Source organism: Williamsia sp. z71, from assembly GCF_059553375.1.
Genome location: NZ_JCANWX010000005.1, coordinates 1 through 57,345, shown reverse-complemented (window position 1 = coordinate 57,345; position 57,345 = coordinate 1). Strand labels below are relative to the sequence as shown.

54 protein-coding genes and 1 riboswitch (1 of these 55 only partly in view) are annotated in these 57,345 nt (G+C 66.1%); of the genes, 39 read left to right on the top strand and 15 right to left on the bottom strand.

All coding sequences use genetic code 11. The features are described 5' to 3' along the window. The 22 genes from gmk to ppc form a co-directional block, all read left to right on the top strand. Nucleotides 1-333, top strand: partial view of a guanylate kinase gene (gene gmk / locus AC51GR_RS13285; RefSeq protein WP_496325457.1) — the 3' portion only. 225 nt of this gene lie to the left of the window's left edge; the window shows 333 of its 558 coding nt (coding positions 226-558); its start codon lies off the left edge, out of view; the stop codon is at nucleotides 331-333. Between the two features lie 7 nt (nucleotides 334-340). After that, on the top strand, nucleotides 341-643 hold the full coding sequence (gene rpoZ, locus AC51GR_RS13280) for a DNA-directed RNA polymerase subunit omega (RefSeq protein ID WP_020108885.1): 303 nt from the start codon (nucleotides 341-343) through the stop codon (nucleotides 641-643). A 104-nt stretch (nucleotides 644-747) separates the two neighbouring features. After that, the gene (gene coaBC / locus AC51GR_RS13275) at nucleotides 748-2,040 is read left to right on the top strand and encodes a bifunctional phosphopantothenoylcysteine decarboxylase/phosphopantothenate--cysteine ligase CoaBC (RefSeq protein WP_496325116.1); all 1,293 of its coding nucleotides are present in this window, start codon (nucleotides 748-750) and stop codon (nucleotides 2,038-2,040) included. A gap of 72 nt (nucleotides 2,041-2,112) precedes the next feature. Beyond that, nucleotides 2,113-3,321 (top strand): methionine adenosyltransferase, encoded by a 1,209-nt coding sequence (gene metK, locus AC51GR_RS13270; protein WP_496325115.1) that lies wholly within the window; start codon nucleotides 2,113-2,115, stop codon nucleotides 3,319-3,321. Between the two features lie 26 nt (nucleotides 3,322-3,347). Next, a complete protein-coding gene (locus tag AC51GR_RS13265; RefSeq protein WP_496325456.1) occupies nucleotides 3,348-5,375 on the top strand; it encodes a primosomal protein N' in 2,028 nt (675 codons plus the stop codon). A gap of 76 nt (nucleotides 5,376-5,451) precedes the next feature. Next, nucleotides 5,452-6,384 (top strand): methionyl-tRNA formyltransferase, encoded by a 933-nt coding sequence (gene fmt, locus AC51GR_RS13260; protein WP_496325114.1) that lies wholly within the window; start codon nucleotides 5,452-5,454, stop codon nucleotides 6,382-6,384. After that, the gene (locus AC51GR_RS13255) at nucleotides 6,381-7,778 is read left to right on the top strand and encodes an RsmB/NOP family class I SAM-dependent RNA methyltransferase (protein WP_496325113.1); all 1,398 of its coding nucleotides are present in this window, start codon (nucleotides 6,381-6,383) and stop codon (nucleotides 7,776-7,778) included. The genes fmt and AC51GR_RS13255 overlap by 4 nt, the downstream gene beginning before the upstream one ends. 110 nt (nucleotides 7,779-7,888) lie before the next feature. Further along, the gene (gene rpe / locus AC51GR_RS13250; RefSeq protein WP_496325455.1) at nucleotides 7,889-8,548 is read left to right on the top strand and encodes a ribulose-phosphate 3-epimerase; all 660 of its coding nucleotides are present in this window, start codon (nucleotides 7,889-7,891) and stop codon (nucleotides 8,546-8,548) included. Next, nucleotides 8,545-9,552 (top strand): bifunctional diaminohydroxyphosphoribosylaminopyrimidine deaminase/5-amino-6-(5-phosphoribosylamino)uracil reductase RibD, encoded by a 1,008-nt coding sequence (gene ribD, locus AC51GR_RS13245; RefSeq protein WP_496325112.1) that lies wholly within the window; start codon nucleotides 8,545-8,547, stop codon nucleotides 9,550-9,552. Before rpe ends, ribD begins: the two co-directional genes overlap by 4 nt. Before the next feature lie 75 nt (nucleotides 9,553-9,627). Further along, nucleotides 9,628-9,787, top strand: a riboswitch (FMN riboswitch). Between the two features lie 69 nt (nucleotides 9,788-9,856). Then, nucleotides 9,857-10,459, top strand: coding sequence for a riboflavin synthase (locus tag AC51GR_RS13240; protein ID WP_496325111.1), 603 nt, complete (start codon nucleotides 9,857-9,859; stop codon nucleotides 10,457-10,459). Beyond that, nucleotides 10,456-11,763, top strand: coding sequence for a bifunctional 3,4-dihydroxy-2-butanone-4-phosphate synthase/GTP cyclohydrolase II (locus tag AC51GR_RS13235; protein WP_496325110.1), 1,308 nt, complete (start codon nucleotides 10,456-10,458; stop codon nucleotides 11,761-11,763). The genes AC51GR_RS13240 and AC51GR_RS13235 overlap by 4 nt, the downstream gene beginning before the upstream one ends. Further along, nucleotides 11,760-12,257, top strand: coding sequence for a 6,7-dimethyl-8-ribityllumazine synthase (gene ribH / locus AC51GR_RS13230; protein WP_496325109.1), 498 nt, complete (start codon nucleotides 11,760-11,762; stop codon nucleotides 12,255-12,257). The genes AC51GR_RS13235 and ribH overlap by 4 nt, the downstream gene beginning before the upstream one ends. Continuing rightward, the gene (locus AC51GR_RS13225) at nucleotides 12,254-12,742 is read left to right on the top strand and encodes a PH domain-containing protein (protein WP_496325108.1); all 489 of its coding nucleotides are present in this window, start codon (nucleotides 12,254-12,256) and stop codon (nucleotides 12,740-12,742) included. Before ribH ends, AC51GR_RS13225 begins: the two co-directional genes overlap by 4 nt. A gap of 73 nt (nucleotides 12,743-12,815) precedes the next feature. Then, the gene (gene uvrC, locus AC51GR_RS13220) at nucleotides 12,816-14,861 is read left to right on the top strand and encodes an excinuclease ABC subunit UvrC (protein ID WP_496325107.1); all 2,046 of its coding nucleotides are present in this window, start codon (nucleotides 12,816-12,818) and stop codon (nucleotides 14,859-14,861) included. Next, nucleotides 14,858-15,775, top strand: coding sequence for an RNase adapter RapZ (rapZ, locus tag AC51GR_RS13215; RefSeq protein ID WP_496325106.1), 918 nt, complete (start codon nucleotides 14,858-14,860; stop codon nucleotides 15,773-15,775). Before uvrC ends, rapZ begins: the two co-directional genes overlap by 4 nt. Further along, complete coding sequence (locus tag AC51GR_RS13210; protein WP_496325105.1) at nucleotides 15,772-16,812, top strand: gluconeogenesis factor YvcK family protein; 1,041 nt, start codon at nucleotides 15,772-15,774, stop codon at nucleotides 16,810-16,812. Before rapZ ends, AC51GR_RS13210 begins: the two co-directional genes overlap by 4 nt. Beyond that, nucleotides 16,809-17,786 carry a DNA-binding protein WhiA gene (whiA, locus tag AC51GR_RS13205; protein ID WP_495516913.1) on the top strand — a complete coding sequence of 326 codons (978 nt, stop codon included), beginning with the start codon at nucleotides 16,809-16,811 and terminating at the stop codon, nucleotides 17,784-17,786. Before AC51GR_RS13210 ends, whiA begins: the two co-directional genes overlap by 4 nt. A 167-nt stretch (nucleotides 17,787-17,953) precedes the next feature. Further along, complete coding sequence (gap, locus tag AC51GR_RS13200; RefSeq protein ID WP_496325104.1) at nucleotides 17,954-18,973, top strand: type I glyceraldehyde-3-phosphate dehydrogenase; 1,020 nt, start codon at nucleotides 17,954-17,956, stop codon at nucleotides 18,971-18,973. 99 nt (nucleotides 18,974-19,072) lie between these two features. Further along, the gene (locus AC51GR_RS13195) at nucleotides 19,073-20,284 is read left to right on the top strand and encodes a phosphoglycerate kinase (protein WP_496325454.1); all 1,212 of its coding nucleotides are present in this window, start codon (nucleotides 19,073-19,075) and stop codon (nucleotides 20,282-20,284) included. 1 nt (nucleotide 20,285) lies between these two features. Further along, nucleotides 20,286-21,074, top strand: coding sequence for a triose-phosphate isomerase (gene tpiA / locus AC51GR_RS13190; protein ID WP_496325103.1), 789 nt, complete (start codon nucleotides 20,286-20,288; stop codon nucleotides 21,072-21,074). A 138-nt stretch (nucleotides 21,075-21,212) separates the two neighbouring features. After that, a complete protein-coding gene (gene secG / locus AC51GR_RS13185) occupies nucleotides 21,213-21,446 on the top strand; it encodes a preprotein translocase subunit SecG (RefSeq protein WP_482139353.1) in 234 nt (77 codons plus the stop codon). A 64-nt stretch (nucleotides 21,447-21,510) separates the two neighbouring features. Continuing rightward, a complete protein-coding gene (ppc, locus tag AC51GR_RS13180; protein ID WP_496325102.1) occupies nucleotides 21,511-24,315 on the top strand; it encodes a phosphoenolpyruvate carboxylase in 2,805 nt (934 codons plus the stop codon). 7 nt (nucleotides 24,316-24,322) lie between these two features. Here the strand turns inward: ppc and AC51GR_RS13175 are convergent, their stop codons facing one another. Further along, nucleotides 24,323-24,754: a DUF7144 family membrane protein gene (locus AC51GR_RS13175; RefSeq protein ID WP_496325101.1), complete on the bottom strand. Its 432-nt coding sequence runs from the start codon at nucleotides 24,752-24,754 to the stop codon at nucleotides 24,323-24,325. Between the two features lie 333 nt (nucleotides 24,755-25,087). On the opposite strand from AC51GR_RS13175, the gene AC51GR_RS13170 reads away from it, so the two are divergent. Beyond that, nucleotides 25,088-27,568, top strand: a complete 2,481-nt coding sequence (locus AC51GR_RS13170; RefSeq protein WP_496325100.1) for a LuxR C-terminal-related transcriptional regulator — start codon at nucleotides 25,088-25,090, stop codon at nucleotides 27,566-27,568. A gap of 8 nt (nucleotides 27,569-27,576) precedes the next feature. On the opposite strand, the gene pgl is transcribed toward AC51GR_RS13170, so the two are convergent. From pgl to tkt, 5 genes are read right to left on the bottom strand one after another with little or no spacing between them, the layout of a single operon-like run. Continuing rightward, entirely contained in the window at nucleotides 27,577-28,323 is a 747-nt protein-coding gene (gene pgl / locus AC51GR_RS13165) for a 6-phosphogluconolactonase (protein ID WP_496325099.1), read from the bottom strand. Nucleotides 28,324-28,357: 34 nt separating this feature from the next. Further along, nucleotides 28,358-29,281, bottom strand: coding sequence for a glucose-6-phosphate dehydrogenase assembly protein OpcA (locus AC51GR_RS13160; protein ID WP_496325098.1), 924 nt, complete (start codon nucleotides 29,279-29,281; stop codon nucleotides 28,358-28,360). Between the two features lie 27 nt (nucleotides 29,282-29,308). After that, nucleotides 29,309-30,850, bottom strand: a complete 1,542-nt coding sequence (gene zwf / locus AC51GR_RS13155) for a glucose-6-phosphate dehydrogenase (RefSeq protein WP_496325097.1) — start codon at nucleotides 30,848-30,850, stop codon at nucleotides 29,309-29,311. A gap of 6 nt (nucleotides 30,851-30,856) precedes the next feature. Continuing rightward, nucleotides 30,857-31,981 (bottom strand): transaldolase, encoded by a 1,125-nt coding sequence (tal, locus tag AC51GR_RS13150; RefSeq protein WP_496325096.1) that lies wholly within the window; start codon nucleotides 31,979-31,981, stop codon nucleotides 30,857-30,859. 30 nt (nucleotides 31,982-32,011) lie between these two features. After that, nucleotides 32,012-34,099, bottom strand: coding sequence for a transketolase (gene tkt, locus AC51GR_RS13145; RefSeq protein ID WP_496325095.1), 2,088 nt, complete (start codon nucleotides 34,097-34,099; stop codon nucleotides 32,012-32,014). Between the two features lie 273 nt (nucleotides 34,100-34,372). Between tkt and AC51GR_RS13140 the strand changes: the two genes are divergently transcribed. Further along, nucleotides 34,373-35,350: a heme o synthase gene (locus AC51GR_RS13140; protein ID WP_496325094.1), complete on the top strand. Its 978-nt coding sequence runs from the start codon at nucleotides 34,373-34,375 to the stop codon at nucleotides 35,348-35,350. 122 nt (nucleotides 35,351-35,472) lie between these two features. Further along, the gene (locus tag AC51GR_RS13135) at nucleotides 35,473-36,666 is read left to right on the top strand and encodes an Rv0361 family membrane protein (protein WP_496325093.1); all 1,194 of its coding nucleotides are present in this window, start codon (nucleotides 35,473-35,475) and stop codon (nucleotides 36,664-36,666) included. Here the strand turns inward: AC51GR_RS13135 and AC51GR_RS13130 are convergent. Then, the gene (locus AC51GR_RS13130) at nucleotides 36,615-37,631 is read right to left on the bottom strand and encodes a quinone oxidoreductase family protein (RefSeq protein ID WP_496325092.1); all 1,017 of its coding nucleotides are present in this window, start codon (nucleotides 37,629-37,631) and stop codon (nucleotides 36,615-36,617) included. The two genes, AC51GR_RS13135 and AC51GR_RS13130, sit on opposite strands and share 52 nt — an antisense overlap. Nucleotides 37,632-37,717: 86 nt before the next feature. Here AC51GR_RS13130 and AC51GR_RS13125 point away from each other — a divergent pair, with 86 nt between their 5' ends. Continuing rightward, nucleotides 37,718-38,011, top strand: coding sequence for a hypothetical protein (locus tag AC51GR_RS13125; protein WP_496325091.1), 294 nt, complete (start codon nucleotides 37,718-37,720; stop codon nucleotides 38,009-38,011). On the opposite strand, the gene AC51GR_RS13120 is transcribed toward AC51GR_RS13125, so the two are convergent. The 4 genes from AC51GR_RS13120 to mptB all read right to left on the bottom strand — a co-directional run bounded on the left by AC51GR_RS13120 (nucleotide 38,008) and on the right by mptB (nucleotide 42,598). Then, on the bottom strand, nucleotides 38,008-39,003 hold the full coding sequence (locus tag AC51GR_RS13120) for a COX15/CtaA family protein (protein ID WP_496325453.1): 996 nt from the start codon (nucleotides 39,001-39,003) through the stop codon (nucleotides 38,008-38,010). The two genes, AC51GR_RS13125 and AC51GR_RS13120, sit on opposite strands and share 4 nt — an antisense overlap. 32 nt (nucleotides 39,004-39,035) lie before the next feature. After that, the gene (locus tag AC51GR_RS13115) at nucleotides 39,036-39,830 is read right to left on the bottom strand and encodes an ABC transporter permease (RefSeq protein WP_496325090.1); all 795 of its coding nucleotides are present in this window, start codon (nucleotides 39,828-39,830) and stop codon (nucleotides 39,036-39,038) included. Continuing rightward, a complete protein-coding gene (locus AC51GR_RS13110) occupies nucleotides 39,827-40,792 on the bottom strand; it encodes an ABC transporter ATP-binding protein (RefSeq protein ID WP_496325089.1) in 966 nt (321 codons plus the stop codon). Before AC51GR_RS13110 ends, AC51GR_RS13115 begins: the two co-directional genes overlap by 4 nt. A gap of 69 nt (nucleotides 40,793-40,861) precedes the next feature. Then, a complete protein-coding gene (mptB, locus tag AC51GR_RS13105) occupies nucleotides 40,862-42,598 on the bottom strand; it encodes a polyprenol phosphomannose-dependent alpha 1,6 mannosyltransferase MptB (protein ID WP_496325452.1) in 1,737 nt (578 codons plus the stop codon). A 327-nt stretch (nucleotides 42,599-42,925) separates the two neighbouring features. On the opposite strand from mptB, the gene AC51GR_RS13100 reads away from it, so the two are divergent. Genes AC51GR_RS13100 through AC51GR_RS13070 form a run of 7 tightly spaced genes read left to right on the top strand, consistent with a single transcriptional unit; the run spans nucleotide 42,926 to nucleotide 49,366 of the window. Continuing rightward, the gene (locus AC51GR_RS13100) at nucleotides 42,926-43,681 is read left to right on the top strand and encodes a helix-turn-helix transcriptional regulator (RefSeq protein ID WP_496325088.1); all 756 of its coding nucleotides are present in this window, start codon (nucleotides 42,926-42,928) and stop codon (nucleotides 43,679-43,681) included. After that, nucleotides 43,678-45,126 carry a Fe-S cluster assembly protein SufB gene (gene sufB / locus AC51GR_RS13095; RefSeq protein ID WP_496325087.1) on the top strand — a complete coding sequence of 483 codons (1,449 nt, stop codon included), beginning with the start codon at nucleotides 43,678-43,680 and terminating at the stop codon, nucleotides 45,124-45,126. Before AC51GR_RS13100 ends, sufB begins: the two co-directional genes overlap by 4 nt. After that, nucleotides 45,123-46,313, top strand: a complete 1,191-nt coding sequence (gene sufD, locus AC51GR_RS13090; RefSeq protein WP_496325086.1) for a Fe-S cluster assembly protein SufD — start codon at nucleotides 45,123-45,125, stop codon at nucleotides 46,311-46,313. Before sufB ends, sufD begins: the two co-directional genes overlap by 4 nt. Nucleotides 46,314-46,365: 52 nt before the next feature. After that, on the top strand, nucleotides 46,366-47,136 hold the full coding sequence (gene sufC, locus AC51GR_RS13085; RefSeq protein WP_496325085.1) for a Fe-S cluster assembly ATPase SufC: 771 nt from the start codon (nucleotides 46,366-46,368) through the stop codon (nucleotides 47,134-47,136). Between the two features lie 45 nt (nucleotides 47,137-47,181). Continuing rightward, a complete protein-coding gene (locus tag AC51GR_RS13080; RefSeq protein ID WP_496325084.1) occupies nucleotides 47,182-48,504 on the top strand; it encodes a SufS family cysteine desulfurase in 1,323 nt (440 codons plus the stop codon). After that, nucleotides 48,504-48,974, top strand: a complete 471-nt coding sequence (sufU, locus tag AC51GR_RS13075) for a Fe-S cluster assembly sulfur transfer protein SufU (RefSeq protein WP_496325083.1) — start codon at nucleotides 48,504-48,506, stop codon at nucleotides 48,972-48,974. Before AC51GR_RS13080 ends, sufU begins: the two co-directional genes overlap by 1 nt. Continuing rightward, on the top strand, nucleotides 48,971-49,366 hold the full coding sequence (locus tag AC51GR_RS13070; RefSeq protein WP_496325082.1) for a metal-sulfur cluster assembly factor: 396 nt from the start codon (nucleotides 48,971-48,973) through the stop codon (nucleotides 49,364-49,366). Before sufU ends, AC51GR_RS13070 begins: the two co-directional genes overlap by 4 nt. Here AC51GR_RS13070 and AC51GR_RS13065 read toward each other — a convergent pair. Both AC51GR_RS13065 and AC51GR_RS13060 read right to left on the bottom strand, forming a co-directional pair. Further along, the gene (locus tag AC51GR_RS13065) at nucleotides 49,356-49,811 is read right to left on the bottom strand and encodes a hypothetical protein (RefSeq protein ID WP_496325081.1); all 456 of its coding nucleotides are present in this window, start codon (nucleotides 49,809-49,811) and stop codon (nucleotides 49,356-49,358) included. The two genes, AC51GR_RS13070 and AC51GR_RS13065, sit on opposite strands and share 11 nt — an antisense overlap. Next, entirely contained in the window at nucleotides 49,808-50,422 is a 615-nt protein-coding gene (locus AC51GR_RS13060; protein WP_496325080.1) for an RNA polymerase sigma factor, read from the bottom strand. Before AC51GR_RS13060 ends, AC51GR_RS13065 begins: the two co-directional genes overlap by 4 nt. A gap of 112 nt (nucleotides 50,423-50,534) precedes the next feature. Here AC51GR_RS13060 and AC51GR_RS13055 point away from each other — a divergent pair, with 112 nt between their 5' ends. The 5 genes from AC51GR_RS13055 to AC51GR_RS13035 are packed head-to-tail and all read left to right on the top strand — an operon-like array spanning nucleotide 50,535 to nucleotide 53,139. Continuing rightward, complete coding sequence (locus AC51GR_RS13055) at nucleotides 50,535-50,996, top strand: Asp23/Gls24 family envelope stress response protein (RefSeq protein ID WP_496325079.1); 462 nt, start codon at nucleotides 50,535-50,537, stop codon at nucleotides 50,994-50,996. Then, nucleotides 50,993-51,400: a hypothetical protein gene (locus AC51GR_RS13050; RefSeq protein WP_496325078.1), complete on the top strand. Its 408-nt coding sequence runs from the start codon at nucleotides 50,993-50,995 to the stop codon at nucleotides 51,398-51,400. Before AC51GR_RS13055 ends, AC51GR_RS13050 begins: the two co-directional genes overlap by 4 nt. Continuing rightward, the gene (locus tag AC51GR_RS13045) at nucleotides 51,397-51,576 is read left to right on the top strand and encodes a DUF2273 domain-containing protein (protein WP_496325077.1); all 180 of its coding nucleotides are present in this window, start codon (nucleotides 51,397-51,399) and stop codon (nucleotides 51,574-51,576) included. Before AC51GR_RS13050 ends, AC51GR_RS13045 begins: the two co-directional genes overlap by 4 nt. After that, nucleotides 51,569-52,582, top strand: coding sequence for an Asp23/Gls24 family envelope stress response protein (locus AC51GR_RS13040; protein WP_496325076.1), 1,014 nt, complete (start codon nucleotides 51,569-51,571; stop codon nucleotides 52,580-52,582). Before AC51GR_RS13045 ends, AC51GR_RS13040 begins: the two co-directional genes overlap by 8 nt. Next, on the top strand, nucleotides 52,579-53,139 hold the full coding sequence (locus AC51GR_RS13035; RefSeq protein WP_496325075.1) for a hypothetical protein: 561 nt from the start codon (nucleotides 52,579-52,581) through the stop codon (nucleotides 53,137-53,139). Before AC51GR_RS13040 ends, AC51GR_RS13035 begins: the two co-directional genes overlap by 4 nt. Here the strand turns inward: AC51GR_RS13035 and AC51GR_RS13030 are convergent. Next, nucleotides 53,133-54,275: a lycopene cyclase family protein gene (locus AC51GR_RS13030; protein ID WP_496325074.1), complete on the bottom strand. Its 1,143-nt coding sequence runs from the start codon at nucleotides 54,273-54,275 to the stop codon at nucleotides 53,133-53,135. The genes AC51GR_RS13035 and AC51GR_RS13030 overlap by 7 nt on opposite strands. A 37-nt stretch (nucleotides 54,276-54,312) precedes the next feature. On the opposite strand from AC51GR_RS13030, the gene AC51GR_RS13025 reads away from it, so the two are divergent. After that, nucleotides 54,313-55,944, top strand: a complete 1,632-nt coding sequence (locus AC51GR_RS13025) for an ABC-F family ATP-binding cassette domain-containing protein (protein WP_496325073.1) — start codon at nucleotides 54,313-54,315, stop codon at nucleotides 55,942-55,944. An 80-nt stretch (nucleotides 55,945-56,024) separates the two neighbouring features. Here AC51GR_RS13025 and AC51GR_RS13020 read toward each other — a convergent pair whose 3' ends face one another. Further along, nucleotides 56,025-57,080 (bottom strand): IS110 family RNA-guided transposase, encoded by a 1,056-nt coding sequence (locus AC51GR_RS13020; RefSeq protein WP_496323328.1) that lies wholly within the window; start codon nucleotides 57,078-57,080, stop codon nucleotides 56,025-56,027. Between the last annotated feature and the right edge of the window lie 265 nt (nucleotides 57,081-57,345).

The window sequence follows — 57,345 nt, the reverse complement described above, 5'->3', positions numbered from 1 at the left end:
TCGGGAACGCCCGCCAAACCCGTGTACGAGGCCATGGAGCAGGGGAGACCCACTCTGGTGGAGGTCGACCTGGCCGGAGCGCGCAGTATCCGTGCCGCCGTGCCAGAGGCTGTCACCGTGTTTCTGGCCCCACCCAGCTGGGATGTTCTGGTCGCGCGATTGCGTGGTCGGGGCACCGAATCCGAAGAGGTGATCGAGCGTCGTCTGCAGACGGCGCGGGCCGAATTGGACAGTGCCGGCGAGTTCGATCACGTCATCGTGAACGACGAAGTCGACGCGGCGGCCAGACAGTTGCTATCCTTGCTGGTTGAAACCCATTTGAATAATTCGTAGGAGAACTGTGAGCAGCTTGACCACCCAGGACGAGTTCATCGGCGAGGTCGACGCGACGGCGTACGACACCCCGCTTGGTATCACGAACCCGCCGATCGATGAGCTGCTCGAACGGGCTTCTTCGAAGTACGCACTGGTGATCTACGCGGCCAAGCGTGCGCGTCAGATCAACGATTACTACAACCAGCTCGGCGACGGAATCCTCGAATACGTCGGCCCCCTGGTCGAGCCGGGTCTTCAGGAGAAGCCGCTGTCGATCGCGATGCGCGAGATCCACGCAGACCTGCTCGAGCACACCGAAGGCGAGTGAGCACGAATCCCACGGTTCCGGGCTTCCGGAACCGTGGGACCACGTGTATTTCGGATGCGGTGGCGGGAGATCACTCGCGGCGCCTACAGCGAGGATGAGGTTTCGTGACCGAAGCGGTTAGTGCACGCAAGAACATTGTTGTGGGCGTCGGCGGTGGCATTGCGGCGTACAAGGTCGGCTCCGTCATCCGCCACTTCACCGAAGCCGGTCACGGTGTGCGGGTCATCCCCACCGAATCGGCACTCAAGTTCGTCGGTGCGGCCACCTTCGAGGCGCTCAGCGGTAATCCGGTGAGCACCGAGGTGTTCGACGACGTACCCCAGGTGGCCCACGTGCGCCTCGGGCAAGAAGCCGACCTGGTCATCATCGCGCCGGCCACTGCCGACCTGATGGCGCGGGCCGCGTCCGGCCGAGCCGACGACCTGTTGACCTCGACCCTGCTCACCGCGCGATGCCCGGTGATGTTCGTCCCGGCGATGCACACAGAGATGTGGGAGCACCCGGCAACCCAGACCAACGTCCGTACGCTCCGCGCGCACGGCGCCACCGTGATCACCCCCGCCTCCGGCCGGTTGACCGGTGTCGACTCCGGAGCCGGACGACTGCCCGACCCACAGGAGATCGCCCTTCTCGGCGAACTCCTGCTCGAACGTCCCGACGCCCTGCCGTACGACCTGGGCGGTGTCAGGTTCCTCATCAGTGCCGGCGGCACCCGCGAACCACTCGACCCGGTTCGCTACCTCGGCAACCGCAGTTCGGGGAAGCAGGGTTATGCCCTGGCCCGGGCTGCGGCGCAACGTGGCGCCGTGGTCACCCTGGTGGCAGGTGCCACCGACGATCTCGCGACCCCGGCCGGCGTCGAACTCGTCCGGATCAAGTCCGCGGAGCAATTGTCCGAGGAGATGGCGAAACGCGCGCCCGAAACCGATGTGGTGATCATGGCCGCCGCGGTCGCCGATTTCCGTCCGCTGGCGGTGGCGCAGTCGAAGATCAAGAAGACCGGCGACGGCCCGGCTCCGATCGAGCTGACCACCAATCCCGACATCTTGGCCGGTCTGGTCGCCGCGCGCCGCGCCGGTGAGATCCCGGCGGATGTGTCGATCGTCGGCTTTGCGGCCGAGACCGGCGACGAGCATCATGGAGTCCTGGACCACGGACGCGCCAAGCTGGCCCGGAAGGGTTGCGATCTGCTCGTCGTGAACGCGGTCGGTGACGGTAAGGCTTTCGGCATGGATCACAACACCGGCTGGGTGCTCGCCGCGGACGGCCAGGAGACCGCGCTGCCGTTGGGAACCAAAACACTCATGGCGAGCCGAATACTTGACGCCGTGATCGCGATGCGCCCTGATGGTGGGGCATCGATGGTCGATGCAACCGATAGAACCGAGCCTGTGTAATTTGAGGTCCGCGGGTTTTCGCGCAACCCACGACCGGTCCGCTCCAGGACCACCGCTGCCGAGAGGAAATCCATGACCGATTCCCGTTTGTTCACAAGCGAGTCCGTCACCGAAGGTCACCCGGACAAGATCTGTGACGCGATCAGCGACTCGATCCTGGATGCCCTGCTGACCGACGACCCGCGCGCCCGGGTGGCCGTGGAAACCCTGGTCACCACCGGACAGGTCCACGTCGCCGGCGAGGTCAACACCACCGCCTACGCCGACATCCCCAAGATCGTCCGCGAGAAGGTCCTGGAGATCGGCTACGACTCCTCCGCCAAGGGCTTCGACGGCAACTCCTGTGGCGTCAACGTCGCGATCGGTGCGCAGTCGCCCGAGATCGCCCAGGGTGTGGACAACGCGTACGAGTCCCGCGTCGAAGGCATCACCGAAGACGAGATCGCCCGCCAGGGTGCCGGCGATCAGGGTCTGATGTTCGGCTACGCCACCGACGAGACCCCCGAATACATGCCCGTCCCGATCGCGTTGGCGCATCGTCTCGCGCGGCGGCTGACCGAGGTCCGCAAGACCGGCGTGCTGCCGTACCTGCGTCCCGACGGCAAGACCCAGGTCACCATCGAATACGTCGGTGACAAACCGGTCCGTCTCGACACCGTGGTCATCTCCACCCAGCACGCCGCCGACATCGACCTCGAGAACCTGCTGACCCCGGACATCCGCAACCAGGTCCTCGGTTCGGTCTTCGAAGAGCTCAACCTGGCGTTCCTCGACACCAGTGATGTGCGCCTGCTGGTCAACCCGACCGGCAAGTTCGTCCTCGGTGGACCGATGGGCGACGCCGGACTGACCGGCCGCAAGATCATCGTCGACACCTATGGCGGCATGGCCCGTCACGGTGGTGGCGCCTTCTCCGGCAAGGATCCGTCGAAGGTCGACCGCAGTGCCGCGTACGCGATGCGCTGGGTGGCCAAGAACGCGATCGCCGCCGGCCTGGCCGGACGTATCGAGGTGCAGGTGGCCTACGCGATCGGCAAGGCTGCCCCGGTGGGCTTGTTCGTCGAGACCTTCGGCACCGAGAACGTCGATCCGGCCAAGATCCAGTCGGCGATCACCGAGGTCTTCGACCTGCGTCCGGGTGCCATCATCCGCGACCTCGACCTGCTGCGTCCGATCTACGCGCCGACCGCGGCCTACGGACACTTCGGCCGCACCGACATCGATCTGCCGTGGGAGCACACCGACCGCGCCGACAAGCTCCGCGCGGCGGCAGGTATCTAGAGGCCCATCCAGTCCGAGCCAGGCCCATCGCCCCCAAGAACGATCGCGAGCTTGCCCCGCGGCTCCCGATCGCGCGTGTTCTGCCGTTGCTGGGTCTGGCGCATCTGGACCGGCCGTTCGACTATCAGGTCACCGCCGCCCAGGATGAGCAGGCCCGGCCCGGTGTCCGGGTGCGGGTGCGTTTTTCCGGGCGTCTGGTCGACGGCTACCTGCTCGACCGCATCGAGTCCAGCGATCATCCGGGCCGGCTGGGCTGGCTGGAGCGGGTGACCTCACCCGAACCGGTCCTGACCCCCGAGCTGGCGACGCTGGCGCGGGCGGTCGCGGACCGCTACGCCGGGACGATGACCGATGTCCTGCGGCTGGCCATCCCACCGCGCCATGCCCGGACCGAGCAGGCCGACGCCGCGCCACCCGGAACCCCGGTGCCGCCGACGGTCGATCTGACGGGTTGGGAACCCTATCGGCACGCCGACTCGTTCCTCGGGGCGGTCGCCGACGGCAAGGCCGCGCGGGCGGCCTGGCAGGCACTGCCCGGTGAGGACTGGCCGGCCCGGCTCGCCGAGGTCGCCTGCCACACCATGATCAGCGGGCGCAGCACCATCATCGTGGTGCCCGACCAGCGCGACCTGAATCGACTCGAGGCGGCGTGCGGGGACCTGATCGGTGATCGGGTCGTCTCCCTGTCCGCCGGTCTGGGCCCGTCGGCACGGTACCGACGCTGGCTCCGCGCACTACGCGGCCAGGCGTCGGTGGTCATCGGTACCCGCAGCGCGGCGTTCACGCCCATCCCGAACCTGGGGTTGATCGTGGTCTGGGACGACGGCGACGAGAGCCTGTGCGAACCGCGCGCGCCCTATCCGCACACCCGGGAGGTCGCGGTCCTGCGCTCGCATTCGGAAACCTGTGCGCTGATCCTGGCGGGCGCGGCCCGGACCACCGAGACACAGGCACTGGTCGCGGCCGGCTGGGCCCACGACCTCACCGCACCCCGCGCCGTCATCCGGGAACGGACCCCACGGATCAAGGCGCTCTCCGACGAGGACAACCGGGTGGCGCGCGATCCGCTGGCGCGCTCGGCCCGTATCCCGGCGCTCGCCTTCGACGCCGCCCGTGCCGCGGTCGCGGCCGACACCCCGGTGCTGTTCAGCGTGCCCCGTCGCGGTTACCTGCCGTCGTTGGCCTGCGAACGCTGTCGTTCCCACGTGCGCTGCCGTCGCTGTCATGGACCGATGCAGGCGGACGGTCCGGCCGAGGCGAACAGTTCCCGGCTGGGCATGCTCAGCTGTCGGTGGTGTGGACATCCCGAGGCCGACTTCCGTTGCGCTGAATGCGGTTTCACCAAGGTTCGGGCGCTGACCACGGGGGCGAGCCGGACCGCCGAGGAGTTGGGACGGGCGTTCCCCGGGGTGCCGATCCTGACCTCCGGCGGTGACAAGCTCGTCGAACACGTCGAGCCCGGTGCCCGGGTGGTGGTCTCGACGCCGGGTGCCGAACCGGTGGCGGCGGGTGGCTATGGGGCGGTGATCCTGCTCGACACCTGGGCCCAGCTCGATCGCACCGAACTGCGGGCCGGTGAGGAAGCGGTGCGGCGATGGCTGTCGGCGGCCATGTTGGTGCGGCCGCACGGTCAGGGCGGCACGGTGGTGGTGGTCGCCGACGCCGGGCTGGCACCGGTGCAGGCGGTGATCCGCTGGGATCCGGTCGGCCACGCCCAGACCGAACTCGACCAGCGCACCGAACTCGCCTTCCCGCCCGCAGTGACGATGGCCTCGATCGACGGCGCCGGTCCGGCGGTGATCGCCTTCGCCGAAACGGTCGAGCTGCCCGAGGGTGGGGAAGTGCTCGGACCCGTCGAACTGCCTGCCGGTGTCCGGTTGCCATCGGGCCTGGACCGGGCCGAGGTACCCGATCCGCAGCGAATACTGTTGCGCTGCAAACGTTCGGACGGACGCGTGCTGGCGGCGGCGTTGCGGGCCGCTCTGATCGGGCGCATCGCCCATCACGAGACGTCCCCGATCCGTGTGCAGATGGATCCACCGACCATCGGCTGAGTCCCGGCCGCCCTCTAAGCTTGTTCGGATGGCCGGCGGCGATCTTCGGCGGCCATGTCGACAATGGAGGTAGTACATGCGGGTGGTGTTTGCGGGCACACCTGAGCCCGCCGTCGGATCGTTGCAGGCACTGCTCGATTCCGATCGCCATGAGGTGGTCGGTGTGATCAGTCGCCCCGATGCGGCGGCCGGGCGCGGACGCAAGGTCGCGCGTTCACCCGTTGCGCAACTGGCCGACGACAACAACGTCCCGGTCATCACGCCCCGCCGGCTCGCCGATCCCGAGGCGGTCGAGCAATTGCGCGCCTGGGCGCCGGAGTGCATCCCGGTGGTCGCCTACGGCGGACTGGTGCCGGCCGAACTGCTCGATCTGCCGACTCACGGGTGGGTCAACCTGCACTTCTCGCTCCTGCCGTCCTGGCGCGGTGCCGCACCGGTGCAGGCCGCGATCGCCGCCGGCGACGAGGTGACCGGTGCGACCACGTTCCGGATCGAGGCGGGCCTGGACACCGGCCCGGTGTTCGGCGTCGTCACCGAACGGATCCGGCCCACCGACACCGCGGGCGACCTGCTCGGCCGGTTGTCGGAGACCGGAGCCGGATTGCTGGTCTCGACCCTCGACGGACTCGAGGACGGCACGCTGATCGCGGTGCCGCAGCCCGCCGACGGGATCAGCACCGCACCCAAGATCACCATCGACGACGCCCGCATCCGCTGGGACCTGCCCGCCCATCTCGTCGATCGTCACATCCGGGCGATGACACCGGCGCCCGGTCCCTGGACGAACCTGGGCGACCTGCGGGTCAAGATCGCGAAGTGCTCGATCGTGAGCGATGTCGACGAACGACCGGCACCCGGTGAACTGCTCGTCACCAAAAAAGCACTCATGGTCGGAACCCAAACCGATCCCATCCGCCTCGATGTGGTTCAACCACAAGGCAAAAAGGCCATGGCCGGTGCCGACTGGGCACGCGGGGCCAGACTGATCAACGGACAGGCACTGTCATGAACCAACCCACCGGGAAGCCCACCGCCGACAACCAGGCCGGGACCCCACGTGAGTCCACACCGATCGATCCTGCCCGCATCGCTGCGGTAGACGTGCTGGCCGCGGTCCGCGAACGCGACGCCTACGCCAACCTGATCCTGCCGAAGATGTTGCGCGAGCGGAAGATCACCGGCCGCGACGCGGCACTGGCGACCGAGCTCACCTACGGCACGTGCCGGGCCGCGGGCATGCTCGATGCGATCATCACGTATGTCGCCAAGCGGCCGGTCAAGGACATCGACGGGCCCGTTCTCGACGTCCTGCGCCTGGGTACCTATCAGCTTCTGCGGACCCGGATCGGTGCGCACGCAGCGGTGTCGACGTCAGTGGATCTGGTGCGTTCGCGGGTCGGGCACGGACCGGTCGGCTTCGTCAATGCGATCCTGCGCAAGGTCTCCCAGCGCGACGAGGACCTCTGGGTACAGGAACTCGCGCCGCCGATCACCGAGGACCTGATCGGTCACCTGGCATTCCAGTACGCCCACCCCAAGTGGATCGCCGAGGTCTTCGACGAGGCCCTCGGCGGTTCGGCCGGGGCGCTGCAGGCGGCGCTGGCCGCCGATGACGAACGGCCGCTGACACATCTGGTGGCCCGCCCCGGACTGCTCACCGCCGAAGAACTCGCGTTGATCACCGGCGGCGAGGTCGGGCGGTACTCGCCGTACTGCGTCTACCTCGACGGTGGGGATCCCGGTGATCTCGACCCGATCCGCGAGGGCTTGGCCGGTGTGCAGGACGAAGGCAGCCAGCTGGTCGCGCGGTCACTGGCGCAGGCGCCGCTGGTCGGCGACGACAACGGCCGTTGGCTCGACCTCTGCGCCGGGCCCGGTGGCAAGGCGGCACTGCTCGGTGCTCTGGCCGAAATCGAGGGTGCCCGCGTCGACGCGATCGAAAAGGCACCGCACCGAGCCGAATTGGTCCGTAAGTCGACGCGCGACCTGCCGGTCGACGTCAAGGTCGCCGATGGCCGCGACCCCGGCCTGGAGCCCGGATATGACCGGATTCTCGTCGACGCACCGTGCACCGGCCTGGGTGCGCTGCGACGCCGTCCCGAGGCCCGCTGGCGGCGTACACCCGAAGATGTTGCCGAACTCGTTGTGCTGCAACGGGAGTTGCTCGAATCGGCGGTGAAGTTGTTGCGTCCGGGCGGGGTTGTCGTCTACGCCACCTGTTCGCCGCACCCCGCCGAGACGACGCAGGTTGTCGACCGGGCCGTCGCCGAACTGCCCATCACCGCCATCGACACCCGCGAATTGGTGCCGATCGAGGGTGTCGGTCCCGGACCGTACGTGCAGCTGTGGCCGCATCTCTACGGCACCGATGCGATGTTCTTCGCCGCACTCCGCAAGGACTGACCGCAGACGAGCCGGAAATACGAAGACGAGCCACAAGTATGTGGCTCGTCTTTGCATTCCCGGCTCGTTTTGCGGGGGCACATAGGATTGTTGGCATGCAGATGCCACCCATGATCGCGCCGTCCATCCTGTCCGCCGATTTCGCCAAACTCGGGGCCGAGGCCGATGCGGTCAAGGGCGCCGACTGGTTGCACGTCGACGTGATGGACGGACACTTCGTGCCCAACCTGACGCTGGGACTGCCGGTGGTCGAGAGCCTGCTCAAGGCCACCGACATCCCGATCGATTGCCACCTGATGATCGAGGACCCGGCCCGCTGGGCGCCCGGATACGCCGAGGCCGGGTCCCACAACGTCACCTTCCACGCCGAGGCCACCGACGATCCGATCGCGGTCGCCAAGGACATCCGCGCGGCCGGCGCCAAGGCGGGCCTGAGCATCAAGCCGGGCACCGAACTCGATCCGTACCTGGAGATCCTCCAGAGCTTCGACACCCTGCTGGTGATGAGCGTCGAACCGGGCTTCGGTGGACAGTCCTTCATCGCCTCCGTGCTCGACAAGGTGCGCCGGGTGCGGTCGCTGGTCGATTCGGGCGAACTGCGGATCCTGGTGGAGATCGACGGCGGGATCAATGCCGACACCATCGAACAGGCCGCCGAAGCCGGCGTGGACTGCTTTGTCGCCGGTTCCGCGGTCTACGGTGCTGGCGATCCGGCCGAGGCCGTCAAATCGCTGCGCGCGCAGGCGGCTGCCGGCCGCGCGCTGACATGACGGGGCTGATCGGGGAGGCGATGCGCCGGGCGATCATCGAGTCGTATGGTGCTCGCGGCCAGAGCACCCCCAACCCGCCGGTCGGCGCGGTGATCCTCGACGTCGACGGTTCGGTGGCCGGCGTCGGGCACACCCGGCCGCCCGGTGGCGCGCACGCCGAGGTCGTCGCTCTCGAGCAGGCCGGATTGCGGGCCGCCGGTGGTACCGCGGTCGTCACCCTCGAACCCTGCAACCACACCGGTCGCACCGGCCCCTGTACCGAAGCCCTGATCGCGGCAGGGGTGCAGGCAGTGGTCTACGCGGTGTCGGATCCCAATCCGTTGGCGCGCGGAGGTCACGCCCGACTGGAAGAGGCGGGCATCGCGGTACAGGCCGGGGTCGGCATCGACGAGGTGCGTGACGGCCCGCTGCGGGAATGGCTGTTCCGGCAAGAGCGCGGTCGGCCGATGGTGACCGCCAAGTTCGCGGCGTCCGTCGACGGCCGGATCGCCGCGCCGGACGGAACGAGTCAGTGGATCACCGGCAGTGCGGCGCGCGAGCGAGTCCATCTCGAACGCGGGCAGATCGACGCCATCGTGGTCGGCACCGGGACCGTCCTCGCGGACGATCCGTCGCTGACGGCCCGATACCCCGACGGCTCACTGCGCGAACATCAGCCGCTGCGGGTGATCGTCGGCCGCCGGGAGATCCCGGCTGCGGCGAAGATCTTCGATTCGAGCGCGGCCACGCTGCAGATCGCCGAACACGACCCGGCGCGGGTGATCGAGCAACTGGGAGAGCTGACCAACGTCCAGATCGAGGGCGGCGCACGGTTGCTGGGGGCGTTCTTCGCGGGCGGACTCGTCGACCGGGTCCAGGCGTATCTGGCGCCGCTGGTGATCGGCGGGGGAGCCGCGGCGGTGGTCGACGATTCGGTGCTGACGTTGTCGCAGGCACGCCGGTTCACCACCGCGGGCGTCGAAACCCTCGGCGACGACGTTCTGCTCACGCTGAATGCAACCTGATTCACCGTCCTGACCGGCGCCGACATGTTGTTAGCGCAGATCACGATATACGTCCGATGTGATAGTTTCTAAGGTGGAAGTTCTCGGGGCGGGGTGTAATTCCCCACCGGCGGTAAAAGTGGATCGACTCCTGTTGGACACTGAGCCCGCGAGCGCCCTCACCCGGTGAGGGGTCGAGCAGATTCCGGTGAGATCCCGGAGCCGACGGTCATAGTCCGGACGTGAGAGAACTCCACTTGGCGGGTCTTCTGACGACCCGGCCATGTGCCGCCCTGAGATCGCGAAGCGATTGAAGGAGTAGGCGATGTTCACGGGAATCGTCGAGGAGCGCGGCAGCATTGTTGCGCGTGAAGACTTGACCGATGCGGCACGATTCACCGTTCGGGGTCCGTTGGTGACCAGTGATGCCGGACACGGGGATTCGATCGCCGTCAACGGGGTCTGTCTGACCGTGGTGGACCTGGTCGACGACGGCGCCTTCACCGTCGATGTGATGGGCGAGACGCTACGGCGCAGTTCGCTGGCCGACCTCGCGCCCGGCAGCCCGGTCAACCTGGAACGCGCCATGCCCGCAGGCGGCCGGTTCGGCGGCCACATCGTCCAGGGCCATGTCGACGGCATCGGGACCGTGGAATCAGTCACACCCGGAGAGAACTGGACCGTCGTGCGGATCGGGACCACCGGATCCATCGCCCGCTACATCGTCGAAAAAGGTTCTATCACCGTCGATGGCGTTTCGTTGACCGTTTCGTCGATCGGCCCGGACTGGTTTGAGATATCCCTCATCCCAACGACTCTCGCGTTGACCACCTTGGGGGAAGCGGCCGCCGGTGCAGTCGTTAACCTAGAGGTCGACGTGATAGCCAAATACGTCGAACGGCTATCCGCGATCGGAGTGGAGAAATGAGTAACCAGGTGGGCACCACCACAGGCCTACATCAGGGCACCAAGTTCGACACGATCGAGCGTGCGCTCGCCGATATCGCGGCAGGTAAGGCAGTCGTCGTCGTCGACGACGAGGATCGCGAGAACGAAGGCGACCTGATCTTCGCGGCCGAGAAGGCCACTCCCGAATTGGTCGCGTTCATGGTCCGGTACACCTCCGGATACCTGTGTGTGCCGCTCGACGGCGACGATTGTGATCGCCTCGGTCTGCCGCCGATGTACTCGGTGAACCAGGACAAGCACGGCACCGCCTACACCGTGACCGTTGATGCCCGCGAGGGGATCGGCACCGGTATCAGTGCCTCCGACCGCGCCGCGACGATGCGACTGCTCGCCGATCCGACCACCACCGCAGGCGACTTCACCCGCCCGGGCCACGTGGTCCCGCTGCGCGCCAAGGAGGGTGGCGTCCTGCGCCGCCCCGGTCACACAGAGGCCGCGGTGGATCTGGCCCGGATGGCCGATCTGGCGCCCGCCGGCGTGATCTGCGAGATCGTCAGCCAGAAGGACGAGGGTGCGATGGCGCAGACCCCCGAACTGAGGGTCTTCGCCGACGAACACGACCTGGCGCTGATCTCGATCGCCGATCTGATCGCGTGGCGCCGTCGTCACGAAAAGCATGTGGTCCGGGTTGCCGATGCCCGGATCCCCACCCGCCACGGTGCATTCCGGGCCGTCGGTTACACCAGCATCTACGACGAGGTCGAGCACGTGGCCCTGGTCCTCGGCGATGTGGCCGGCCCAGACGGTGAGGGCAACGACGTCCTGGTCCGGGTGCATTCGGAGTGCCTGACCGGAGACGTCTTCGGTTCGCTGCGCTGCGATTGCGGCCCGCAGCTCGACGCCGCGATGGAGATGGTCGCCGCCGAAGGCCGCGGCATCGTGCTCTACATGCGTGGCCACGAAGGCCGCGGCATCGGGCTGCTGCACAAGTTGCAGGCCTACCAGCTGCAGGACGCCGGCTCCGACACCGTCGACGCGAACCTCGAACTCGGTCTGCCCGCGGACTCCCGCGACTACGGTCTGGGTGCCCAGATCCTCGTCGATCTCGGTGTCTCGTCGATGCGACTGCTGACCAACAATCCCGCCAAGCGCGTCGGACTGGACGGCTATGGCCTGCAGATCACCGAGCGGGTGCCGATGCCGGTTCGGCCCAATGCGGAGAACTTGCGGTACCTGCGTACCAAACGGGACCGGATGGGCCACGACCTCGTCGGGCTCGACGACCACCAGGACACCGAACTGAGCGGAGGCAGTCCAGCATGAGCGGCGCCGGGGAACCAACACTGAACCTGGGTGACGCCAGCCGCCTGCGACTGGCCATCGTTGCCTCGCAATGGCATTCGACGATCTGTGAGTCGCTGCTCGACGGTGCGAAAAAGGCCGCCGGCGACGTCGGGATCACCGAGCCGACGATCGTGCGCGTCGCCGGTGCGATCGAACTCCCGGTGATCGTGCAGGCGCTGGCCCGCAATCACGACGCCGTGGTCGCGCTGGGTGTGGTGATCCGTGGCGACACCCCGCACTTCGACTACGTGTGTGATGCGGTGACCGCCGGCCTGACCCGGGTCTCGCTCGACGAGTCGACCCCGGTCGGCAACGGTGTGCTCACGACGAACAACGAGCAGCAGGCCCTGGACCGCGCGGGTCTGCCGGATTCGAAGGAAGACAAGGGCGCTCAGGCCGCAACTGCGGCGATCGCCTCGGCGTTGACCTTGCGGGCGCTCTCCCGCGGCGAATACCACCCCGAGATCCGATGAGCTCTCAGGCAAAGACGGATACAGTCGCTGTGGTGACGGACGAACCCCGATGGCTGATGGTCTACCGGCCGCGCAAGTCACCGCTCTACGCGTTGATCGCCGCCGTGGCGGTCGTCATCGTGCATGTGATCGTGGCGTTGCTGCTCCAGGTGGGTGACTCCGGCATCGTCTTCAAACTTGCCGATCAGATTGCGATGGTCGGGCTCGGCATGATCATCGGTGGTTCGTTCCTCCTGCTCGCCCGGGCCCGGATCCGGGTCGGCGCCGAGGGCATCGCGGTCCGAAATCTGTTCAACGAGCGGATCTTTGACTGGTCGATCATCGAGGGCATCCGGTACCCGCACAGTGGCAGCTGGGCGCGCCTGGAACTGCCCGAGGATGAGCACGTGCCGATCCTGGCCATCCAGGCCAACGACGGTGACCGGGCCGTGGCGGCCATGGCCGAGGTGCGGGCCCTGCACGAACGTTTCGCCCGAGCGGCCTGACACCGCTGATTCCCGGCAGCCCCTCACGTGGGGGATTCACGATGTGTCACTGCGGGGTACTAGCCTGGATTTCGTGGCTGACCCGACGACGTACCGACCGGTCCCGGGGAGTATTCCCACCGACCCCGGCGTCTACAAATTCCGGGACGCGCATCAGCGAGTGATCTATGTGGGCAAGGCGAAAAACCTCCGCTCTCGCCTGACGTCCTACTTCGCCGACCTGACGACGCTGCATCCGCGCACCCGCCAGATGGTGACCACTGCCGCCTCCGTGGAATGGACGGTGGTCGCCACCGAGGTCGAGGCCCTCCAGCTCGAATACAACTGGATCAAGGAGTTCGATCCGCGGTTCAACGTCCGCTATCGCGATGACAAGAGTTATCCGATGCTGGCGGTGACGATGAACGAGGAGTACCCGCGGCTGTTCGTCTACCGCGGTCCCCGGCGCAAAGGGGTGCGGTATTTCGGTCCGTACTCGCATGCCTGGGCCATCCGCGAGACGCTTGATCTGCTGACCCGGGTCTTTCCCGCCCGCACGTGTTCGTCAGGGGTCTTCAAGCGGCACCATCAGATCGACCGGCCCTGCCTGCTCGGCTATATCGACAAGTGCTCGGCGCCGTGCGTCGGCCGGGTCAGCGCCGCCGAGCATCGGGCGATCGTCGAGGACTTCTGTGACTTCCTGGCCGGCCGCACCGACCGGATGATCAACAACCTGCAGGGTCAGATGGAAAAGGCCTCCGCCGAACTGGATTTCGAGCGGGCCGCGCGGCTGCGCGATGACATCGCCGCACTGCGTCGCGCCCTCGAACGCCAGTCGGTGGTCCTCGGGGACGGCACCGATGCCGACCTCGTTGCGATGGAAGGCGATCAGCTCGAGGTCTCGGTCCAGGTCTTCCACGTCCGTGGCGGACGCGTCCGCGGGCAGCGCGGCTGGATCGTCGAGAAGTCCGGCGACGACGACCTGGCGGATCAGGTGGGCCAGTTCCTCACCCAGTTCTACGGCGAACAGGCCGATCAGGCCGAGTCGGTGTCGGTCGATGACGGCCACGCGAAAACCGATCCGGTGCCCAGGGAGGTGCTCGTGCCTGCTCTCCCGCCCGATGTCGACGAGGTCCGGGACTGGTTGTCGGGGCTGCGTGGCAGCCACGTCGACCTCCGGATCCCGCAGCGCGGCGACAAGAAGGCCCTGATGGAAACCGTGCACCGCAATGCCGCGGACGCGCTGGCACACCACAAACTCAAGCGAGCCGGGGATCTGACGACCCGGTCGGCGGCGCTGACCGAGATCCAGGACACCCTCGGACTCGATTCGGCGCCGTTGCGGATCGAATGCATCGACATCTCGCATGTGCAGGGCACCGATGTCGTGGCGTCGCTGGTGGTGTTCGAGGACGGCCTGCCGCGCAAGTCCGACTACCGGCACTATGCGATCAGAGAAGCTGCCGGAGACGGTCATTCGGACGACGTGGCGTCGATCGCGGAGGTCACCCGGCGCCGGTTCCTGCGACATCGGGTCGACGTCGCCGACGGTCAGCCCACGGCCCCAACCGAGGTCACCGCGGGCATCGAGGTCGCCGAGGGCGGTGATGGGGGAGACGTCGCGCCGGAGGCGGCGATCGATCCGAAAACCGGGCGTCCCCGACGGTTCGCCTACCCGCCCAACCTGTTCGTCGTCGACGGCGGTGCCCCGCAGGTGCATGCGGCCGCGGCCGTGCTCGACGAGCTCAACATCACCGATGTGGCCGTGGTGGGCCTGGCCAAGCGCCTCGAGGAGGTGTGGGTGCCCGGCGACGACGATCCGGTGATCTTCCCGCGCACCAGTGAGGCGCTGTTCCTGCTCCAGCGCATCCGCGACGAGGCACACCGCTTCGCCATCAGCTTCCACCGGAGCAAGCGCAGCAAGCGGATGACGGCCTCCGCGCTCGACGGGGTACCCGGCCTCGGTAGTACCAGGCGCGCGGCGCTGGTGTCCCATTTCGGGTCGGTCGCGAACCTGCGCAAGGCCACGGTCGAGGAGATCGCCCAGGTGCCGGGTATCGGGCAGATGACTGCACGTGCGGTGCAGGCGGCACTTGTCGAACATAATCAGTCGAGTGAGCAGACAGGACCCACACCGTGAGTGAAGTCGAGAACGCGGTCGCGCCGCAACCGCCCGCACAGACGCCCGACGTCTTACTGGTCACCGGCTTGTCCGGCGCCGGCAGCAGCACCGTGGGCAACCTCCTCGAGGATGCCGGCTGGTACGTCGCCGACAACGTGCCCCACACGTTGATCGGATCGATGGTCGAACTGGCCCGGGGTGCCGATTCGGCGATCTCCCGGCTGGCGATCGTGATGCGGATCCAGGACGATTCGTACGCCTCCGCACTGGAGACGCTGCGCGCCGACCTCGATCGGGTCGGTATCGAGCCGCGGGTGATCTTCATCGAGGCGTCCGACCAGGTCCTGGTCCAGCGTTTCGAGCAGGTCCGGCGGCGGCATCCGCTGCAGGGCGACGGGACTCTGATCTCGGCGATCGTGGCCGAACGCGAGATGCTGGCCGGGGTCAAGGAACGGGCCGATCTCGTTGTCGATACGTCGGGTCTGTCGGTGCAGCGACTCCGGGTGATCATCGAGGGCGCGTACGCCGAGGCGTCGGTCGCCGACGTGAGTGTGGTGGTCGAGTCATTCGGGTTCAAATACGGCCTCCCGATCGATGCCGACATGGTCGCCGACGTCCGTTTCCTTCCCAACCCGTACTGGGTGCCCGAACTCAAAGACCACAACGGTCTGGAGCAACCGGTCCGCGACTACGTCCTCGGCCAGGAGGGTGCACCGGAGTTCCTCGAGAAGTACGAGCAGATCCTTCGGCTCGTCGGCGACGGTTACCGGCGTGAGGGCAAGCGCTACATGACCGTTGCCATCGGATGCACCGGTGGCAAGCATCGCAGCGTCGCGATCAGCGAAGCACTGGCCGCGGCCCTGTCCAAGGCCACCGACGATGACGGTTCCTTCTCGGTCCGGGTGGCCCACCGCGATCTGGGGCGCGAATGAAGATCGTGGCTCTCGGCGGGGGGCACGGACTGTACGCAACCCTGACGGCGATGCGCCTGCTGAGCGACGACGTGACCGCGATCGTGACCGTTGCCGACGACGGTGGATCCTCGGGCCGGCTGCGATCCGAACTCGGCATCCTGCCGCCCGGTGACCTCCGGATGGCGATCGCCGCACTGCTCGCGGCCACCGAACCTCCGGGTGATGGCGACGGCACCGGACGGGGTGCACATCCTCCGCAGGAGTGGGCCTCGTTGCTGCAGCACCGCTTCGGTGGTCGCGGCGCACTGGCCGGACATCCGGTCGGCAATCTGTTGCTGGCCGGGCTGACCGAGGCCACCGGTGATGCGGTGGTCGCGCTCGAGATGATGACCGAGCTGTTCGGGGTCCGCGGCCGGGTCCTCCCGATGTCGACCACCGGACTCCAGATCGAGGCCGATGTCTCCGGCCTGGAGGACGATCCCCGGATCAGCCGGGCGATCCGCGGCCAGGTCGCGGTCGCCACCACCCCGGGCATCGTGCGCCGGGTACGCCTCTCGCCGAACCCCCCGCCGGCCTGCCCGGAAGCGATCGAGGCCATCGAGGCCGCCGACCTGGTGGTGCTGGGTCCGGGCTCCTGGTTCTCCAGTGTGATCCCGCACGTGCTGGTGCCCGGTCAGCTCGCCGCATTGAAGCGGACGTCCGCGAAGAAGGTGCTGATCGTCAATCTGGCCCCGGAACCCGGTGAGACGACCGGTTTTTCGGTGGAGCGGCATCTGCACGTGCTCCTGGCCCATGCGGACGACTTCCGGGTCGATCATGTGCTCGTCGACTCGGGTTCGGTGCCCGTGGGATCCGAGCGTGAACACGTTGAGCGGGCGGCGGCCAAATTTGGGGCTACGCTGCACGATGGTGAACTCGCGGTTGCGGGTACCCACACCCATGACCCAGGCAGGGTTGCCGCTCTCATAGGTGGCTTGTGCGATAGTGAATCGGCAGGCTACCGACCGATAGTTGAAACGACATCCACAGAGGGAGAACGCGTCCGGTGGCGATGACATCCGCGGTCAAAGACGAACTGAGTCGGCTGGCGGTGACGCAGGTGAGTTGCCGAAAGGCAGAGGTTTCAGCGCTGTTGCGATTCGCGGGCGGACTCCACATTGTGGCCGGCCGGGTGGTGGTGGAAGCCGAGGTCGACCTCGGCAACGTCGCGCGCCGACTCAAGCGCGAGATCTTCGAGCTCTATGGCTACAACTCCGAGGCGCACGTCCTGAGCGCCGGCGGCATCCGGAAGAGTGCCCGGTACATCGTCCGGGTCACCAAGGACGGTGAGGCGTTGGCGCGCCAGACCGGTCTGCTCGACATGCGCGGGCGGCCGGTACGAGGCCTGCCGGCACAGGTGGTCGGCGGCAGTGTCGGAGATGCCGAGGCCGCCTGGCGAGGTGCGTTCCTGGCCCACGGTTCCTTGACCGAGCCGGGCCGTTCGTCGGCCCTGGAGGTCAGTTGCCCCGGACCCGAGGCCGCACTGGCGCTGGTGGGCGCCGCGCGCCGGCTCGGTGTCACCGCGAAGGCCCGTGAGGTCCGCGGCGCCGACCGGGTCGTCATCCGCGACGGTGAGGCGATCGGTGCACTGCTGACCCGCATGGGTGCCCAGGACACCAGGCTGACCTGGGAAGAGCGCCGGATGCGGCGCGAGGTCCGCGCGACGGCCAACCGTCTGGCGAACTTCGACGATGCCAACCTGCGCCGATCTGCCCGCGCCGCGGTGGCTGCGGCCGCCCGGGTCGAACGTGCTCTGGAGATCCTCGGCGATCAGGTGCCCGATCACCTGATCTCCGCCGGTCAGCTGCGTATTACCCACCGGCAGGCCTCGCTCGAGGAACTCGGCCAGCTGGCCGATCCGCCGATGACGAAAGATGCTGTGGCAGGACGTATTCGGCGACTGTTGTCGATGGCTGACAAGAAGGCCAGGACCGACGGCATTCCGGACACCGAGTCGGCCGTCACCGCAGACCTCCTCGACGACGAATAGCGGGCGCACGCCCGGTTCGCCGGCCTTATGCACGTCACGTGCATGTCGCGTGCATCGGCGCAGGCGGACCGGGGGTGCCAGGTCCGCGGGCGCCGACTAGGCTGAGCATTGCCGCAGAGGCGGGGCCACACGATGGCCCAGCACACCGCAAAGCTAAGGAGCTCATAGTGACCGTTCGGGTAGGCGTCAACGGATTCGGCCGGATCGGCCGCAACTTTTTCCGCGCGATAGAGGCGCAGAAGGCGCTGGGCACCACGGATGTCGAGATTGTCGCAGTCAACGATCTCACCGACAATGCGAGCCTGGCACACCTCCTCAAGTACGACTCCATCCTCGGCCGTCTGCCGCAGGATGTCTCGCTCGAAGGCGACGACACCATCGTCGTGGGCGACAAGAAGATCAAGGCACTCGCGCACCGCGGACCGCTCAGCGAATTGCCCTGGGGCGACCTGGGTGTCGACGTCGTCGTCGAGTCGACCGGTATCTTCACCGATGCCGCCAAGGCCAAGGGCCACCTCGAGGCCGGTGCCAAGAAGGTCATCATCTCCGCGCCCGCCAAGGGTGAGGACATCACCATCGTGATGGGCGTCAACGACGACAAGTACGACGGCAGCCAGAACATCATCTCGAACGCCTCGTGCACCACCAACTGCCTCGGCCCGGTCGCCAAGGTCCTCGACGACGAGTTCGGCATCGTCTCGGGTCTGATGACCACGGTCCACGCATACACCCAGGACCAGAACCTGCAGGACGGCCCGCACAGCGACCTGCGTCGTGCCCGCGCCGCCGCGCTCAACGTCGTTCCCACGGGTACCGGTGCAGCCAAGGCCATCGGTCTGGTTCTCCCGCAGCTGCTCGGCAAGCTCGACGGCTACGCGCTGCGGGTGCCGATCCCGACCGGTTCGGTCACCGACCTGACGGCCATCCTCAAGAAGAAGGCCACCGTCGACGAGATCAATGCTGCGATGCAGGCCGCCGCCGAGGGACCGCTCAAGGGCATCCTGAAGTACAGCACCGCCCCGATCGTGTCGTCGGACATCGTCACCGACGCGCATTCGTCGATCTTCGATGCGCCGCTGACCAAGGTCATCGACGAGCAGGTCAAGATCGTGTCCTGGTACGACAACGAGTGGGGCTACTCCAACCGCCTCGTCGATCTCATCGGACTGGTTGCCAAGTCCCTCTAAGGGGTTCTCGCCCTTTGGTTTTCGGCGGACTCACCGCCGCCACGCATCACGCCTGTACCCCGTATCACCGATCGCAAAGAGACAACGCATCTGATGACCATCTCGGTACCCACCCTCGCCGACCTGCTCGAGACCGGAGTGGAAGGCCGGACCGTCCTGGTCCGATCCGACCTCAACGTTCCGCTCGACAATGGCAGAATCACCGATCCAGGTCGCATCCTGGCGTCGGTGCCCACCATCAAGTCCCTGTCCGACGCTGGTGCAAAGGTCATCGTGGCCGCGCACCTCGGTCGCCCGAAAGGTGCACCGGATCCGGCGTTTTCGCTGGCTCCGGTGGCCGAACGACTCGGCGCCGAGCTCGGACGCAATGTCCAGCTCGCCACCGATGTCGTCGGCGGTGACGCCCTCGCACGATCGGAGGGACTCACCGACGGGGACGTGATGATGCTGGAGAACGTGCGGTTCGATCCGCGCGAGACCTCCAAGGATGCCGCCGAGCGGGGCAAGCTCGCCGAGGCGTTGGTGGAACTGACCGGTGACAACGGTGCATTCGTCTCGGATGGCTTCGGTGTCGTGCATCGCGAGCAGGCATCGGTATATGACGTGGCAAAGCTGTTGCCGCACTATGCCGGTGGCCTGGTCGCTGCCGAGGTCGAGGTTCTGGTGAAGCTGACCACCGACACCGCCCGCCCGTATGCGGTGGTGCTCGGTGGTTCGAAGGTCTCCGACAAGCTCGGTGTCATCGAGGCGTTGGCCCCCAAGGTCGACACCCTGGTGATCGGTGGCGGGATGGCGTTCACGTTCCTGGCCGCACGCGGGCTGCCGGTGGGCAACTCACTGCTGCAGGAAGACCAGATCGAGGTCTGCCGCTCCCTGCTCGAGCGTTTCGGCGACGTCATCCACCTGCCGGTCGACGTGGTCGTCGCCGACAAGTTCGCCGCGGATGCGCAGTCGAAGGTGGTCTCTGCAGAAGAGATCCCGGACGGCTGGATGGGTCTGGACATCGGACCCGAGTCGGTCAACCGGTTCGCCGCGGTACTCGGTGAGGCCAAGACCGTGTTCTGGAACGGTCCGGCCGGTGTGTTCGAGTTCGAGAAGTTCTCGGCAGGCACCAAGGGGCTGGCCGAGGCGATCATCGGTGCCACCAGCGGTGGCGCGTTCTCCGTTGTCGGCGGTGGCGACAGTGCCGCCGCGGTCCGGCTGCTCGGCCTGCCCGAAGACGGCTTCTCCCACATCTCGACCGGTGGTGGGGCCTCGCTCGAGTTCCTCGAGGGCAAAGAACTGCCCGGCCTGACCGTATTGGAGAACTGAGATGGCATCGCGTAAACCGCTCATCGCGGGCAACTGGAAGATGAATCTGAACCACCTCGAGGCCATCGCGCTGGTTCAGAAGATCGCTTTCGCATTGCCGTCCAAGTACTTCGACAAGGTCGACGTGACGGTGATCCCGCCGTTCACCGACATCCGCAGCGTGCAGACCGTGGTCGACGGCGACAAGCTCCTGCTCACCTACGGTGCGCAGGACCTCTCGGCGCACGATTCCGGTGCCTACACCGGTGAGATCAGCGGGTCGTTCCTGGCCAAGCTCGGTTGCTCCTTTGTGATCGTCGGACACTCCGAGCGTCGCACCATGCACGGCGAGACGGATTCGGTGGTGCTGGCCAAGACCAAGGCCGCGCTGAAGTACGACCTGACCCCGATCGTCTGCGTCGGTGAGGGCCTGGAGATCCGCGAGGCCGGTGAGCACGTCGAATACAACATCGAGCAGCTAAAGGGTTCACTTGCCGGACTGAGTGCCGCGCAGATCTCGAAGGTCGTCATCGCGTACGAACCTGTCTGGGCCATCGGGACCGGACGGGTTGCGAGCGCCGCGGACGCACAGGAAGTGTGTGCCGCACTGCGGGCCACACTGGCCGAGTTGGCCGATGCGAAGGTCGCCGACTCGGTTCGCATCCTGTACGGCGGTTCGGTGAACGCCAAGAACGTGGGGGAGATCGTCGGACAGACCGACGTCGACGGTGCACTGGTCGGCGGAGCGTCGCTCAAGTCGGACGAGTTCGCCACCCTGTCGGCCATCGCCGCTGGTGGTCCACTGCCCTGATCTGGTGAATGGGGGCGTTCGGGCACCGCAAGCATGCAGATGGCGTCCGCCCGAACGCCCCATTTCCGGGTTGTGCGGTATGGCCGGGTACAGTCGTAGATCGGCCGCTCGAACTTCAGATCTGATTGGAATCAACACGTGAAGCTTGCCCTGGACATTGGACTTGTGATCACCAGCGTTCTGCTGATCGTTCTGGTCTTGCTCCATCGTGGAAAAGGCGGCGGCCTGTCGTCGCTGTTCGGTGGTGGCGTCCAGTCGAGTCTGTCGGGTTCGTCCGTCGTGGAGCGCAACCTCGACCGGTTGACGGTTTTCGTCGGAATCATCTGGACGATCTTCATCCTGGGCATCGGGCTGGACATCAAGCTCTCGTAAACCCTCTGCGTCGTTACGGGCGGTCGGCGTGCGCAACCGCCCGTGATCCGGAGATACTGGACGGGTGACTGATACGCGCCCCGCTGTGCCCCGTCCGGAACCCGGTAGTACCGATCGCGAGCTCACCGAACCGTTGCGCGAGGACATCCGTCTCCTCGGTGGAATCCTCGGACAGATCGTGCGCAAGCATGCCGGCGAAGCCACGTTCGACCTCGTCGAGAAGGCCCGAGTGGAGTCCTTCCGGGTACGACGCTCCGAGATCGACCGCACCGAACTCGAGGAACTGTTCCGCGACATCGACGTGGCCGACGCCATTGCGGTCATTCGCGCATTCAGCCACTTCGCCCTGCTGGCCAACCTCGCCGAGGACATCCACCGCGAACGTCGTCGGGCCATCCACGTGCGGGCCGGCGATGCCCCACAGGATTCGTCCCTGGCCGCCACCTACCGAAAACTCGACGCCGCCGGTCTGACCGATGATCAGGTCGGCAAGGCGCTCGCCGACGCCACCGTCGTCCCGGTCATCACCGCGCATCCCACGGAGACCCGCAGGCGAACGGTCTTCGAGGTTCAGCATCGGATCACCGAGCTGATGCGCTTTGCCGGGAGGACCGAGCTGACCCCGGCCGAGCGGGACGAGGTCCATGTCGCCTTGAACCGGCAGATCCTGACGCTGTGGGAAACCGCGCTGATCCGCCTGGAACGGTTGCAGATCCAGGACGAGATCGAGGTGGGATTGCGTTACTACGACGCCGGGTTCTTCGAGGTCATCCCGCGGGTCAATGCCGAGCTACGGGCGTGGTTGCAGAAGCACTATCCGACCGCGGGCATCACCGACGATCCGTTGTTGCGGATGGGTTCCTGGATCGGCGGGGACCGTGACGGCAACCCCTTCGTGACCGGCGAGATCGTCTCCATGGCCACCCGGCGTGCGGCAGAAACCGCTGTGTCCCATCACCTTTCGGAACTGACACTGTTGGCGCAAGAACTGAGCCTGTCCTCGCGCCTGACCGCGGTCAGTGACGCGGTGCTCGAACTCGGGGGCGTGGAGCGGGAAACCACCGCCGCCGATGAGCCCTACCGGTCGGCATTGCGGGCCATCCGGGCCCGCCTGGCGGCGACGGCGTCGAGACTGTTCGGCGAACGTTTTGTCGCCGTCAACGACGGCGGCTTCCCGGCCGATGGCGCCGACAGTTATGCCGACGCCGCAGATCTTCTCGCCGACCTCGACGTGATCGATGCGTCCCTGCGTGCCAACAGCGACGACGAACTGGCCGACGACCGTCTGCTGACACTGCGGGAATCGGTGCGGGCGTTCGGTTTTCATCTGTCCGGTCTCGACATGCGGCAGAACTCCGACACCCACGAGGAGGTGATCGCCGAACTGCTCGCGTGGGCCGGGGTCCATCACGACTACCTCTCACTGTCCGAGGCGGAACGGGTCGAGATCCTGACCGCGGAACTGAGCAACCGCCGGCCGTTGACGGGTCCGGGTGCCCAGCTCTCGGAGCTGGCGAGCAAAGAGCTCGGGATCGTGCGGGCGGCGGCGTCCGCGGTGGCCGCATACGGCCCCGAAGCGGTCCCCAACTACATCATCAGCATGTGCACCTCGGTGAGCGACCTGTTCGAGGCGCTGGTGATGCTCAAGGAGGCGGGCCTTTTCGATCCCGGCTCGCCGGACGCCCCGCCTCGCTCGTCGGTCCGGGTGGTCCCGCTGTTCGAGACGATCGAGGATCTCCAGCAGGGTGCGGCGACACTGCTTGCGGCCCTTGACGTACCGCTGTTCCGCGCGCTGGTCGATCAACAGGACGGCATGGCCGAGATCATGTTGGGTTACTCCGACTCCAACAAGGACGGTGGTTACCTCGCCGCCAACTGGGCGCTCTACCGCGCCGAACTCGATCTCGTGGAGGCGGCGCGGAAGGCGGGAATCAGGTTGCGACTCTTCCATGGCCGCGGTGGCACCGTCGGCCGCGGTGGCGGTCCGAGCTATGAGGCCATCCTGGCACAACCACCGGGGGCGGTGCAGGGTTCGCTGCGGATCACCGAGCAGGGTGAGGTGATCGCGGCAAAGTACGCAGAACCGGTCATCGCCCGCCGGAACCTGGAGACGCTGCTGGCCGCCACCATCGAATCGTCGCTCCTCGACAACGAAGGGCTCGGCGCCGACGCAGAGGCGGCGTATGCGGTTCTCGACGAACTGGCGACCCTGGCGCGTAAGGCGTACAGCGAATTGGTCCACGAAACACCGGGGTTCGTCGAATACTTCGTGAACTCGACCCCGTTGTCGGAGATCGGATCGCTCAACATCGGGAGCCGTCCGGCGTCGCGGAAGCAGACGGAGAAGATCTCCGATCTGCGGGCGATCCCGTGGGTGTTGTCGTGGTCGCAGTCGCGAGTGATGTTGCCCGGCTGGTACGGCACCGGCGCGGCGTTCGAACAGTGGATCGCCGGCGATCAAAGCCGTCTGGAAACCCTGACGGACTATTACCGGAGGTGGCCGTTCTTCCGGACCGTGATGTCGAATATGGCTCAGGTGATGGCAAAGTCGGACATGGGACTGGCCGAACACTATTCACGTTTGGTGCCCGATGAGGCACTGCGGACAAAAGTGTTCGGAATGATCACCGCCGAACACGCGCGGACGACCGAGATGTATTTCAAGATAACCAAGACGGACGATCTGCTGGCCGACAACGCCGCCCTCAAGCGTTCGGTCTTCAATCGATTCCCGTATCTCGAGCCGCTCAATCATCTGCAGGTCGAGTTGTTGCGCCGCTACCGCGGTGGCGATGATTCCGACCTGGTTCGCCGGGGTATCCAGCTCACCATGAACGGACTCGCCACCGCGTTGCGGAACAGCGGCTAGTGCCTCACTAGAGCCGGTCGCTGGTGTCCCAGGTGGTCACGGCCCAGATCACGACGAGGTCGACAGCGATGATCAGGATCGCCCACAGCGGGAAGTACGGCAGCCACAGGAAGTTCGCGATGATCGACAGGGCCGCGATGATGACCGCCGCGATCCGTGCCCAGGTGGCGCCGGTGAACAAGCCGATCGCGATCAGGACTGCGATGATCCCGACGATGAGATGGATCCATCCCCATGCGGTGAGATCGAGCTCGTAGGTGTATTCCGGCCCGACGACAAAAACCTCGTCTTCGACCAGAGCGGAAATGCCTTGGAGGATGCCGAGTGCGCCGACGACGAACAAAAGAATTGCGGCGGCGAACACGGTTCCGCCGGCAAAGCCTTGCCGGACTGGGTGACGGTCGGGCTGGACCGGTTGACGGTCTGTCGGGCTGTTCATGACGATGCTCCTCGGTTCGGACGATCAAGAACCCCTGGGCCGACGATCGGATCAGGCAGCACGTATTGCCAACGTGGTCTTGCCATGATCGGCGTGTTCTGAGCGGTGAGACATCACCTGTTTCGGGTGATGTCTTGACCGCGCGCCGGGTTGGGCCAATAAACGCATGTGTCTGTGACTTCCTTGATGAACCGTAATCAGGCTTTGTCAGTCGTAATTGTTGTTAGCCTCTGAGCAACGAGAGGCTAGAAAAGGGTGGCCATGTCGAAAGCTCTGAGGCGCTCGACGGCGGTATCTCGAGCCGGACCCGAATCGATCCGTGCTTTTGCGCGAATGCGCCCTGAACGCACTCTCGATGAATTGTTCGACGATCAATGCGGCGTTCTCGTGCTGGTGAGCGCACCAGGTGGGTACGGCAAGACCACGTTCCTCGAGCAGTGGCTGATCCGCCGCACGGAATCAGATGTCGTCGGCCGTGTCGTGTGGCTCGGGGTGGATGCCTTTGACGGTGACGATCTCGTTCTCGGTGAAACGGCAACGGGTCAAACGTTCGTCGCCGATGCCGAATCCGGTCCACTGACAGTGGTTGTGGACGATGCCCACACCGCGACCGACCCACTGGTCCTCGACGCCTTTCACCGGTTCCTGCGCCATCGGCCGCCGCACCTCAATGTCGTCGTGGCCGCCCGCCACGACCCGCCACTGATCTGGCAACACCTGATCGGGGACGGTGTCGGAGCCCGGATCGGGCGGGAGGATCTGGTGCTCACCGATGCAGAGGTCGACCGGACACTGCGTCAGCACGGCCTGCTGCCGACGGCCACCCAGTTGTCCCGGGTCAGGGAGCTGACCGGCGGGTGGGTGATCCTCGTTCGGATGGCGGCGATATTCCTGGCCGGGCGTGAGGATCTCGAACTGGCGTTGCTCGAGTTGGCCGCATGTCCGCGCCTGATATCCGACTACCTGCGACGCGAATTGCTGGATCCGATGACACCACGGGTCCGCAGATTGGTCACCCGGCTCTCGACGGTGGCCGAGTTCGATGCCGACCTGGCCCGGGCGATGGACGGCGCGGACGCCGATGCCTACATCCCCGAGATCATCGGGCTGGGGATCGCGGCGGCTGTTCCCGCCGGAGAGCCCGACGCGATCCGCTATCAATTCCTGCCGTTGGTCGCGACCTACCTGCGCGCCGAGCTGCAACGGTCCGCGCCCGAGCTCGGGCGAAGGTTGCAGACCAGGGCGATCCGATGGGCGTCGGCGCATCGGCGGCCCGCGGAGGCGATCGACCACGCTGCCCATCTCGGCGACGCTGAGATGTTGCGCGAGACCATTTTTCACAGCGGTGTCGAACTGATCCTGCAGGGTCGGCGTGACCTGCTGCTGCCGGTCCTCGACGGGCATGACACCTCGCTGGGAGAGGACCCGGTGGCGGTTCTCCTTCGTGCGCTGGCCGCGATGGAACACGGCGACGACCGTTATGCGGCCTCGTATCTGGAATGTGTGAGCCTGGCCGAGGACGACCTCACCGTCGATGGTGGCGGACTGCTCTACCGGGCCCTGTGCCTCGACGTTGCGCTCGTTCGCGACGATCTCGATCTGGTCGACCTGGCGAAGACCGTCGCGTCCACCGTGGGGGAGCGCGGGTGGGCGGTGGGTGCGTACGCCCACACCGTCCTCGGGTCTGCCTACACCCGATTGAATCTGCCGACCGAGGGTGAACAGTCGTCGGTGCGGGCCATCGCGCTGGCAAAGTCTGCCGGGTTGAACCGGTTGGCCGTGCGCGCCATGGCGAACCGGGCATCGGTGGCAGGTGTGCGGGGTCTGCCGGAACTGATGGAAGAACGTGCCCGCTACGCACTGGCGTCCATCCGGGACGTCTCGGCCGTCGACCCCATGGTGACCGGGTCGCCGCAGGTGGCTCGCCTGGACACCGTGCTGGCGTATGCCCGATTCATGCAGGGCAAACCGATCGGCGAGTTCGAACCCCAACCGGTACAAGACGTTTCCGAAGCCGGCGAGGTGTTCGACGCGCTGGGCCGTCATGTGCCCATCGCACTGAACATCCTGGCGTTCGACAGCTCGCCGAACCGGCTGATCCTGACCGCGACCGCGTACAGTGCCACGTCCGCATTGCTCGTCAGCGCGGCCTCACCGTTCCCGATCCTGTTCCTGCTTCCACGCGTTGCCTACATGTGCCTGGCGGTCAAGCGATTCGACTGGGCTCGGGACCTGGCCCGCAAGGCGGACCGCGCATTCGGATACTCCGACGAGGCCACGCTCGTCGATGTGGCCATCGATGTCGGGGAGTCCCGGCCGCAAGCGGCGCGCAAGCTTTTGGCACCCTTGCTCAAAGGCGCCGGGTCCGGTCCGCAGGTGGAGGTGTCGGCCTGGACGCTCGAAGCTCATGCCTGCGAGCAGGCGGGTCTGTCCGCGCAGTCCTACGCGGCGATCACCCGAGCACTGGAGGCGGCGGCCGAGCACGGGGTGATGCGGCCACTCGTGGAATGCGGGCCGATCATCGCGGGAATCATCACGACGTATCGGGGCAGTTTCGGCGCGGTCAACGGCTACGCCGACGCCGTGCTCTCGGTCGTCTCCAGCCACGGGGTACCCGACTACCCGCCGCTGACCCGCGCCGAAATCCACGTCCTGCGGTTCTTGGCGACGGACCGCACGACCGAGGAGATCGCCGGGCTGATGCACCTGTCGGTGAACACGGTCAAAACCCATCTGCGAGGCATTTACCGGAAGTTCGACGTGCGGCATCGCCGTGACGCGGTGTCTGTGGGTCAACGCCTCGGCCTGCTCTGACGATCACCTCAGGATAGGTTGCCTGCCGCAGACCGGTCGACGAACCAGACCGTCTCGTCGGTCCCATGGGCCCCGGCGCACGGCCAGTCCATCGGGTCGGCACCGCCGATGCCGGCCGCGACAGCCTCGGCCTTCTCGGCGCCGGAGACCAGGAACCAGACCTGGCGTGCCCGGCAGATCGCGGGCAGGGTCAACGTGATCCGCCCCGGCGGGGGCTTCGGTGAGTTCCGCACCGCGACCACCGACGCCTGAGACTCGCTGGTGGCCTCGGAATGCGGGAACAGCGAATTGATATGTCCCTCACCACCCATGCCGAGAAGATGCAGATCGAAATGCGGAACGTTCTGACCCTCGTCGGCACGCTCTGCGAGCCGGCGCGCGTAATCCGCTGCGGCGGCGTCGATGTCGTCACCGAACTCACCACCCGACGGTGCCATCTCGAAGACCCGATCGGGCGTGAGGGCAACATGATCGAGAAGGGCGGTACGGGCCTGCCCGGAGTTGCGGTCCGGGTCGTCGGCCGGGACGAAACGGTCGTCGCCGAAGTAGATGTCGACCGCCGACCAGTCGATGTCGCCGGAATCCTTGGCCAGCGCCTCGAGCAGGGCGATGCCGTTGCTGCCGCCGGTCAGGACCACGGAGGCAAACCCGCGGGCGATCTGCGCCGCGGTGACGGTCGTGATGAACCGTTCGGTGACCGCGGCGACAAGGGTGTCCTTGTCGTCGGCTCGGACAACTTCTGGGTGAATACTCATCGTTGAGTCGGACCTCCTGATCGACGTGCGTGTGTCAAGCGTGAATCTTGTCTTCGGCGCGAATCAATCCCGAAACCCCTTGCAGGGCCCGGTGATAGATCACGTCGGGATCGAGCCGGCGGAGTTCCTCGGACAGGCAGCTGCGAAGTTCCCGGTCGGGTAACGCCACCTTGCCGTCGGGTTTACCGGCCATGGAGATGATCGCCTGGTTGCCCATTCCGACATAGAGGACCAGTGGTCCGGCTTCCCTGGTGACCGTCACCTGGAAGGCGCCCACCGACCGGGTCACCGGTACTCCGAGTGCCGAATGGAGCCAGCCGGCAAGCAATTCGACGGCGGCGGTGTCTGCCGGACCCTGCACCTCGACCGCGGTCACCGGGCTGTGCGGTGGCTGATCGAGGGCCGAGGTGAGCAGTGCCCGCCACACGGTGATCCGCGACCACGCGATGTCGGAATCGCCAGGGGCGTAGGTGGCCAGGCGCTGCGCCAGGGTTGCCGGGACATCAGTTGCCTTGGTGGAGTCGGTGATCCGCCGCTTGCCGAGCTGACCGATCGGATCGGCCGCCGGATTCTCCGGACTGTGTCCGGGCCACCAGGTCACCACCGGGGTATCGGCCAACATGAACGGGATCACCACGCTCTTGCCGTGATTGACCAGGTCGCCGAACAGATTCAGGACAACGACCTCGGAGGCCCCGGCGTCTCCGCCGACCCGGATCTGGGCGTCGAGCCTCGGTGGACCACCCCGGTCGGCGCGGGAGACCACGATGACGCGACATGGATGTTCCCGGCTGGCCTCGTTGGCCGCCTCGATGGCCGCCTCGGCCGGCTCACCCTCGTTGGTGCTGACGAGCAACGTCAGCACACGACCGGAGGTGAAAGCTCCGCCGATGTCGCGGATCTTGATGAGTTCCTTGCTGATGGCGGTTGTGTTGGTATCGGGCAGTTCGACGATCATTGGTGCGCTCCTTCGAGGCGAGAGCGGTCAGGGACGGCGCCAGGCCCTGCCGTGACGCGCCATCATGTCTTCTGCGGATTGCGGGCCCCAGGTCCCGGCCTCGTAACCGTCCGGCTTACCGCTGGCCGCCCAGTGTTCGAGCACCGGATCGAGGATCTGCCAGGACAACTCGACCTCGGCGTTGACCGGGAACAGGGACGGCACCCCGAGCAGCACGTCGAGGATCAGGCGTTCGTACGCCTCGGGGGAGGACTCGGTGAAGGCCTGACCGTACGAGAAGTCCATGTTGACATCGCGCACCTCCATCGACGAACCCGGAACCTTGGAGCCGAAGCGCAGTGTGATGCCCTCATCGGGCTGCACCCGGATGACCAGGGCGTTCTGGCTCAGTTCCTCGGTCATCGTCTGGTCGAACGGCAGGTGGGGTGCCCGCTTGAAGACGAGCGCGATCTCGGTGACGCGGCGGCCCAGCCGTTTTCCGGTGCGCAGATAGAACGGCACGCCGGCCCATCGTCGACTGTCGACCTCCACGGCGATCGCCGCGAAGGTCTCGGTGGTCGAGTCGTGGGCGAAGCCGCTCTCGTCGAGCAGCCCCGGAACCTTTTCGCTGCCTTGCCAACCCGCCTCATACTGTCCACGCGCGGTGTTCTCGTCGAGGGGCAGGATGTTCTTGGTGGCCGAGAGGACCTTGATCTTCTCGGTCTGGAGTTCGTGCGGCTCGAAGGAGATGGGCTCTTCCATCGCCACCAGTGCCATCAACTGGATCAGGTGGTTCTGGATGACGTCGCGGGCCGCACCGATGCCGTCGTAGTAGCCGGCCCGGCCGCCCAGGCCGATGTCCTCGGCCATCGTGATCTGGACATGGTCGACGTAGTGCGAACTCCACACCGGATCGAACAGCTGATTGGCGAACCGCAACGCCAAGATGTTCTGGACCGTCTCTTTGCCGAGGTAGTGGTCGATCCGGAAGACGGAGTTCTCCGGAAAGACGTTGTTCACCACCGCATTGAGCTCTTTGGCGCTCTCGAGGTCGTGTCCGAAGGGCTTCTCGATGACCACCCGGCGCCAGGTGTCCTCCGATTGTTCGGCCAGCCCTGAACGGGAAAGCTGTTCGCAGACAACGGGGAACGCGGCCGGCGGGATAGAGAGGTAGAACGCGTGATTGCCGCCGGTGCCGCGCTTCTCGTCGAGTTCGGACAGGGTGTCCCGCAAGCGATCGAAGGCGTCACCGTCATCGAAAGCGCCTCGGACGAACCGGAACCCCTCGCTCAGGCGTTCCCAGACGTCTTCCCGGAAGGGGGTGCGGGCATGTTCGCGCACGGCGTCGTGCACGACCTGTGCGAAGTCCTCATGATCCCAGTCCCGACGTGCGAAGCCGACAAGGGCGAAACCGGGTGGCAACAGCCCCCGGTTCGCCAGGTCGTACACCGCGGGCATGAGCTTGCGGCGGGCGAGGTCACCGGTGACACCGAAGATGACCAGGCTGCACGGTCCCGCGATCCGGGGGAGCCGTTTGTCGCGTTCATCGCGCAGTGGGTTGACCCACTGGTCGGCGGGACGGTTGGGCAAGGTCGATCAGCTCTTCGCGCCGGCGGCGAGCTGCTCGGCGGTGGCGTCGAGCAATTCCTGCCACGCCGACTCGAACTTCTCGACACCTTCTGATTCCAGCACCAGGAACACGTCGGTCACATCGATACCGACGGCTTCGAGCGAATCGAAGACCTGCTGGGATGCCGGCCCCTGACCCACGACCGATTGGGTGTTCACCGCACCGTGATCGGCGAATGCGTCCATCGTCTTCTCCGGCATGGTGTTGACGGTGTTCGGTGCGACCAGTTCACCGACGTAGAGCGTGTCGGGGTAGGCCGGGTCCTTGACGCCGGTCGATGCCCAGAGGGGACGCTGTGCGTTGGCGCCGGCGGCGGCCAGTGCGGTGAACCCGTCACCCTGTTCGAACACTTCCTGATACGCCGCGTAGGCGAGACGGGCGTTGGCCAGAGCGGCTTTGCCCTTGAGTGCCTTGGCCTCGTCGCTGCCGATCGCATCGAGACGCTTGTCGATCTCGGTGTCGACGCGCGAGACGAAAAATGACGCGACCGAGTGGATCTTCGACAGATCGTGGCCGGCGGTCGACGCCTGCTGCAAACCCTCGATGTAGGCCGACATGACGGCCCGGTACCGCTCGACCGAGAAGATCAGCGTCACGTTGACGCTGATGCCCTCGGCGATCACCTTGGTGATCGCCGGGATCCCGCCCTCCGTGGCGGGGATCTTGATCAGCAGGTTGGGCCGGTCGACGATCTTCCACAATTCGATCGCCTGGGCCACCGTCTTGTCCGCATCGTGCGCGAGCCGCGGATCGACCTCGATCGAGACCCGGCCGTCAACGCCCCTGGAGCTTTCGAACTGCGGAACCAGCACGTCACATGCATTGCGGACGTCGTCGGTGGTGACTGTTCGGATGGTTGCGTCGACGTCGGCACCGCGGGCGGCGAGTTCGTTGACCTGTGCGTCGTAGGCGTCGCCCTTCGACAGGGCGGCCTGGAAGATCGACGGGTTGGTGGTGACACCGACAACCGACTTCGTGGCGATGAGTTCTGCGAGGTTGCCGGACTCGATCCGGGTCCGGGAGAGGTCGTCGAGCCAGACCGAGACGCCGGCCTCGGCCAGTGCAGCAAGATTGGCGTTCTGTTCGCTCATGTCGCGCTCCAATACAGGTGGTGGGGGAGTTCAGGACTGCTTTGCGATGGCGCGCTCGGCTGCGGCGGCCACAGCCTCCGCGGTGATCCCGAACTTCTCGTACAGGACCTTGTAGTCGGCCGATGCGCCGTAGTGCTCGATCGAGACGATCTCGCCGCCGTCGCCGACGAGCCGATACCACGGCATCGCAATGCCGGCCTCGACGACCACGCGGGCCTTCAGGGCAGGCGGCAGCACCGAGTTGCGGTACGACGCATCCTGCTCGTCGAACCACTCGACACACGGCATCGACACCACGCGGGCGGCAATACCCTTGTCCTTCAATGCGCTTTGCGCCTCGACGGCCAGGTACACCTCGGATCCGGTTCCGATCAGGATCACCTGGGGCTCGCTCTCGGGCTCCGACAGGATGTATCCACCCATGGCCACGCCGTCGGCCGAGGTGCCGGCAAGGATCGGCAGGTTCTGACGGGTCAGGGCCAGTCCGACCGGATTGTGCCGCCGGGTCATGATGGCTTGCCAGGCGTATGCCGTTTCGTTGGCATCCCCGGGACGGACCACGTCGAGGTTGGGGATCGCGCGTAGGGATGCGAGGTGTTCGATCGGCTGGTGCGTGGGTCCGTCCTCGCCGAGACCGATCGAGTCGTGGGTCCAGACGTAGATCGGATCGGTCTTCATCAGGGCGGCCAGACGCACCGCGGGACGCATGTAGTCGGCGAACTGCAGGAAGGTGCCGCCGTAGGCCCGGGTGGGGCCGTGTCGCACGATGCCGGAGAGGATCGCGCCCATCGCGTGTTCGCGGATACCGAAGTGCAGCGTCCGGCCGTACGGGTTGGCGCTCCACTGCTTCGTGCTGATGTTTGTGGGGCCGAACGAGGCGGCACCGTCGATCGTCGTGTTGTTGCTGCCGGCGAGGTCGGCTGAGCCACCCCACAATTCGGGCAGGATCGGGCCGAGGGCGGAAAGCACCTTGCCCGAGGCCGAGCGCGTTGCGACGTCCTTGTCGCCGACCTCCCACTTCGGTAGCGCATCCGTCCAGCCGTCGGGCAGGCCGTTGACCACGAGGCGGTCGAGCAGCGCCTTGCGATCGGGATAGGCCTGCGCCCACTCGTCGAAGGACTTCTCCCAGGCCTTGCGGAGCTCGGCGCCCCGATCGACCAGTGCGCGGGTGTGGCTGATGACCTCGTCGGAGACCTCGAAGGTCTTGTCAGGGTCGAAACCGAGGACCTTCTTGGTGGCGGCCACCTCGTCGGCACCGAGTGCCGACCCGTGGATCCCGCCGGTGTTCATCTTGTTCGGGGCCGGGTAACCGATGATCGTCCGCAGCACGATGATCGACGGCTTGTCGATGACGGCCTTGGCGTTCTCGACGGCCTCTTCGATCGCGGCGACGTTCTCGCCGCCGTCGACGTGCTGCACGTGCCAGCCGTACGCGGCGTAACGCGCGGCCACGTCCTCGGACAAGGCGATGTCGGTGTCGTCCTCGATCGAGATGTGGTTCTTGTCGTAGAAGACGATGAGGTTGCCCAGCTGCTGGGTGCCCGCCAGGGAGCTCGCCTCGGACGTGACGCCCTCTTCGATGTCGCCGTCGGAGGCGATCACGTAGATGTAGTGGTCGAATGCGCTACCGCCGACCGGGGCATCCGGGTCGAACAGTCCGCGCTCGTAGCGGGCGGCCATCGCCATGCCCACCGCGGAGGCCAGGCCCTGGCCCAGCGGGCCGGTGGTCATCTCCACGCCGCGGGTGTGGCGGTACTCGGGGTGGCCCGGGGTCTTGGAATCCCAGGTGCGCAGCGCCTCGATGTCCTCGAGTTCGAGACCGAAGCCACCCAGATACAGCTGGATGTACAGCGTCAGGCTCGAATGCCCACAGGAGAGGATGAACCGGTCGCGGCCCATCCAATCGGTGTCGGTCGGGTCGTGTTGCATGATCCGCTGGAAGAGTGTGTACGCCAGCGGTGCCAGGCTCATGGCTGTGCCAGGGTGTCCACTACCGCACTTCTGCACCGCATCGGCGGCCAGAACACGAACCGTGTCAACTGCTTTGGTGTCCACCGCGGTCCAGTCGGCGGGGTATGAAGCCTGAGTTAACGTGCGAATCTCATCTGGTGCTGACACGATCTTCTGAACTCCTCAAGCTCAACTACTGATTCCGGGGCTCGACATTTGTCACTGGGGCCTGGGCGATGCACAGTCCGCCACCAAGGGTAGTCGCCTCGAGCCGTCGCCGCGGACCACGGCACGCGAACCGGTGGTCGAGGGCTCGTGGTAACCGACGCCACAGTTGAGCGACCGATCGGACCTCGATTGCTGTTTGCGACGGACCTCCGTCTACCATTCCCTGTAGTAGATGAGCATGAGTCAGGAGATCTAGTGCGGATTGGGGAACGTGTGAGCGGACACGGTTTCGCCTCCTCCCCAGCGTCAGATGGTGGTGAGGTTGCTCCCGTGGAGCCGACCACCAACGCTCGTGGGCGGATTTCGGGATTGGCGCTCGCGTATCTCGCGTTGACCAAGCCTCGCGTCATCGAATTGTTGCTCGTGGCGACGATTCCGGTGATGTTGATGGCCGATCGTGGGCATGTGGACCCGGTCTTGATGGCTTGGACGCTGCTCGGCGGCTGGCTCGGCGCGGCCAGCGCGAACACCTTGAACATGGTGGTCGACGCAGACATCGATCAGAAGATGAAGCGCACCGAACGGCGGCCATTGGCTCGCCACGCGGTGTCGACACGGAACGCCCTGATCTTCGGCCTGGTCCTGGGAGCAGCGTCGTTCGTGGTGCTGTTCACAACAACCAACCTCCTCAGCGCGCTGCTGGTGATGGCGACGATCGCGTTCTACGTCTTCGTCTACACGATGGTCCTGAAGCGCCGGACCTGGCAGAACGTGGTCTGGGGTGGGGCCGCCGGATGCATGCCGGTCCTGGTCGGCTGGACCGCCGTCACCGGAAGCCTGAGCTGGGAACCCCTGGTGTTGTTCGCGGTCATCTTCTTCTGGACTCCGCCGCACACCTGGGCGCTGGCCATGCGCTACAAGGAGGATTACCGCGCTGCGGGCGTCCCGATGCTCCCGGTGATCGCCACCGAGGTACAGGTCACCCGACAGATGCTCGCCTACACCTGGGCGACCGTGCTGAGCACGCTGATCCTGTGCTGGGCGACGAGCTGGATCTACACCGTGGTCGCGGTCATCGCGGGCGGTTGGTTCATCTACGTCGTGCACAAGCTCTACCGCGGTACCTTGCGCGGCGAAGAGGTTGTCCCGCTGAAGGTCTTCCTGCAGTCCAACGAGTATCTGGCCGTGGTGTTCTGCGGCCTGGCGATCGATTCAGTCATCGGTTTGCCGACTCTGTCCAGCCTGTTCTGATCGGGGCAGCGCCCGTCCGGTCACCGGACGCCTGCTCGTGCAGAGGTGTGGCCCACATCCAGTCAATGTCTTCGAATCGGCCGATGGGGTGATGGGCCGGTGTCACACGAATCGGGGGGAATGTGTCACATCCGTATGGTCCGGGTCCGGGTCCGGAAGGTGCCGGCTGGCAGCCGTATCCGGAACCGACCCAGGCTGGTCAACCGCAGTTCGGCCAGTACCCACCACAGCACCCGGCCGGCCAGATGCCGCCCGGCCACGCTCCCGAGGGTGATCCCGGTTACGGTGCCTATCAGCCGTATGCCCAGCCGGGGCCCTGGCCACCCGGCGGCGGTGGCCCGGTGCCTCCCGCCCCATCGAAGAAGCCCCTGTTCATCGCCCTCGCTGCGGTCGTGGCGGTCGTCGTCGTAGCCCTGGTCGTGACGTTCGTCGTTCTCGGTGGCGGCGGTTCATCGAGCGAACCCGACGCGACGGTCAAGTCTTACCTGCAAGCGCTGGCGGACGGCGATTCCGCCAAAGCACGCGGTCTGATGAAGGCCCAGGCCTCCGAGCTACTGCTCACCGACGAGGTCCTGACCGAACAGCAGAAGATCGCCCCGATCACCGATGTGAAGATCATCGACACCTCTGAGTCCGGCGATGCGGCGTCGGTGCAGGTCACCTACATGTTCGGTGACCGGAAGGCCGACGAGACCTTCAGACTCGGCAAGGCCGGGGGGAACTGGCGTCTCGACGACGGAGCCGTCGGCATCGACATCTCGTACTTCAAGAAACAGATCCCGGGCCTGACGGTGTTCGGGGTGCCGGTCGACAACGAGGCGAAGATCTACGTCTTCCCAGGTCCGATCGAGTGGGGGACCGCGGACAAGAACTTCACCGTCATCGACGAGAAGAAGTCGGAGTTCGCGATGTCGGGGAGCAGCTACGGATCGACGAGCGCACCGACGGTGGCACTGAGCGCGACCGGGACCAGGGCAGTGCGGACCGCGGTGCAGGCCTACGTCGACAACTGTGCGTTGTCGAAAGAGCCCGACGCGAGCGCCGACAAGCCCGGTTGCGAACAGGACGTCTACGCCTATGATCCGGAACCGGGTTCGGCGGTCTGGACCGCACCGGAGATCGACGCTCTGGAAACCCGGCTCGGGTACGACGATCCGCACGCGGTGTCGGTCGACGGCGAGCTGATCTGGTCGGTGACGTTCCGCACCAAGGCGTCGGGATCACGACCGGCCGAGACGAAGACCGAGACCGACACCCAATATCTCTACGGGGACGTCGACCTGTCGGCCGACAACCCGGTGTTCACTCCGAACTGACGCGGAAGCAGGACCACGGACCCGCTGGTTGCGCGCGCCTGGAGGTCGGCGTGGGCACGGGCGGCGTCGGGCAACTCGTAGCGGTGTCCGACGTGTACGTTGACCGTCCCACTGCTGATACCACCCATGACGTCGCCGGCCCGCCACGCGCGTTCGGCCGGGTCTGCGATGAAATCTCCCAGCTTCGGCCGGGTGATGGACAGCGAACCGGCCGCGTTGAGCCGCTGGAGATCGAACGGCGGGACGGGTCCGCTGGCGGCGCCGAACAGGACGACGGTGCCGCGGACCGCGGTGGCGGCAATGCTCTGATCGATGGTGTCGGCACCGACGCCGTCATAGACGACCGACACACCCTTGCCGCCGGTCAGGGCGCGGACGCGCTCGGCGAGATCGTCGCCGTACCGCAGGACCTCGTCGGCACCCGCACCCCGCGACAACGCTTCCTTGGCGTCGTTCGACACGGTGGTGATCACCCGGATGCCCTTGGCTTTCGCCATCTGTGTCAGGACCAGGCCGACCCCACCGGCACCCGCATGGACCAGCACGGTGTCGCCGGCCTTCGGATGTGCCGATCCGTCCAGCAGGTAGTGGGCGGTACAGCCCTGTAGCAGCGCCGAGGCGGCCACCTCATCGCCGACGTCGTCGGGCACGGGGACCGCGACGCGGGCGGGCATGGTGATCAATTCGGCGTAGCTGCCCGGGGCGTCGCACCAGGCGACCCGTTGACCCACCGAGGGCGAGTCCACACCGTCACCGACCGCAGCGACAACCCCGGCACCCTCGCTGCCGGGGATGTACGGCAACTGCATCGCGTAGATCCCGGCGCGCTGATAGGTGTCGATGAAGTTGACCCCGATGGCGTGGGTACGCACCAGGATCTCGCCCGGACCCGGCCGGGGGTCTTCCAGTTCGACGTATTCGAGAACTTCGGGCCCGCCGTGACGACTCACCTGGATTGCGTGCATGCCTGTAGTTGTACCCATCCGCGCGGGGGGTACGCAGACGGGGTGTCCCATCCGGGAGCAGGTACGCGCCAACTAAGCTGTGGCGCATGAGCGAACACAAGGCGGTCATCGCAGCGATCAGCAAATACGTGGCGCGCGAGGGCGGATCGGCAACAGCGGTTTTGCAGCCCATCGGCGCAGCCGGGGTACGGATCACCCTGGTCGGCGGCCAGCGCGGCATCCTGGGCGACCAGGTGGTGCCTGATCTGGAGACCGCCAAGGCGATCGTCGAACAGGTCGAGGGCCTCGAGGTCGGTGAGTGGGACCGGGAACTGACCTCCACGGCGACGGTGAAGCCGTCGCACTACCGCAAGATGGCGGGCTGGGTCGCCAACACCTAAGACGCGGTGGCGGCCTCGGCCGGCCGGGACGACGGCTGGGTCCCGAGGCCGGTCGGGGCAATTCTGGGCCGCATGGCGACCCACAGCGCGGCCGTGGCGGCCACACTGGCGCCGGCGCCCGCGACGTGGATCACCACGAGGACTTCCGGGACGTCGGTGAGGTACTGGGTGACGCCCACCAGGGACTGCGCGGCGACCACCCCGACCACCACGTAGAGGCGACGCTTGAGCCGCTGGGGTGCTTTCACGGCAAACAGTGCAAAGCCGATGGCGACCAATACCGACAGGTAGGCGATCAACAGGTCGGCGTGCAGATGCACGAGCGTGGTGATCTCGATCTTCAACCGTGGAACGGGCTTGTCGATGCTCTTGTCACCGGCATGCGGTCCGGCGCCGGTCACCATCGTCCCGGCGATCAGCACGCCGGTCATCAGGACTGCCGACAACACCGTCAGCCACCTGATGGGGGCGGGCACGACGGCGACGGCGTCGACGTCGTCGGGTTCGCGCACCTTCTCCAGCAGGAGGACCGCCAGCCACACCATGCCCATCGACAGGATCAGGTGGATCGCGACCGTCCACCACAGCAGACCGGTCAGCACGGTGATGCCACCCATCACGGCCTGGACGATCGTCGAGGCAGGCATCAGCCAGGCGTAGAGACGGACTTCATACCTGCGTCGGGCCCGCGTCACGGCGATCACGATGATCGCGGCGGTGAGGGTGACCAGGAAGGTCAGCAGCCGGTTGCCGAACTCGACCGCGGTGTGGATCGCGGAGATCTCCTCGTGCTTGACCGGGGTGAAGCTGCCGGGGAAGCACTGGGGCCAGGTCGGGCACCCGAGCCCGGACGAGGTCACCCGGACGATTGATCCGGTGACCGCGATGCCCGCCTGCGTCAGTACCACCGCCAGAGCGGAAAGGATCTGGAAGCGGCGGGAGGGGAGCGGGAGCCGGTCGACTAGCCGGACAAACAAGCGGTACACGGTAATGATCGTAGGTTGCCCGGTTTGATGGTCGCGGCTCAGGTGAACTTGAAGTAACGTACGGCCGCCGTGCCTGCAGCGATACCCCAGGCAGAGAGCACCGCGATACCGACCAGGTCCAGCGAACCCGACGTCGCCTGATGCAGGGCCTCGCTCAGGGCGCCGGACGGGGTGCACCTGGCGAACCACTCGACCGCGGTCGGGACGCTGTCGCCGATCACGACGATCGAGGCGATGCCCAGGAATGCGAACCAGAGCAGGTTCGCCAGGGCCAGCACGACCTCGGCCTTGAGGGTGCCGCCGAGCAGAAGGCCCATCGCCGAGAACATCAGCGTGCCGATGGCGATCACCAGAATTCCGAGCAGGAGTCCGGCCGGTGACGGCTCCCAGCCCAGAATCAGTCCGATGGCGCCGAGGATCACCGCCTGCATGCTGACCACGATGGCCACAGCGATGGACTTGCCGGCGATCACACCCCACCGCGGTAGGGGTGTGGCACCGAGTCTCTTGAGTGCTCCGTACCGGCGATCGAATCCGACGGCGATCGCCTGACCGGTGAATGCGGTCGACATCACCGCGACGGTCATGATCGCGGGCACGAACATGTCGGCGCGGGACTCGTCGAAGTCACCGATGGGCAACAGGCACAACCCGATCAGCATGGTGATCGGGATGAACATGGTCAGCAGTTGCTGCTCACCGTTGCGCAGCAGCAGGAGCAGTTCGATCCGGGACTGCGCGGTGAGCATCTTCCGGATCGGTGCCGGGCGTGGCCGCGGGGTGAAGGTGCCCGCGGCGAAACGGTTGTCACTGTTCGGTCGTGCAGTGGTCATTCGCGCATCCCCCGGCCGGTCAGATCCAGGAAGACGTCTTCCAGGCTCCGTGTCTCGACCTGCAGGTCGGTTGCCAATACATCGATCTGGGCGCACCAAGCGGTCACCATGGCCAGCACCTTCGGGGTGACGTGGCCGGTGACCAGGTATCCGCCGGGCGAGAACTCGGTGCACGAATAACCCTCTGGCAGAGCCGACCCCAGTGCGGCCATGTCGAGTCCGCGGGGTGCGTGGAACCGCAACTCGTTCTCGGCTCCTCGGCTGGTCAGCTCGGCGGGGGAGCCCTTGGCGACCTCGACCCCGCGATCGATGATGAGTACCTGATCCGCGAGCGCTTCGGCCTCGTCCATCAGATGGGTGGTGAGCAACACCGAGACGCCGTCGGCCCGCAATCGATCGATCAACTCCCACACCATGATTCGGGCGTGCGCGTCCATTCCGGCGGTGGGTTCGTCGAGGAAGACCACCTCGGGCCGGCCCACCAGCGCACAGCCGAGCGCCAGGCGCTGCTGTTGTCCACCGGACAGGCGCCGGTACGGCGTGCGCTGGGCGTCGACGAGACCGAGGTTGCGCAGCAACCAGTCCGGGTCGAGGGGATCGGCGGAGTACGAGGCACACAACCGCAACATCTCGCCTGCGCGGGCACCCGGATAAGCGCCGCCGCCCTGGAGCATCACACCGATCCGACTGCGAACGGCTTCGTTGTCGGCGATGGGATCGAGGCCCAGCAGGGTGACCTCACCGGAATCCGCCGCGGCGAAGCCTTCGCAGATCTCGACGGTGGTGGTCTTGCCGGCCCCGTTGGGTCCCAGGATCGCCAGGATCTCGCCGGTCTGGAGCTCGAAGTCGAGACCGCCGACCGCGGTTGTCTCGCCGAATCTCTTCACGAGGCCTTTGACCGACAGGGCCGGACCGGTCGCCGCGGCACCGGTGACCCCGGGAGCGTACGACGGGCTGTTCACAACGTCCAAGAGTAAGCGGCCCGCGCTCAGGAACCGAACACGGGTGACCTTGAAGTGCCCGGTTCGTGGTCAATTCCGGGCGGTTGCCTTGTCGGCGTCCTCGGCGTTCATGCGCCGACGCCGTTGCCACGGCATCTCTTCGAAGAACAGCGCTGTGAGTATCGCCACAAGCAGAACCGCCGCGACGATCGCCTCGGCCAACTGGAAGCCGCGGGTGCCGGCCCCGGTGGGCAGTACGACGACGGAGATGATCGCCGAGAGGGTGATCGCAATGATGCGGAACCATCGACCGGTGGCCCAGGCTGCCAGCGGGATGATGAACCACAGCAGATACCAGGGCTGGACGAAGGGGAAGAACAGCACGAAGCTGCCCATCGCCAACCCGAGCGCACCCACGGGATGGATTCGGCCGGCCAGGGCGGCGAGCAGCCAGCGGACCACCAGGATGCCCGCGATGACCTGCCCGATCGGGCGGGCGACGTCGAGCATCGCCTGGGTCTGATCGCCCAGTCCGAGCAGGACACCGACCCGGCCGGTGGTCACGGACATGAAGGTCGGCATCGACATCCACGAACGGACCACCCCGCCGGTCGACAACGTCTTCGTCCAGCCGAAGCCCAGTCCGGTGCCGACACAGATGACGACGATCACCACCGCCAGGATCACGGTCAGCAGGCCCGCAGCACCCAGGAGCGCCAACACACTGCGTCTGGAGCGTTGCCAGTATTCGCGGACCGGTGCGTGCCGCAGCGCGGGCAGGGTGGCGCCCCAGCGGCGGGCCAGTGCCACGCCGACGAATCCGAGCGCCAGGATCGACGAGACCTTGATCATGCAGGAACCCGCGATGACCACCACGCCGGCGATCAGTACCCATCCCGGTGGAGTGGGAAGCCAGGAACCGGGCTTTCGTAACCGCTCGGGTGAGTCGATGCCGCGGAAGCACAGTTCGAGGCCGGCGAGCATCATGCCGAGCATCAGCGCTTCATTGTGGATGCCACCGACCAGATGCAGGATGAGCAGCGGATTCATCGCGCCGAGCCAGAGAGCCGCGACCGGGGACACGCCGCAACGACGGGCCAGGCGGGGCAGCGCCCAGACCATCATCGCCACGCCGAGCAGTGCGAGCACCCGGTGCGCGGCCAGGGCCGCCGGGATGTTCTCGCCGGTCAGATGGGTGATCTGGTCGCCGAGCCAGAGGAACAGGGGCCCGTAGGGGGCCGGGGTCTCGCGCCAGATGTTCGGCACCGACCGGGTGAAGACGTGGTCGATGCCGAGGCCCGCCGCCGGGCTGATCGAATACGGATCGAGGCCGCGCGCGGCGATTTCGCTCTGCGCGAGGTAGGAGTAGACGTCTTTGCTGAGCATCGGTGGGGCCAGCACAAACGGCAGGATCCAGACCAGCAGCGTGCGATCGGCCTGGCTGCGGGTCATCCGCCTCTGCGGTGACCGATCTTTCAGCACGTCGACCCCGAGGCGCCCGACGGCGAACTTTCCGAGTAGCAGCCACGCCAGGACCAGGATCACGACCCCGGTGAGGGAGAACGTCAGCGCAGTGGGCCACATCCGGGACGGCAGCGACAACACCCGCATGCCGGCAAGCGGATTCTGCAGAACCGGGAGTGCGCCGGTTCCCAGCGACCCGACGAGGACGAGGATCGAACCCAGGGTCCCGAACACCCGGATGCGCAACAAACGCTTGTTCTCGGCGGGTGTGAGCGGTCCGGCTTCGGACTCGTCGTCGTGGAGCCGGGCGACCGCCACGCCGTAGTCGCCGGTCGCGTCCTTGTCCGGTTCGGGTTCGCCCACCCGCCGTAGGCCGAGGTATTCGAGCGCTTTGCGGAACTGTCCGCGGGCCGGGCCCCGAGACGCCGGCTCGTCGTCCGGCGTCGAGGCAGCCTTCTTGGGGTCGACGGGAGGGTCGACTTCGGGGGCTGCTGTATCCGGCACAGGTGAGACTGTAATCGGCCGACGGTTTCCGCCCGGCCGGCCCTGCGGGGCCGATGCGCCGGGAGCGTCTGAAAGTGTGGCATTGATCAAGCAAGGTGACCCTTGCTAGCAATCGGAATCTATTTCGGTAACACTTGTGTTGTGAAAACGGTTGCTGGTACCTCGCATGCCCCGGAAGGGGCATCGATGTCTGCTGCTCCGGGCACACATCTGGGCGCTGATTCTCCGGTCCCGGTCAGTCACGACGGCCAGACCCGGGCCGCGGTGGTCACCCTGATACTCGAACAGGGACCGGTCACGGCGGTACACATCAGCGACGAGCTCGGCATCACGCCCACCGCGGTACGTCGTCATCTCGACGCGATGATCGCCTCGGGTGATGTGATCGCGACAGCAGCGCCGCGATACGCACACCGCGGACGCGGACGCCCGGCCAAGCATTTCCAGCTCACACCGAGCGGTCGTGGTCGCCTCAAGCACGCCTACGACGACCTCGCCGGCGCTGTGATGCGTCGCCTGCGCAAGATCGGTGGCGAAGAGGCGGTTGCCGACTTCGCCATGGAACGTGCCCAGGAAATCGTCGCTGACGTGCCGGTATCGGGCAGTTCGGCAGAAGAGCTCGAGAGCACCGCCGAACAAATTGCCGAAGCGTTGACCAGTGCGGGATTTTCTGCGACCACTCGTCGCGTTGGTAATGGTGTGCAGATCTGCCAGCACCATTGCCCGGTGGCGCACGTGGCCGCCGAGTTCCCGGAATTGTGTGAGGCAGAAACCGCGGTGTTCACCGCGAAACTCGGTACCCACGTGCAGCGTCTGGCGACGATCGCCAACGGCGACTGTGCCTGCACCACCCACGTGCCACTTGCAAAAATGCAGGGGGCGAATCAGGTCGACGCTCAGTCCGCGTCGGCATCGGTAGCCTCCGGAAGGAGCCACATATGACGGTCACAGACCCGACCCCCGCGGCAACGGCGGGCGTTCTGACGCAGGAAGAGACGATCGACTCTTTCGGTTCATACGGATACGGCTGGTCCGATTCCGATGTCGCAGGCGCCAGTGCCCAGCGCGGCCTCTCCGAAGCGGTTGTCGCGGACATCTCGTCCAAGAAGAGCGAGCCCGAGTGGATGCTCGCGGCGCGCCTCAAGGCGCTGTCGATCTTCGACCGCAAGCCCATGCCGAACTGGGGCAGCGACCTCGACGGCATCGACTTCGACAACATCAAGTACTTCGTGCGCTCCAGCGAGAAGCAGGCAGCCACCTGGGACGATCTGCCCGAAGACATCAAGAACACCTACGATCGACTGGGCATCCCGGAAGCGGAGAAGCAGCGGCTGGTCTCCGGTGTGGCGGCGCAGTACGAGTCCGAGGTCGTCTACCACTCGATCCGTGAGGACCTCGAGGCGCAGGGTGTGCTGTTCCTCGACACCGACACCGCGTTGAAGGAGCAGCCCGAACTGTTCCGGCAGTACTTCGGCACGGTCATCCCGGCCGGTGACAACAAGTTCTCCGCACTGAACACCGCGGTCTGGTCGGGTGGATCGTTCATCTACGTCCCGCCGGGTGTCCACGTCGACATCCCGCTGCAGGCCTACTTCCGGATCAACACCGAGAACATGGGTCAGTTCGAGCGCACCCTGATCATCGTCGACGAGGGTGCCTACGTGCACTACGTCGAGGGTTGCACCGCGCCGATCTACAAGACCGACTCGCTGCACTCGGCTGTGGTCGAGATCATCGTGAAGAAGGGTGGCCGCTGCCGGTACACCACGATTCAGAACTGGTCGAACAACGTCTACAACCTGGTCACCAAGCGGGCCAAGGCCGAAGCCGGCGCCACCATGGAGTGGGTCGACGGCAACATCGGTTCCAAGGTCACCATGAAGTACCCGGCTGTGTGGATGACCGGTGAAGGTGCCAAGGGCGAGGTTCTCTCGGTGGCATTCGCCGGACCCGGACAGCACCAGGACACCGGATCGAAGATGGTGCATCTGGCCCCCAACACCTCGTCGAACATCGTCAGCAAGTCGGTGGCGCGTGGCGGCGGGCGGGCCTCGTACCGCGGTCTGGTCCAGATCAACAAGGGTGCTCACGGCAGCCGCTCGACGGTGAAATGTGACGCGCTGCTGGTCGATCAGATCAGTCGCAGCGACACGTATCCCTACGTCGACATCCGCGAGGACGACGTCACGATGGGCCATGAGGCCACGGTCTCCAAGGTCAGCGACGACCAGATCTTCTACCTGATGAGCCGCGGTCTGTCCGAGGACGAGGCAATGGCGATGGTCGTGCGTGGATTCGTCGAGCCGATCGCCAAGGAATTGCCGATGGAATACGCGCTGGAATTGAACCGGCTGATCGAACTGCAGATGGAAGGCTCCGTCGGATGAGTTCTGCTACAGGTGTTGTCGGTGCGGTGCAGGGTGAGAACTCCCGGCCGGCGGTCAACAAGGGTGAGATGTTCACGTCGTTCGACGTGAACGCCTTCGAGGTACCCCGTTCCAAGGACGAGGCGTGGAAGTTCACGCCCTTCCGTAAGCTGCGCGGCCTGCACGACGGCGGCGCCGAGCGCAGCGCCGAGGCGACCGTTGAGGTCTCCGGCGCTACTGAGGGCGTGAGAGTCGAGACGGTCGGTCGCGACGACAAACGACTCGGCCAGGGCGGCGTGCCGTTCGATCGGATCGCGGCGCAGGCCTATTCGTCGTTCACCTCGGCGACCGTGGTCACCGTGGGCAAAGAGGTCGAACTCGCCGAACCGATCACCGTGACCGTCGAGGGTCCGGGTGTCGGGCAGACGGCGTTCGGTCACCTCCAGATCCGGCTCGAGGCGTTTGCCAAGGCAACCGTCGTGATCGATCAGAAGGGCAGTGGCACCTACGCCGAGAACATCGAGTTCATCGTCGGCGACAGTGCGCACCTGACGGTCCTCAACGTGCACGACTGGGCCGACGACATGGTCCACGTGCCCGCCCACCACAACCGGCTCGGCCGCGACGCGGTGTTGCGTCACTTCGCGATCAGCCTTGGTGGCGAGCTGGTCCGGCTCAGCCAGGTGGTGCACTACGACGCACCCGGTGGCGACGCCGAACTGTGGGGTCTGTACTTCGCCGACGCCGGCCAGCACCTCGAACAGCATCTGCTCGTGGATCATTCGCAGCCGCATTGCCGGTCGAACGTGGTCTATAAGGGTGCGTTGCAGGGTGTCGAAGGCGACCGTGCCCGTGAGGCCAGGACGGTATGGGTGGGCGACGTGCTCATCCGCGCCGAGGCCGAGGGCACCGACACCTTCGAACTCAACCGCAACCTGATCCTGACCGACGGCGCCCGCGCGGACTCGGTGCCGAACCTCGAGATCGAGACCGGCGAGATCGTCGGCGCCGGACATGCCAGCGCCACCGGCCGTTTCGATGACGAGCATCTGTTCTACCTGCAGTCGCGTGGCATCTCCGAAGACGAGGCCCGCCGCCTGGTGGTCCGCGGATTCTTCGGCGAGGTGATCGCCCGGATCGCGCTGCCGGAGTTGCGGGACCGTCTGTCGGCCGCGATCGAAGCCGAGCTCGAGGCCGCCGGCGCCTGATCGCCGGCAAGCACAAACTCTTCCCCAGATATCAGCAAGGAACTCAAATACCGTGGCTATTTTGGAAATCCGTGATCTGCATGTCAACGTCAAGCAGACCGACGCCGATGCCGAACCCATCAACATCCTCAAGGGTGTCGACCTGACCATCGAGTCGGGTCAGACCCACGCGATCATGGGCCCCAACGGCTCCGGCAAGTCGACACTGTCGTACGCCATCGCCGGGCACCCCAAGTACGAGGTGACCCAGGGCACCATCACCCTCGACGGCGAGAACGTCCTCGAGATGTCGGTGGACGAGCGGGCGCGCGCCGGACTCTTCCTGGCGATGCAGTACCCCGTCGAGGTCCCGGGCGTGTCGATGTCGAACTTCCTGCGCACCGCGGCCACCGCGGTCCGCGGCGAGGCGCCGAAGCTGCGCCTGTGGGTCAAAGAGACCAAAGAAGCGATGAACGAGCTGGAGATCAACCCGTCGTTCGGTGAGCGCAGCGTGAACGAGGGATTCTCCGGTGGCGAGAAGAAGCGCCACGAGATCCTGCAGCTCGGTCTGCTCAAGCCGAAGATCGCGATCCTCGACGAAACCGACTCGGGTCTGGATGTCGACGCCCTGCGCGTCGTCTCCGAGGGCGTCAACCGTTACAAGGAGCGGGAAAACGGTGGGGTTCTCCTGATCACCCACTACACCCGGATCCTGCGCTACATCAAGCCGGACTTCGTCCACGTGTTCGTCGACGGCCGCATCGTCGAGTCGGGTGGCCCGGAGCTGGCCGACGAGCTCGAGGAGAACGGCTACATCCGGTTCACGCAGACCGCAACCGCGTAGAGACCGGATACACCTTTCGCCCGAACATCTTTCAGGAGGCCAGACATGACGAGCATCGATGAGACGATCGCTTCGAATGCGCTGGACGTGACTGCTGTCCGCGCCGATTTCCCGATCCTGGGTCGTACGGTGCGGGACAACAAGCCGCTGGTGTACCTCGATTCCGGTGCCACCAGCCAACGTCCGGTGCAGGTTCTCGATGCCGAACGCGATTTTTTGGTCACCTGTAATGCGGCGGTTCACCGCGGTGCGCATCAGTTGGCCGAAGAGGCGACCGATGCCTACGAGGACGCGCGGGCATTGGTTGCCGGGTTCGTCGGCGCCGATGTCGACGAGTTGGCATTCACCAAGAACGCCACCGAGGCGCTGAACCTGGTGACCTACACCCTCGGCGACGACCGCAGTGCCGCCGTACTGGGGGGCAATGCCCTCGGACCCCGCGACACCGTGGTGGTCACCGAGCTCGAGCATCACGCGAATCTGGTTCCGTGGCAAGAACTGTGCCGTCGGACGGGCGCGACGCTGAAGTGGTACGGGGTGACCGACGAGGGCCGGATCGACCTCGATTCACTCGAACTCGACGACACCGTCAAGGTGGTGGCGTTCACGCATCAGTCGAACGTGACCGGTGCGATCGCCGACGTGCCGGAGATGGTCCGCCGCGCGCGTGCGGTCGGCGCCCTGGTGGTACTCGATGCCTGCCAGTCGGTGCCGCACATGAGCGTGGATTTCCACGAACTCGATGTCGATTTCGCGGCGTTCTCGGGCCACAAGATGTTCGGCCCCTCCGGTGTCGGTGTGCTGTACGGCAAGCGCGAACTGCTCGCCGCGCTGCCGCCGTTCATCTCGGGCGGTTCGATGATCGAAACCGTCTCGATGGAGGTCTCCACCTACGCACCCGCACCGCAGCGCTTCGAGGCCGGTGTACCGATGACCTCGCAGGTGATCGGTCTGGGCGCGGCGGTGCGCTACCTGCAAGACCTGGGCATGGATGCGATTGCCGCACATGAGCATTCGCTCGTCGAGGCCACGTTGTCTGCCCTGCACGCCATCGACGGTGTCCGGATCATCGGTCCGGCCACCTCGCAGCAGCGCGGGGGAGCGATCTCGTTTGTGGTCGACGGCATCCACGCCCACGATCTCGGTCAGATCCTCGACGACGAGGGTGTCGCCATCCGCGTCGGACATCATTGTGCCTGGCCGCTGCACAAGCGTTTCGGGGTTGCCGCCACCGCGCGGGCATCGTTTGCTGCGTACAACACACTCGATGAGGTCGACGCGCTCGCCAGGGCAATCGTCAAGGCGCAGGAGTTCTTCGGTGTGCGCACGGCACCGGCCGACACCGCCGCCTCGGAGGTGATCGCCTGATGCGTATGGAACAGATGTACCAGGAAGTGATCCTCGATCACTACAAACACCCCCAGGGACGCGGGCTGCGTGATCCGTTCGGTGCCGAAGTCCATCACGTCAATCCGACGTGCGGCGACGAGGTCACCTTGCGGGTCCGCCTGTCCGAGGACGGCGAGACCGTCGCCGACGTCTCCTACGACGGACAGGGCTGCTCCATCTCGCAGGCCTCGACCTCGGTGATGTTCGAGCAATTGGTCGGTCTGAGCGTGAAAGAAGCACTGACAACGGTCGGTTCGTTCAACACGATGATGACCTCACGCGGCACCGACGAAGGTGACGAAGACGTGATCGGCGATGGCGTCGCCTTTGTCGGGGTCAGCAAGTATCCGGCTCGCGTCAAGTGCGCGCTGCTGGGATGGATGGCATTCAAGGACGCGCTGGCACAGACCGTTGCCGGCACAGAGAATTCGGCTAGGGAGTCGGTATGACCACAACATCAGGACCTGAGGGCTCGACCGAGGTCGCAGCAACGCCGGCGGCGACTCCGGCGGAGGTGCAGACATCGTTGCCGTCCATCGACGACATCGAAGAGGCCATGCGCGACGTGGTCGACCCGGAACTCGGTATCAACGTCGTCGACCTGGGCCTGGTCTACGGCCTGGATGTGGACAACGACGCCGTTGCGAAGATCGATATGACGCTGACGTCTGCCGCCTGCCCGCTCACCGATGTGATCGAGGACCAGGCGCGCAATGCCCTGGTCACCTCCGGATTGTGCACCGACATGGAGCTGAACTGGGTCTGGCTGCCGCCCTGGGGCCCGGACAAGATCACCGATGACGGCCGCGAGCAGTTGCGGGCGCTCGGTTTCACTGTCTGACCTCTTCTGAGGCGGGCAGTTCTTCGAGATCGGACCAGTGCAGGCGCCGGCTGACCGCAGACGCCGTGACCGGTCCGAGTATTTTTCGTAGGCATTCGGCGACCGCGTCGTGAACTCGGTCGCCGTCGGCCACGAGATCATCGCCGTATCGGCCGATCACATCGATGTCGACGGCGGTCAGAGTTGTCGATTCGGTGTCGAATTCGACGGCCGCGACATCTTTGCCACCGATCTCCCAGAGGGCGCGTGCCAGTAGTAGGCGAAGCGCCCGGGTGTTGATGAGGATCCCGGGACTGTCGGTGGAGACCGGTACACCCCGGCGGTTCGACTGGTGCAGACGTGCCCGGATGCCCTCGAAGACGGCGGCCTCGGGGATCTGATCGTCGAGCGCCGAGGCCGCGTCGTTGATCCACCACAGATCGGGGTCGGTGACCGGTTCTGTCATCTCAGGTCCTTCCGTAGGTCTTGATGCCCTTTGTTGGCGTTCACCCTGTCCGGATTCTCCCCGGCCGCCGGCTTCCATGGGGCAAGCCGAACCGCCAGGTGCGCCCGCGTCCGCTGGAGATGACCGCGCACCGATCCCCGGGTGATCGCCAACGCGGTGGCGATGTCCTCATGTGACATCCCCTCGACCTCACGAAGCCACCAGCATGCCCTCGCTTGTGGGCTCAGCCGGCCCAGTTCGTACTGCAGCGCGTCGAGCAGCGACCGGCCCACCGCCTGATCGTCGGGACCGGATGCGTGTGGATCGGGACGTTCGAGCATTTCATCGGCGACCGGGATTGCGGTCCGTCGTCGCCGTAGGTCGATGGTCTTGCGTGAGGCGATGGTGAACAGCCAGGTCCGGAAAGAGGATTCGAAGCCGAATCCCGGCAAACCGCGCCAGGCGGCGAGAAACGTTTCCTGGGTGATGTCCTCTGCTGTGGACGGTGAGCCGGTCAGCCGATTGGCATAACGCAGCAGGGGCCTGAGGTGACGTCGAACCAGATCCTCGAAGGCGGAGCGGTCACCCAGCGCTGCGTAGCGAATCAACGATGCTTCGCTTTCCGTGTCCACGGGTTCAGCATGCCAGTTCTGGATATGGCGTGGATCACGACCGTGCGTGCAATTACGCTCCGCCACCTCGTCATAACCAGTGAACCGGAAATGACGAAGTGGAGGAGCCGAGATGACCGCAGAAACAAATCCCGCCGGCATCGGTAAAGACCCGGAGACCGGTGATGATTCCGGGGCGTCGGGCGGAACGACGACCATTGCCGACGTGGTGGTGTCCAAGATCGCCGCGATCGCCACCAGAGAGATCGACGGGGTCTACGACCTCGGTGGGGGCGCCGCGCGCGCCGTCGGCAAACTGCGCGAGAACATCCCGGGGGCGTCGCCGGACATCACCCAGGGCGTATCGGTCGAAGTCGGCGAACGTCAGGCGGCAGTCGATGTCGGAATGGTCGCGAACTACGGCGTCGCGATTCATGAACTGGCGGAATCGGTCCGGGCCAATGTGATCGACGCGATCGAGAAGATGACCGGTCTCGAGGTCACCGAGGTCAATGTCTCGGTCTATGACGTCCACCTGGACACCGACGACCCGCCAACCGGGCTCGACGGTCAGACCACCCCACGAGTCCAGTGATCGGGTCGTCCGCGGCGGTCGCCGAGCGGGTGCGCGACGCGGTCCTGGCGGTCGAGGGTGTGGCCGGACTCCACGCCGGGACATTCGGTGACGTGGCCACCTATCTGCCGGGGCGCCGCATATCCGGTGTCCGGACCGGCAAAGCCGGTGTCGAGGTTCACATCGTCGTCTACCTCGACGCCGATATCCAAAAAGTGGCCCACGCGGTGCGGGCCGCGGCGGTGGCGCAGCTGGAACGTCCGCTGCCGTGCACGGTGGTGGTCGAAGATGTGCTCGCTCCTGCCGCCGGAGATGCCGTCGACCCTGCGGCCGGAGACACAGTCGACCCTGCGGCGGGAGACGCCGTCGGCTCGGCGGTGGTCGGGGGACGTGAAGTGAATGCACCAGAATCGAGAGAATCATGAGCAATACAGTCGTGGGCTTGTTCGTCGGTCTGCTGCTTGCCCTGGCGATCACCACCGGCGGGTTCACGGGCCTGATGATCGCGCTGGTGTTTGCCGCTGTCGGGCTCGCCGTCGGAGCCCATCGGGACGGACGAATCGATCTCAGCGTGCTGTTGCGGAGCAAGGGCCGTGGCTGAGGCGACCGTCGCGCAGCCGCCCCAGGTGCCTGATCTGCAGCTGAGCGGCCCGGTTCGGCCGGCAGTCCGTGGCACATTGCACATCGAGCCGAAGGTCAACGTGAAGATCGCGCGGCAGGCGGCTGTGGAAGTGCCCGGTGTGGTGCCGTACTCGGTGACACTGGGTTCGTTGACGGGCCGCAATCTCCCTCGTGCGCTGTCGGATTCGAGCACCCGGCATCCGGCGATAACCATCGAGATCGCCGTGAGCTGGCCCGCGTCGGCCGCGGAGATCTCCGCGCAGGTGCAGGAGCATGTCGCCGATGCCTTGATCCGGTTCACCGGGCGGCGTCCGTCGCGGGTCGACGTCGATGTGGTGTCGGTGGCCCCGTCGGAAGGGCTGCTCCTGTCCGAAGAGATTGCGAATATCGTCGCAGTGCAACAGCATTCAGGCGACGAGGTCGACAAACGTGGAGGACGGCCCCCGCGGGCATACCCGGGCGCCGGGCGGGTCGCGCCACTGATCGGCGTGTTGTTGGTCGTCGCAGCGATACTCGCCGGCCGCGAGTTCGCCGTCGCACAGGGCTATTACGACGCCGATGCCTGGATCGGCGAAGCGACACAGACGATCGCGAGCACCGCCTGGCAGACCTGGATGGTCGCGGTCGCCATCGCCGCTGTCGTGGTGGGCTTGTGGCTGTTGTACCTGGCCATCAGGCCCCGCAAGCGCACCCACCGAGCTCTGGCGGTGCCGGGTCTGTGGACCCGCGACGTCGACATCGCCCGACGGATCAGCGCCATCGCACTCGATGACGAGAACACCGTGTCGGCGACCACCACTGTTGCCAGGGGCCGCGCCAAGATTGAGGTGCAGGGCCGCGAAGGCAGTGACAGTGCCCCGCTCCGTGAGCGTCTGGATGTCGCGTTGGCCCGGTTGGAAACGGCGCCGCGCGTGGTGCTCGACTACCGGGCGGCACCCGCGACCGATCCGGCGAAGGCCTCCGCAGATGAGGGGGAGCAGGGATGAGGCGCACCCTGAACATCACTGACCGGCTCGTGGTCGGTCTGGTCGGCCTCATCCTTCTCGGCGGGGGTGTGGTCGCCTTGCTGTGGTGGCAAGGGGTGTCGGTGGTCGTCGACGAGATCGAGCAGATCAATGACTACGAGATCTACACCGCACCGGATGAGTCGTGGTGGCCGTGGGCCATGCTGGTGGCCACCGTCGTCCTGGCGGTGGCAGGATTGTGGTTGGTGCTGGCAAACCTGCGTCCCAACCGATTTCGATCCGTGGTGGTGGGATCAGCGGCAGGCGTGGTGGGTGGGCAGCGCGCGGTGTCGATGTCCGACGTCGGGAAAGCGGCCGCGAAATCGCTGGAGCGGCACCCCCGAATCACCTCGACACAGACGCGGTCCTTCGTGGACGGCACAACGCCGACGCTCGAATTGACGGTGACCGCCGATCCCGCTGCCGAAGGCCGGGACCTGGTCGAGCTACTGCGCGCGGTCCGTCACCAACTGCAACGTTCGTTCGCCGGGGCCGATGTCTCGGTCCAGGTGCTGCTGCACCGGGCACCCAATCAGTGACCGGGGCCGCCGGCGCTGATCGCCGAACGGACGATGGCGCCGGACAGCCGCATATCGGCGTGAGAGATGGTGCCGACCATGGCCCCGACTGTGCCGCCGAGATGGAGACGATCGCTGAGGTACGCGTTCTGCAGTCTCGCCGGCGCTGCGAAGAATGCCTCGAAGAAGGCGGTCAGGTCGGCCGAGGACAGGCTGAGCAGCACCCCGAGTCCGCGTAGCCGGAGCCGGTACACCGCCCGGGCCTGCCGCGGCCACAGCGCCTTGACCGGATTGCGCCCACGCGCGTAGGCGCTGACGAGTTGATCGACCGACGACAGTGACTCGGCCACGCTGTAACCGGTTGCCGGATGGACCATTCCACCGGCGGCCCCGAACCGCAGCGGACCCGCAGATGCCCAGGGCAACCCAGAACTGTCCGACAACGCGAAACGTACGGTCTCCGTCCGTGACGGCTCGAGGGATCCCGGATCGATGTCGAACCCTGCCAGCCGCTTGCCGAGCCGTTCGCGGAGCGCGGCGATGGGCATGGCCGGTGAGGCGGCCAGACATGTCTCTTCGAGCAGAACCCGACTGTCGTCCAACGGGATCGCGTAGAGAAACGTTGGGGTTCGATGGGCGCTCGCGCCGCGCCAATCCATCAGTATCGCGTCGTCGGCGTCCAGGATCGGTGCCGCGTGAGCGCGATCCACGACGATGCCATAGGCGCTCTGCGCCGGCGCCTGGGGGTCCCGGAGTCCCCGCGCATCGACCACCGCCCGGGCCTCGATCACCGTTCCGTCGTTCAGACGCACCGAGCGGGAGTGCACCTCCGAGGTCCGTTGTGCATGGATCGCGACGCCTCCGTCGAGTGTCAGCGAACGCTGCAGTGCTGCGGTGTCCAATGTCACGTATCGCCGCTGCAGGCGGCGGTGCGCGGGCGTGAACACTGCCACACCGTCACACCTGGCCGCGATCACCGAGTCGTCGAGCCAACTCGGGAGATCGTCGGCCCACGCCGCATATGTTGCCTGCCAAAGACTCTCGACCTGCGGATCGACGACGATAACGCGCAGTCCGGCCCACGCCGCACGGTGCGCCAGCGCACGTCCTGCCGGCCCGGCTCCGACCACTGCCAGGTCCGCGATACGACTTGTCATACAAGCACCGTAACGCCTTGCCGTAGACTGGTAAGTCGTGATTACGGCAACTGACCTCGAGGTACGCGCGGGCGTACGCACCCTATTGAGCGCCCCTGGTCCGGCGCTACGGGTGCAACCCGGCGATCGGATCGGGTTGGTGGGCCGTAACGGTGCCGGCAAGACCACCACGATGCGCATTCTCGCCGGTGAAGGCGAGCCCTACGCGGGTTCGGTGGTCAACAGCGGTGAGCTCGGCTACCTGCCCCAGGACCCCCGCGAGGGCGACTTGGCGGTCATCGCAAAGGATCGGGTGCTCTCGGCCCGCGGCCTGGACACCTTGCTGCGCGATCTGGAGAAGCAGCAGGCGTTGATGGCAGAAGCCGTCGACGAGAAGGACCTCGACAAGGCCGTCCAACGGTACGGACAGCTCGAAGATCGCTTCTCGACCCTCGGTGGGTATGTCGCCGAATCGGAGGCCGCCCGCATCTGTAACAGCCTCGGCCTGCCCGACCGCGTACTGGCCCAGCCGCTGAGTACCCTCTCCGGTGGTCAGCGCCGCCGAATCGAACTCGCGCGCATCCTGTTTGCGGCCTCCGATGGCAGCGGCGGCAAGTCGGGTACCACGCTTCTGCTGGACGAGCCGACCAACCATCTCGACGCGGACTCGATCGGTTGGCTCCGTGGATTCCTGCAGAACCACGAGGGCGGACTGATCGTGATCAGTCACGACGTCGAGTTGCTCGAGGACGTCGTCAACCGGGTCTGGTTCCTCGACGCGGTTCGCGGCGAGCCCGACATCTACAACATGGGCTGGAAGAAGTATCTCGACGCCCGCGCCACCGACGAGCAGCGCCGCAAGCGGGAACGCGCCAACGCCGAGAAGAAGGCCGGCGCCTTGCGGGTCCAGGCCGCAAAGATGGGTGCCAAGGCGACCAAAGCCGTTGCCGCACAAAACATGCTCAAGCGTGCCGAACGCATGCTCGACAATCTCGACGAAGAGCGGGTGTCCGACCGGACCGCGAAGATCCGGTTCCCGGAGCCTGCCGCCTGTGGCAAGACCCCGCTGATGGCATCGGGTCTGACCAAGATGTACGGGTCATTGGAGATCTTCGCCGGCGTCGACCTGGCCATCGACCGCGGCAGTCGCGTGGTGGTGCTCGGACTCAACGGTGCGGGCAAGACCACACTGCTGCGTCTGCTGGCCGGAACCGAGAAGGCCGAACGCGGCACGTTGGTACCCGGCCACGGATTGAAGATCGGTTACTTCGCACAGGAACACGACACGCTCGACGACAACGCGAGCGTCTGGGACAACATCCGTCACGCCGCCCCCGACGCGGGGGAGCAGGACCTGCGCGGGTTGCTCGGTGCGTTCATGTTCACCGGCCCGCAGCTCGATCAGCCGGCCGGGACACTGTCCGGTGGTGAGAAGACCCGTCTGGCCCTGGCCGGACTGGTGTCGTCGGCGGCGAACGTGCTGCTGCTCGATGAGCCCACCAACAACCTCGACCCGATCTCGCGTGAGCAGGTGCTCGATGCGCTGCGCAGTTACAAGGGTGCGGTGGTCCTGGTGACCCACGACCCGGGTGCGGCAGCGGCCCTTGATCCGCAACGGGTGATCCTGCTGCCCGATGGCACCGAGGACCACTGGTCGGCCGAATACCAGGAGATCATCGAACTCGCCTGACCCCCCGCTCCCACACCCCGATGATGTGGCCTTTTGGCGAGCATTTCCCCAGGTCGGCCCCGCCAAAAGTTGCTCCTATGTCAAGCGGCGGCGGTCTGAATGGCTCGTGGTTGGGGCGCAGTGTCGGTGATCAGGCGTTGATAGACGGTGCGGACCAGGCGGCGTCGGAGTGCTCGGAGGGCTGCGGTGGTGGAGTCGCCGGCGGCGCGGCGTTTGCGGTAGTAGGTGTAGCCGTCGCTGTCTTCGAGTCGGGTTTGGGTCAGGGCGATGCGGTGCAGGGCGGTGGTGAGTTGTCGGTTGCCGCAGCGCGGTAGCCGGACGCGGCCGGCGGTGTTGCCGGACCAGACCGGGATGGGGGCGGTGCCGGCGTAGTTGGCGTAGGCGTCGGCCGAGTGGAAGCGGGCGATGCCGGCGGTTTCGCCGACGATTTTGGCTGCGGTGAGTTCCCCGCAGCCGGGTAGCTGTAGTAGCGAGGGAACCAGTTCGCGGACTCGTTTGCCGATCTCGGTGGCCGTGGTGTTGATCCGGGTGGTCAGGGAGATGATCTCGTCGAGTTCTTCGCGGGCGATGTCGGCCAGCAGTCCGGTCTCGGTGGCCAGCTGTGCGGCGAGGATCTGTTGGTGTTTGTGCATGCTCAGCGAGCGTGGTTTGGGGGCGTAGGCGGGGTTGATTTCATGGACTCGCCACAGCAGTCGGTTGATTGTTGAGGTGCGTTGTGCGACAAACACTTCGCGTCGATCGACTAGTAGACGTATCTCGCGGGATCGGGGGTCGGCGCCGGCGGCGGGCAGGTTCGGTTCGCGCAGCACTGCCCGCGCGACGGCCAGAGCGTCGATGGGATCTGATTTGCCGCGGGTACGTGCCGAGGCACGGGTGTGGGCCATCATTTTGGTGGGTACCCGCACGGCGGTCTGGCCGGCGGTGAGTAGGTCGCGTTCGAGGCGGGTCGACATCTGTCGGCAGTCTTCGATGCCCCAGAGCAGGTCGGTACCGAACTGGGTGTGGGCCCATCGCATCGCGGCATGATGGCCGGCGGTGGTGGCCGGGGCGGTGAGTTGGCCTAGCTTTTTGCCGACGGGATCGACGGCAACAAATGTGTGTGAGCTCTTGTGTACATCGACTCCAACTACAACCATGGTGGTTGCCTCCTGATTTCAGAAACAGGGACCAGGGACGGTTGGGCCGGTCGGTGGGCAATCCTCAGTTGGGGGCGTTGCCACGCTCCTATCAAGCCACATCGGCCGGTCCTTCCCACCTGGTGTTGGCATAACTTTTGCAAGACCAGACATGCGCATCAATGCGATGCCGGCAGGCACATCAAGAGCCAAACACCAGGTGACCAGGACCCAACCACCGCTCAGGCGGCAACACAAGAGTCACACTGAGGGCACATCATCGGGG

What these genes read in the sequence shown, in the direction of transcription:
- AC51GR_RS13045 (WP_496325077.1), top strand. Translation starts at nt 51,397, where the DNA reads ATGAGCAATACAGTCGTGGGCTTGTTCGTCGGTCTGCTGCTTGCCCTG.
- AC51GR_RS13125 (WP_496325091.1), top strand. Translation starts at nt 37,718, where the DNA reads ATGAGCGAACACAAGGCGGTCATCGCAGCGATCAGCAAATACGTGGCG.
- metK (WP_496325115.1), top strand. Translation starts at nt 2,113, where the DNA reads ATGACCGATTCCCGTTTGTTCACAAGCGAGTCCGTCACCGAAGGTCAC.
- AC51GR_RS13235 (WP_496325110.1), top strand. Translation starts at nt 10,456, where the DNA reads ATGAGTAACCAGGTGGGCACCACCACAGGCCTACATCAGGGCACCAAG.
- AC51GR_RS13100 (WP_496325088.1), top strand. Translation starts at nt 42,926, where the DNA reads ATGTCTGCTGCTCCGGGCACACATCTGGGCGCTGATTCTCCGGTCCCG.
- fmt (WP_496325114.1), top strand. Translation starts at nt 5,452, where the DNA reads ATGCGGGTGGTGTTTGCGGGCACACCTGAGCCCGCCGTCGGATCGTTG.
- AC51GR_RS13035 (WP_496325075.1), top strand. Translation starts at nt 52,579, where the DNA reads ATGAGGCGCACCCTGAACATCACTGACCGGCTCGTGGTCGGTCTGGTC.
- rpe (WP_496325455.1), top strand. Translation starts at nt 7,889, where the DNA reads ATGATCGCGCCGTCCATCCTGTCCGCCGATTTCGCCAAACTCGGGGCC.
- sufD (WP_496325086.1), top strand. Translation starts at nt 45,123, where the DNA reads ATGAGTTCTGCTACAGGTGTTGTCGGTGCGGTGCAGGGTGAGAACTCC.
- tal (WP_496325096.1), bottom strand. Translation starts at nt 31,981, where the DNA reads ATGAGCGAACAGAACGCCAATCTTGCTGCACTGGCCGAGGCCGGCGTC.
- AC51GR_RS13240 (WP_496325111.1), top strand. Translation starts at nt 9,857, where the DNA reads ATGTTCACGGGAATCGTCGAGGAGCGCGGCAGCATTGTTGCGCGTGAA.
- AC51GR_RS13175 (WP_496325101.1), bottom strand. Translation starts at nt 24,754, where the DNA reads ATGAACAGCCCGACAGACCGTCAACCGGTCCAGCCCGACCGTCACCCA.
- pgl (WP_496325099.1), bottom strand. Translation starts at nt 28,323, where the DNA reads ATGAGTATTCACCCAGAAGTTGTCCGAGCCGACGACAAGGACACCCTT.
- AC51GR_RS13225 (WP_496325108.1), top strand. Translation starts at nt 12,254, where the DNA reads ATGAGCTCTCAGGCAAAGACGGATACAGTCGCTGTGGTGACGGACGAA.
- tpiA (WP_496325103.1), top strand. Translation starts at nt 20,286, where the DNA reads ATGGCATCGCGTAAACCGCTCATCGCGGGCAACTGGAAGATGAATCTG.
- ribD (WP_496325112.1), top strand. Translation starts at nt 8,545, where the DNA reads ATGACGGGGCTGATCGGGGAGGCGATGCGCCGGGCGATCATCGAGTCG.
- AC51GR_RS13080 (WP_496325084.1), top strand. Translation starts at nt 47,182, where the DNA reads ATGACGAGCATCGATGAGACGATCGCTTCGAATGCGCTGGACGTGACT.
- AC51GR_RS13130 (WP_496325092.1), bottom strand. Translation starts at nt 37,631, where the DNA reads ATGCACGCAATCCAGGTGAGTCGTCACGGCGGGCCCGAAGTTCTCGAA.
- ribH (WP_496325109.1), top strand. Translation starts at nt 11,760, where the DNA reads ATGAGCGGCGCCGGGGAACCAACACTGAACCTGGGTGACGCCAGCCGC.
- AC51GR_RS13170 (WP_496325100.1), top strand. Translation starts at nt 25,088, where the DNA reads ATGCGCCCTGAACGCACTCTCGATGAATTGTTCGACGATCAATGCGGC.
- AC51GR_RS13210 (WP_496325105.1), top strand. Translation starts at nt 15,772, where the DNA reads ATGAAGATCGTGGCTCTCGGCGGGGGGCACGGACTGTACGCAACCCTG.
- AC51GR_RS13070 (WP_496325082.1), top strand. Translation starts at nt 48,971, where the DNA reads ATGACCACAACATCAGGACCTGAGGGCTCGACCGAGGTCGCAGCAACG.
- AC51GR_RS13115 (WP_496325090.1), bottom strand. Translation starts at nt 39,830, where the DNA reads ATGACCACTGCACGACCGAACAGTGACAACCGTTTCGCCGCGGGCACC.
- AC51GR_RS13065 (WP_496325081.1), bottom strand. Translation starts at nt 49,811, where the DNA reads ATGACAGAACCGGTCACCGACCCCGATCTGTGGTGGATCAACGACGCG.
- AC51GR_RS13160 (WP_496325098.1), bottom strand. Translation starts at nt 29,281, where the DNA reads ATGATCGTCGAACTGCCCGATACCAACACAACCGCCATCAGCAAGGAA.
- whiA (WP_495516913.1), top strand. Translation starts at nt 16,809, where the DNA reads ATGACATCCGCGGTCAAAGACGAACTGAGTCGGCTGGCGGTGACGCAG.
- sufU (WP_496325083.1), top strand. Translation starts at nt 48,504, where the DNA reads ATGCGTATGGAACAGATGTACCAGGAAGTGATCCTCGATCACTACAAA.
- sufB (WP_496325087.1), top strand. Translation starts at nt 43,678, where the DNA reads ATGACGGTCACAGACCCGACCCCCGCGGCAACGGCGGGCGTTCTGACG.
- AC51GR_RS13255 (WP_496325113.1), top strand. Translation starts at nt 6,381, where the DNA reads ATGAACCAACCCACCGGGAAGCCCACCGCCGACAACCAGGCCGGGACC.
- AC51GR_RS13055 (WP_496325079.1), top strand. Translation starts at nt 50,535, where the DNA reads ATGACCGCAGAAACAAATCCCGCCGGCATCGGTAAAGACCCGGAGACC.
- AC51GR_RS13030 (WP_496325074.1), bottom strand. Translation starts at nt 54,275, where the DNA reads ATGACAAGTCGTATCGCGGACCTGGCAGTGGTCGGAGCCGGGCCGGCA.
- AC51GR_RS13020 (WP_496323328.1), bottom strand. Translation starts at nt 57,080, where the DNA reads ATGGTTGTAGTTGGAGTCGATGTACACAAGAGCTCACACACATTTGTT.